Raw genomic sequence first — 55,751 nt, forward strand, 5'->3', positions numbered from 1 at the left:
CGCCAATGCTTCGGTTTCCCCTATGTATGTTCCGGTCGGTTCCTGGATTTGACCGATCGAGACAGAAACTTTACATTTCGGGACATCTGCGGGAATGGCTGGCAGGAACGGTTCGCATGACCGACCTCGTTCGCAGCGCAGGCTTGAGCTATTACCCGGAGATCGCCCGGTCGGTCGGGCTCGATCCCAAACAGATGATGCGCAAGGCCCGGCTGCCGCTGGCCTGCCTCGACAAGCCCGACACACCCATCGCCGTCGCCGGCCTGCGCCGTCTGCTCGAATTGTCGGCAGAGGCGTCCGGCGCCGAAGATTTCGGCTTGCGCCTGGCCGAGCGCGGCGGCCTGACCAATTTCGGTGCGGTCGGCCTGATCGTGCGCGAGCAGGCAACCGTCGGCGAGGCGATCGAAGCATTCTCGCGCTTCATCCACATCCATCATGACGGCATGCGGCTGGACGTTGCGCGCGACAGGCAGATCGTGACGGTCACGCTGCACCTGCGCGGCCGGCAGCCGAGCGCGCCGCGCCAGGCGATCGACATGGCGCTCGGCAGCATCCACCGCATCATCCAATCGCTGTACGGCCATGACTGGCGGCCGCAGGAGGTCCACCTGCATTACCCACCGCCGCGCGACCGCAAGCGCTACCGCGAATTCTACGGCTGCCGCGTGACCTTCAACGCCGATGACGATGCGATCCTGCTGTCGGCGCGCGACATGGAGCGCCGGATCCCGAGCGCGCATCCGCTGATCGCGACTTATCTGCGCAAGCGAATCGAGGCGATCGAGACCCGGCCGGCAAGTTGGGAAGGAAAGGTCGACGAGGTCGTGCGGACCCTGCTCGCCGGCGGCGACTGCACGGTCGAGCGCGTCGCCGAGCATCTTGCCTGCACCCGCCGTACCATCCACCGGCATCTGGCCGAAGCCGGCACCAGCTTCTCGGCCATCCTGGATGCGCAACGCGCCGATCTCGTGATCCAGTTGATCGAGGACCTCGACCGGCCGCTGGCTGACATCGCTACCCAGCTCGGCTTCTCCGCGCAGAGCGCCATGGCGCGCTGGTTCCGCGGCCGGTTCGGCTGCACCGTCACCGACTGGCGCAAGGGCGTGCGGCCTCCGGCACCGCCCGATGCGCCCTCGGCGACCGCAGCTTGAGTTCAGCGCGCCGGAGCGGGCATGCCCATCGTGGCGAGGGCACGCCGCCGGCTGCCGGCGAGCAGCGGGCCGAACGCGATGGCAAATCCGAGGAACGCGACCAGCCAGCCGCAGGCGGCGATGTGCAACAACACATCGCTGTGCGCGGGCAACACCACGGCGGCGACCCGCGCCAAAGCCGCGATGATGATTGCAGCGTAGATTCCCTGGGTCGCCGGCGAAGCCGTCAATGCCTGTCCGGTATGGCCGAGGCTCGCGCGGGTCATCACCGCCAGCGTCATGGTTCCCGCCGCACCCGTCATCCAGGCGTGGATGCCGGCGCTCGGCGGCAGCACACCGAGAACCGCCAGTGCGTGCAGGATGAAGCCGAGCGGCACGAAGACGTAGCCAATATGCAGGATCACCAGCAGTCGCTCGCGAAAAGTGCGATCGCCGGCCCAGCGCGCAAGCCGCACCAGATGCAGTCCGCCGACCAGCGCCATCAGGACACCGGTGACGGCATTCAGCGGCGCCACGATCCAGAAGATGAGCGCGAGCGCGCTGCATCCGATCACTGCGCCGTCGAAGCGTCCGAACGGCACCGGCAGACGGCCGGGATTGAACTTGACCAGCCAGTTGCGGGTGAAGCTCGGAATGATGCGGCCTCCGATCAGCGAGATCAGCAGCATGACCACACCGATGCCGACGCGGATGCTGACATCGGCCGCGCCCTGGTAATGCGCCTCGAGGTGAAAAGCGACATTGCCGGCGAGCAGAACGGACACCAGCGCCACCACGGGCAGGTTGCGCCAGTTGCCGCCTGCGATGATCTCGCGCGCGGCGGCGGCGACGACCAGCGCCAGGAAGGCGGCATCGACGAGAAGCGCGAACGCCCAGCCGGTATCGGCCGACAACGTCACCGCGATACGCCCGGCAAGCCAGACCATCACCAACGCCCCCAGCGAGGTGCCCTGGATCGGCAGCCGCCCTGTCCAGTTCGGGATGGCCGTGAACAGGAACCCGGTGATCACCGCCGGCAGGAAGCCGTAGAGCATCTCGTGGACGTGCCAGTCGCGCGGCACGAATGCGGAACTCACCGACAATTCGCCGTAGAACATCGGCAGCCAGGCCAGGATCGATAGCCCCGCCTGGATCGCGGCGAGCAGGAAAAAGGGCCGAAAACTGTTCGCAAACAGCGGCCAGCCCTCAAAGTTGCGGGATCGGGCGCCAGCCATGGGGTCAACTCCAATAAAATCAGCCGTTGTCTGGAAAAATACTGCCACCCGGCCGTCCCGTTTTGCGCTATCGCAAACTGCGAGACGATTGCAGGTGCCATCACACTCCCGAGCGCCAAGGAGGCAGAATGGCCAAGGTCGACACATCGCTGGTTGCGCATTTGCCGCTGTTTGCCGGGGTCACGCCGGAAGCTCTGGACGAGATCCTGCGGGAGGCCCGGTCGGCGCGCTATCCCAAGAACAGTGCCATCTTCGAACAGGGCGCGGACGCACAGTCCTTCTTCCTGCTGCTGCACGGCCATGTCCGCGCCGCCAAGACCACGCCGACCGGCGAGCAGATCGTGGTCCGCTACGTCGCGCCTGGCGAAACGTTCGGGCTCGCCATGGCGATCGGAGCCGTGCAGTATCCGGCGACCGCGATCGCGGTCGATGACAGCGTGGTGCTGATCTGGCCAACCTCGGCCTGGCCGCGGCTGGTCGAGCGATTTCCCTCGCTGGCCGCCAACACGCTCCAGACCGTCGGCACGCGCCTCCAGGAGAGCCACACCCGCATCCTGGAAATGTCGACCCAGCAGGTCGAGCAGCGCGTCGCGCATGCGCTGCTGCGCCTCGCCAAGCAATCCGGCAAGAAGCTCGATCACGGCATCGAGATCGACTTCCCGATCAGCCGCCAGGACATCGCCCAGATGACCGGCACCACGCTGCACACTGTCAGCCGCATCCTGAGCGGCTGGGAGAGCCAAGGGCTCGTCGAGAGTGGCCGTCAGCGCATCATCCTGCGCGATCCGCACAGGATCGTCGTATTGGCGGAGCGCAGCGCCGACAGCGGCGCGGCGTGACAGCCGCGCCAAGGCGTCTCCGCCCAATACGGATGGAGAAGAGATAGGGGTGAGGGGCGCTTCCGCTTACGGCGAAAACCGTCCCTCACCCGGGAATCCGCGCGCGCCCGCGCGAATTCCAGACCGCTTCACGCCGGCACGCAATCGCACAACGCGGCGAGGAATTTTTCGCGGTCGATGCCATGCTCGCGGCAGGCATCATCCACCGTGTGGAAGGTTGCGATCGGGCAACCGACACAAGCCATCCTGAAGGCAAGGAACACGCGGATCGTGTGCGGCGCCGTGCGCATGATGTCATCGACCAGATCGTCGGATCCGAAAGACATGGGCAACTCCGTTCCGAAACGACGATAGCAGAACGGACCGGAGGCTCCTTGTCGAAGCGCAAGCTGCTACCAGTTCCTCCGTTCGTCATTCCGGGGCGCGCCTCTTGGCGCGAGCCCGGAATCCATTGGACCGCCGAGACAGTCGCACGATGGATTCCGGCTTCGCCCTTAGGGCGCCCCGGAATGACAGAGGGAGCGTGGCTCTACACAGCCCGGCTGTGCAGCTGCTTCGCCGGATTGAGATGCGCGTCGAACGCGGCCGCGACGCTGCGGACCAGGAAGCGCGAGTCCTTTGCGACTGCGAGGCGGTTGCCGTCCAGCCTCACGACGCCGTCGGAGATCAGCGGCTTCAGTCGCGATGCCGAGTTCAGCATCGCCCCCGCCTCTGCGCCATGGCGCGCGCAGATGTCGCCGAGATCGGCGCTGAACTCGCACATGATGCGTTCGATGATGTCCGCGCGCAGCCGGTCGTCGTCGGTGAGCCCATAGCCCTTGGCGGTGGCGAGACGGCCGGCGGCGATGCTTTGCGCATAGGCGCCGATCTGCACCTCGTTCTGGACGTAACCCTGCGGCAAATGCCCGATCGCGCTCGCGCCGAAACCGAGCAGCACTTCGCCCTTGTCAGTGGTGTAGCCCTGAAAATTGCGCCGCAGCGTCCGTTCCTCGAACGCCACGGCCATGGAATCGCCTGGTCGCGCGAAATGATCGAGCCCGATCTGCACGTAACCGGCCTCCTTCAATGCATTCGCGATCGCGCAGGCCTGGTCGTGGCGCGCGAGGCCGTCCGGCAACACAGCCTCGTTGATCATCTGCTGGTGCTTCTTGAAGCTCGGCACATGAGCATAGCCGAACACAGAGAAGCGGTCGGGCGCGAGCGTGAGGCTGCGCCGGACTGTATCCAGACACGACGCGACGGTCTGGTGCGGCAGCCCGTAGATCAGGTCGAAATTGAGTCCCTCGATACCCGCGCCCCGGAGCATGTCGACCACGGAAGCCGTCTGCTCGAAGCTCTGCACGCGGTTGATCGCCCGCTGCACCACGGGATCGAAGCTCTGCACGCCAAGGCTCCCGCGGTTGACGCCGGAGAGCCGCATGGCCTCGACCATGTCGGCGGTCAACGTGCGGGGATCGATCTCGACCGCGATCTCGGCCGAGGGCAGCACGAAGAACTTCTGGCGCATCGTCGCCATCAACTCGGCGAAGGCTTCCGGCTGCATGATCGTCGGCGTGCCGCCGCCGAAATGGATGTGCTCCACCTTGATGCGACGGCCGATGGTTTCGGCGACCTGCGCGATTTCGTTGCGCAGCGTCCGCTGATAGCCGGCGATGAGCTCGTCGCGGCGGACGATCTGGGTATGGCAGCCGCAATACCAGCACATCTCGCGGCAGAACGGCACGTGAAGATAGAGGGACGCGCTGGCGCCCGCCGGCAGCTCCGCCAGCCATCTGGCGTAGGCGCCTTCTCCGATCGCCGTCGAGAAATGCGGTGCGGTCGGATAGCTCGTGTAGCGTGGCAATCGTTCTTCGCCGTAGCTCGCCGCAAGATCAGCTCTCATGTCTTACCCATTCGTAAATTTCCGCCGTGTGCAGACCTCACGGCAAATCCCGGAATACACTCCACTACCTCGGATCCGAGGAGGCGACCTTGCGCTCGCGCAAAGTCGGCCGGGGTGCCCCGGACATTGCGCTCGCGCAAAGCACAGCGGCCGGTTCCAGACCATGATCACGGCAATTCGCACGCCATCCGGAGCGTTTGCCCATGAGGCTTCTTGCACTCGAACTGTTTCTCTCCTTGCTCGACGTCCGCGGCCATATCCCGCGTTTCGACGACTTCCGGCCGACCCCGGTCGCACCGGCTCCGGCCGGCACCGTGGGCGCTCTGGCCGCAGCCGTCGGTGTCTTCGCCGTGCTGTCGCTGGTGATCTGGGCAGCGGTCTGGCTTGCCACACATCTCTTCTAATCTCGTCCTCTCCGGGCCCGATCATGATCTCATCCAAGCGCGTGATCGCGGGCGCGGTCATCCTGACATGCCTCGTCGGGGCGCCCGCCTTCGCAGCCGACACGACCAGCGGCGATCTCGTCATCACCAGGGCCTGGAGCCGGGCGACGCCCGGCGGAGCCAGGGTCGCCGGCGGCTATCTGACGATCGAGAACAGGGGCCACACGGCGGAGCGGCTGCAGGCCGCATCGGCCGCCCGTGCGCTTCGAACCGAGATCCACGAGATGGCCGTCAACGACGGTGTCATGACCATGCGCCCGCTCGACAAGGGGCTTGTCATCGCACCCGGACAAATCGTGACGCTTGCGCCCGGCGGCGGACATCTGATGTTCATCGGTCTCGATGTGCCGCTCCATGCCGGCGACCAGATGCCCGTGATGTTGTCGTTCGAGCACGCCGGCGCGGTGAAAGTGACGCTGGACGTGCAGGCCATCGGCGCACAGGCTCCCGAAAGCACGAAGACAACGGCGGCCGCAGAGCCTGCGCATCGCGCGGAGCAGGTGGCGGTCCCTGCCGCCGCGACATCCGACGCGGACGAGAGCTTCTTCACGCATCTCCATGCTGAGAAGGCCATGGCCAACGTCACAGTCTCGCCGGGGCGCGCCGGTCCAGTCGAGATTGCGATCCAGCTCGAGGATGCGAACGAACTGCCGCTGAGTGCAGACGCCGTTGAGGTCACGCTCGACAATCCCGAGCATGGCGTGGCGCCGATCACCGCAAGCGCCGAACGCGTCGGCAACGATCAGTGGCGAGTCAGAATGTCGGCGCCGCTGTCCGGCCGCTGGTCGCTCGGCCTCGACATCCGCATCACGTCGTCGGATGCGGTTAACGTGGTGTCACCGATCCTGCTCCGTTGAGACACCTAAGTACTGTTGCGGAGCCGAATCCGGCAAAACCTTGTCGCAGCGCAAACACTCTTGCCGCGATCAGCGCACACTGCATCCGTCATCAAAAAACCTTTCCAGATGAAGGATGCTTCCGATGTTCACCCGCAGAGCCGCATTGATCAGCGCCGCCGCGACCGCGCTGATGCTGGCGACCCCCGCCTTCGCGGCCGATGATCTCAAACTGCCGCGTCAAAAGGTCGAGCTGGTCGCTCCGCCCTTCGTGCATGCGCACGAGCAGGCGACCAAGCAAGGCCCCAAGATCATCGAGTTCAAGCTCACGATCGAGGAGAAGAAGGTCGTCATCGACGAGAAGGGCACCACGTTCCAGGCGATGACCTTCAACGGTTCGATGCCCGGCCCGCTGATGGTCGTGCATGAGGGCGACTACGTCGAAACGACGCTGGTTAATCCCGCGACCAACACCATGCCGCACAACATCGACTTCCATTCCGCGACCGGCGCACTCGGCGGCGGCGCGCTCACCCTGGTCAATCCCGGCGAGCAGGTCGTGCTGCGCTGGAAGGCAACCAAGACCGGCGTGTTCGTCTACCACTGCGCCCCGGGCGGCCCGATGATCCCCTGGCACGTCGTCTCCGGCATGAACGGCGCCGTGATGGTGCTGCCGCGCGACGGGCTGAACGACGGCAAGGGCCACGCGCTGAAGTACGACAAGGTCTACTATGTCGGCGAGCAGGACATGTATGTGCCGCGTGACGAGAAGGGCAATTTCAAGTCCTACGACTCGCCGGGCGAAGCCTTCACCGACACTGAAGAGGTGATGAAGAAGCTGATCCCCTCTCACGTCGTGTTCAACGGCAAGGTCGGCGCGCTCACCGGCAAGAACGCACTGACCGCCAAGGTCGGCGAGAACGTGCTGATCGTGCATTCGCAGGCCAATCGCGACAGCCGTCCGCATCTGATCGGCGGCCATGGCGACTATGTCTGGGAGACCGGCAAGTTCGGCAATGCACCCGAAGTCGGGCTCGAGACCTGGTTCATCCGCGGCGGCTCGGCGGGAGCTGCGCTGTACAAGTTCATGCAGCCCGGCATCTATGCCTACGTCACGCACAATCTGATCGAGGCCGCAGACCTCGGCGCCACCGCGCACTTCAAGGTCGAAGGCAAGTGGAACGACGATCTGATGATGCAGGTAAAGGCACCTGCCGAAATACCGGCGGCCAACACCAACTAGACGCGACAAGGGGCCGGTCATCACCGGCCCCTTCTTCCTTCGGGGAACGACCATGCTGATCGCATTCAAGCTCAAACTGGCCCTCGCCTGCGCCGCCGGGCTCGCAGGTCCGATCGCGATGGCGCCGCTGGTCTCGGACATGGCCGTGCACGGCTCGGCGTCGGAGCCTGCGATCGTCAGGGTCGCACCGGGCAGCCTGTCCTATCGCGAGGCCGGCGATTTCACACGCGGCGGGCAGCAGGCGGAAGCGCCACTCCGCGCGATGCGCGTCGACCGGCCGCTCCACATCATGCGAAATCAGGTCTCCTCATCCGACTATCAGCTTTGCGTGCAGGACGGCGCCTGCCGCGCGCTCGATCGCGATGTCGCGGTCGCCGCCGATCGCCCCGCGGTGCAGGTGAGCTGGCACGATGCCGAGGCTTATGCAGGCTGGCTGTCGCGCAAGACGGGTCACCATTACCGTCTGCCGAGCGATGCTGAATGGGCCTTTGCGGCCGGATCCAGATTCAGGGATGATGGTACAGCGGTCGATGCAGACGATCCTTCGAAGCGCTGGATCAGCCGCTATGAGCGCGAATCCGAACGCGACCTTTCCGACACCACGGCCTATCCGTTCGGCAAGTTCGGCCCGAACGAGCACGGCGTCGAAGACCTCGCCGGCAACGTCTGGGAATGGACCTCGACCTGCTTCGTGCGCTCGCGTGTCGACGCCGCCGGCAATGCCGGCCGGCCCACGGTGAACTGCGGCGTGCGTGTCGCCGAGGGCGCCCACCGCGCCTATGTCACCGATTTCATCCGCGACGCCCGTGCCGGCGGCTGCGCTCAGGGCGTGCCGCCCGCCAATCTCGGCTTCCGCCTGGTGCGCGAGGAGGCCTCCTGGGTCGCCAGCGTGTCGGCGCGGTGGAGCAAGGTGTGGGCGGTGAGGTCTTAGCCGGGCCTGACTCCCGAAATAGCAGAGTCTCGGCCGCGCCTCATACTCCGTCATTGCGATGTGGAAGTAGTGCGCGTCGGTACATTCAATGAAAATGGCCGGGACAAAGCCCGGCCATTTCCCATTGTTCGCGGATCGTTAACTCAGCTGTTCTTCAGCGCCACGCGGAATTCGGCTTCGGTCTTGGCCTTGACCTCGTCGAGCGAGACGCCGTCGGCGAGCTCGATCAGGGCCATGCCGCCGTCGCCGTGCTTGTCGATGGTGAAGACGGCCAGATCCGTGACGACCATGTCGACGACGCGCTCGCCGGTCAGCGGAAGGTTGCACTTCTTGAGGAGCTTGGAGCCGTCCTTGGCCGAATGCTCCATCACCACGACGACGCGCTTGACGCCGGCGACGAGGTCCATCGCGCCGCCCATGCCCTTGACCATCTTGCCGGGGATCATCCAGTTGGCGAGATCGCCGTTCTGGGCGACCTGCATGGCACCGAGGATCGACAGGTCCATGTGGCCGCCGCGGATCATCCCGAAAGAATCCGCGCTCGAGAAATACGAGGTCGAGGGCAGCTCGCTCACCGTCTGCTTGCCGGCGTTGATCAGGTCCGCGTCCACCTCGTCTTCATAGGGGAACGGGCCCATGCCGAGCATGCCGTTCTCGCTCTGCAGGCTGACATCGACCCCGTCGGGGATGAAGTTCGAAACCAGCGTCGGGATGCCGATGCCGAGATTGACGTAGTAGCCGTCACGCAGTTCCTTCGCGGCGCGCGCGGCCATCTGTTCACGGGTCCAGGCCATGTGTGTCTCCTGATACGCTTAAGCGGCGGTACGCGGGCGGGTGTTGCGGAATTCGATGCGCTTCTTGGCCGTGCCGACCTCGACGATGCGCTTCACGAAGATGCCGGGCGTATGGATGTGGTCGGGATTGAGTTCACCGGCCGGAACCAGATGCTCGACCTCGGCCACGGTGATCTTGGCGGCGGTCGCCATCATCGGGTTAAAATTGCGCGCGGTCTTGCGGTAGATGAGGTTGCCGGCGGTGTCGCCCTTCCAGGCATGCACGATGGCGAGGTCGGCGAACAGGCCGCGTTCCATCAGATACTTCTCGCCGTCGAACTCCTTCACTTCCTTGCCTTCGGCGATCAGCGTGCCGACGCCGGTCTTGGTGTAGAAGGCCGGAATGCCGGCGCCGCCGGCGCGGATACGCTCGGCGAGCGTGCCCTGCGGATTGAATTCGAGTTCCAGCTCGCCGGCGAGGAATTGCTGGGCGAACAGCTTGTTCTCGCCGACATAGGACGAGATCATCTTCTTGATCTGCCGGGTTTCCAAGAGGCGGCTGAGCCCGATGCCGTCGACGCCGGCATTGTTGGAGACCACCGTCAGGCCCTTGACGCCGGACTCGCGGATCGCGTCCGAGAGCTCCTCGGCGATGCCGCAGAGGCCGAAGCCTCCCGACATGATCATCATGTTGTCTTTCAAAATGCCGTCGAGAGCCGACTTGGCGTCGGGATAGACCTTGTTCATGCAAATAACCTTCGACTGAACCTTCGGCTTGGAGGCGTCGCGCCCTATTGGCGGCGATTATTAGGCGAAATCCTCCAAAGCCGTCAATGATACGGGGTTCTCCGCACCGCGCCCGGGTGATAGAAGCTGCCCACACCGTGGGCAGAACCGTCCGCGGCCTTGAAAGCGACAAGAAAAACCATCAAGTTGCGGGGGTTGGGCGTGGGCACGCAGGTTTCCCGACCCGCCCTTCTGGCTCCAACGACCAACCCGATCAGGACATGCCATTGACCATGGCCCAAGGAATGAAGCGCCTCGGGACGCCGATCGCGGCGCTGCTCGGTGTCGCGCTGATCGCCCTGATCGCGACCTCATGGCTCATCAACCGCGACGCGCTGCGCAGGGCGGTCGAAGCGCAGATCCGCGACGTCACCGGGCTCGAGCTCAGTGTCGCAGGCGCAATCGACATTTCCGTGCTGCCGGCAAGCTACATCTCCTTCCGTGACGTCGGCCTCAAGGGCGGCGGCACCAGCGATCCCGCGCTCCAGGTCGACGTGCTCACCGCCAATCTGCGGCTGCTGCCGTTGCTGCTGCAACGGTTCGAGATCTCCGACCTGACGCTGCTGCGGCCGCGCATCCATGTCAGCCTGAAGCCAGACGGCCAGAGCAACTGGACGCCCTTCATCCAGACCATCGCGCGCACCATGAAGCCCGGGGCCGAGAACCAGGTCTCGTTCTCCGAAATCCGGATCCAGGACGGCGTGCTCGACTACGAGGACGCCGCCACGCACGGCACCGAGAAGTTCGAGGACATCGACCTGTCGCTGGCCTGGCCTTCGATCTCGCGCTCCTTCGCCGCGACCGGACAGTTCGACTGGCGCGGCGAGCGTGTCGACGGCTCGATCAGCTTTTCCGATTTCGTCGCCGCCCTCTCCGGCGAGCGCTCGGGGTTGAAGGCGCGGATCGCCAGCGCGCCGCTCAAGCTCGCCTTCGACGGCAGCGTCGCCAACCGCACCAGCCCGATGATGGAGGGCACGCTGACGATCGACAGCCCCTCCTTGCGCAACGCGCTGCGCTGGACCGGGCAGCCACAGCCCGCCAGCGGCGGCTTCGGCCGCTTCGTGCTGAAGGCGCGCGCCAACGTCGTCGGCGCCTCGATCGCCCTCACCAACGTCAATGTCGAGCTCGACGGCAATGCCGCCGAGGGCGTCATGACCTACGCCAACAACGGCCGGCAGACGCTGCAGGCGACGCTTGCCGCCGACGCGCTCGACTTCACGCCTTATATCTCCACCTTCCGCCTGCTCGCGAGCGGCGCGCGGGACTGGAACAGGCAGCTGTTCGATCTCAACGGATTGTCGACGACCGACCTCGACATGCGCCTGTCGGCAGCAAAGCTCACGGTCGGTCCGACCAGGCTCGGCCGCACCGCGATCGGCGCCAATTTGCGCAACGGCACGCTGGCGCTCTCGGTCGGCGAGGCGCAGGTCTATGGCGGCATCGCCAAGGGCTCGTTCGGCATCGCGCGTTCCGACACCGTCGCCGACATCAAGGCGCAATTCCAGTTCACCGACGTCGATCTCCAGGCCTGCGCCACCGAGCTGTTCGGCCTCAACAAGCTATCCGGCCGCGGCAACATCAACGTGTCGCTCTTCGCCTCGGGCTCGAGCCCGTTCGGCCTCGTGCAGTCGCTCGACGGCAGCGCCACCGTCACCGGTCATGACGGCGCGATCTCGGGCTTCAATGCCGAGCAGCTGCTGAAGCGCCTGGAACGGCGGCCGCTGTCGGGCGGCGGCAATTTCCGCAATGGTTCGACGCCGTACAACAATCTCACCATCGCGGTGAAATTCTCCGATGGGGTCGCCACCGCCGAGGACATCCGTGTCGAAGGACCGGCGGCGAAGATCACGCTCACCGGCACCGCCTCGGTGCCGACGCGTGAATACGACATGAAGGGCGTGGCGAGCCTCAACAGCACGTCGGGCTTCGAATTGCCATTCGTGGTGCAGGGCCCCTGGGACGATCCCCTGATCTTCCCCGATCCGGAAAGCCTGATCCGCCGCTCGCCAGCCTCCGCGCCGCTACTCGACATGCTGAAGGATCGCAAGGGGGGCGACGCCGTGCGCTCCGCGATCGAGCGCATCACCGGCAGCGGAAAGCGTCCTCCACCGGCAGAATCGCCGACGGCGGAGAACGCCAAAGAGAACGCGAAGGAAAACGCCAAATCCAACTAGGCTGATCAACGCAGCCTTCGCGGATTTCGGTAGCCCGAGCTCAACAAGCTCGACATGCCAGCGACTTGCCAAATCCAAATCGAGCAGTGCGGCCGATTGCATCCCGGAGGTGGCGTTAAGCGGCCGATTGCGTCGTCGAAATCCAGGCCTTGTCCCCCTGCAGCACTGCTCCTCCACCGATCTTCGATCCGGCCGCGACCTTGAGAGCGCCGCTTCCTCCCAGTTCGCGAGCCAACACCTCGCGGTCACAGGCGTCCTCCCACAGCGAAACGGTAATGGCTGCGACGCAGTTGCTGATCATGCTGGTCAGCGCCCGCGCTTCCGACATGAAACGGTCGATGCCGACAAGCAGCGCCACGCCGGTCACGGGCAGATCCGGCATGACGGAGAGGGTCGCGACAAGCGCCACGAAGCCGCTGCCGGTGACGCCAGCCGCGCCTTTGGACGTCAGCAGCATCAGTCCGAGCATCGCCGCAATCTGCCCCCACGACAGGTGGATGTCGCAGGCCTGCGCGATGAAGATGGAGGCCAGGGTGAGATAGATGGCGCTGCCGTCCAGATTGAAGGAATAGCCCATGGGCAACACGAGGCCGGACACGCCTTTCCGGCATCCGAGCTGCTCCAGCTTGCGCAGCGCTCCCGGCAGCGCAGGTTCCGACGATGATGTGCCGAGCACGATCAGCAGCTCTTCCTTGAAGTAGCGAATGGTCTTCCACAGGCTGAAGCCGTTCAGCCGCGCCAGCGTGCCGAGCACGACGACCACGAAGACGGAGCAGGCGATATAGAATGTCAGGATCAGCAGTCCGAGCGAGCCAATCGATCGAATGCCGTAGCGGCCCACCGTGAACGCCATGGCGCCAAAGGCGCCGAGCGGAGCGAGCTTCATGACGAAGCCAAAGGACACGAACAGGACCTGAGAGAAGGAATCGACCGCCTTCGTAACCACCGCGCCCCCATCGCCGGCACGGCTCAGGCCAAAGGCGATCAGGATGGAGACCAGCAGGACCGGCAGCACTTCGCCGTCGGCAAACGCGCCAAAGAAGGAATGCGGGATGATGTGCAGCATGAAGTCCGCAAATCCGGTCGCACTCGCCTGCTTGGTGAATTTCGCGGCCACCGACGGATCCAGCGTGCTGACGGACACATGCATGCCGACGCCCGGCTGGATCAGCAACACGGCGACCAGCCCGGCCAGCAGTGCGAGCACGGTCAGCAGGTAGAACAGCGCCATGGATTTCACCAGCGTGCGGCCGACCTCGCGGGAATCGCTGATGCTGTTGATGCCGCTGACGATGGTGCAGAACACGATCGGCGCGATCATCATCTTGACCAGCTTCACGAAGCCGTCGCCGAAGGGCTTCAGCGCGGCACCGAACTCAGGCCAGAGATGGCCGGTGAGGACGCCCAACATGAGACCGATCAGCACCTGGACGTAGAGGATCCGGTAGAAGGGCTTTCGCGTCTCACTGTTCACGGGCCCGACCAGCGCTTGCTTCTGCATTCTCGTTTCTCCCATGGCTCTGATTTTTGAAGGCTTTGAAAGCGGTCCGGCTTCAGGCTGCCAGGACTGAATGAGGGACGTGCGATCGACGGGCGAAGACATGGCCCTCGAGAATTCGCCGGGCTGTCCGCTGCACCCGGGCGACCGGGCCGGGCTCCAGCCGAACCACGAGCTGGCCGGAGGGATGGGCGAGCGTGATCGGCACCGGCGGCGCCAGCGATCCAACCATCTCTGCGGCGATCGTCCCGGGCGTCACACAGGCGGTCGCGATCGCGACGGCGCCGGTCACCGCCAGCGCGCTATGGCAGTCATGCGGCATGAAGTACCTGACGTTCAACGTCGCCTCGCTTGCGGGCGCGACCAGAACCGGTTTCGGAATCACCATTGACGCGGAATCCGGAAAACCCATCCGGCGTCCAGCCTCGATGCGCAAATGTTCGAGCCGCCCGCGGAAGGCGCCGTCGGCGAAGGCCGGAGGCGCCTCGCGGCCGGTCCATCCGAGATCTGCCGCGCGGACCAGCATGACGGGCATGGCTGCGTCGATGCAGGTCACGTCGATCCCTCCGATGCGATCGAGCGGACGTCCTGTCGGCAGCAGGCGACCGGTGCGTGCGCCGGCGGCGTTGGGGAACGACAGTTCGATGGGCGCGGCCGTTCCCGGTACCCCGTCGATCCGCGCTTCGCCCTCATAGGTCACCCGTCCTCCGGGAGTGGCGACCGTCGCATCGATCAGCTTGCCGGTGTTGACATTATGGATGCGCACATGGGTGCGATCTGCGGTAGCGGCGACCAGGCCAGCTTCGATTGCGAACGGCCCGACGGCGGCCAGCATGTTTCCGCAGTTCGGCGAGGTATCGACGATCCCTTCACGAACGCGCACCTGGGCAAACAGGTAGTCGACATCGGCGCCGGGCACCGTTGCCGGTCCGATGATCGCGACCTTGTTGATCACGGCATTGCCGCCGCCGATTCCATCGATTCCGAGATCGTGCCCACCTCCCATCACCGACAACAGGACCGCATCGCGCGAGCTGGGGTCGGCAGGAAGGTCGCGGGCCAGGAAAAACGGTCCGCGCGAGGTCCCACCGCGCATAACCACACAGGGAATGGCAATCTGATCGTTCATGATGTTCTTCCGTTCGGCGACATGTTCGCCTGAACCAGAGCATCCTCCCTCCGAACTCTTTTGTGAAATGCAAATATCTGAGGTATTATTTCGTCAATCGACATAATGGAGCCTTGCCATGAACGCCGAATTGCTCGACCTCAAGGCATTCATCACCGTCGCGGAGATGGGCAGCTTCGTCCGCACCGCGAAGGCGCTGAACCTGTCCCAGCCGGCGCTCAGCCGGCGCATTCAGAAGCTGGAGGAAAGTCTCGGAGCGCCGCTGCTCGAACGGTCCACGCGCCACGTCAATCTCACCATGACGGGCCGCGACTTCCTGCCGAAGGTCCGCCGTCTCATCGACGAGTTCGAGACCTCGGTGCTCGCCATCCATGATATCGGCGCGCGAAGTTCGGGCCTGGTCTCGGTAGCCGCGGTGCCGACAGCGGTGTTCTATTTTCTTCCGCGAGCGATCGGCCGGTTCGCCGAAGCGTATCCGCGCATCCGCATCCGCATTCTGGATATCGGCGCCAATGAGGGGCTGGAAGCGGTGGCGCGCGGAGAAGTCGACTTCGGCATTAATTTCATCGGCGCTTCGCATGCCGAAATCGAATTCGAGAAATTGGTTGAGGACCCTTTCGTCCTGGCCTGCCGTCATGACCATCCGCTGGCATCGCGCAAGCAGGTGAGTTGGTCGGAGATCGTGTCGCACCGGGTCATCACCGTCGGTCGCAACAGCGGCAATCGCGCGTTGATCGACAATGCGCTGGCGCGGCAGGGCCTGCAGCTGAACTGGTCCTATGAAGTCGCCCACCTCTCCGGCTCGCTTGGCCTGGTCGAAGAGGGATTAGGCATCGCCGTGCTGCCAAGGCTCGCGACACCCGCCGCCGGTCATCCGATCATTCACACCGTCCGGCTGATCGAGCCGGAAGTGTCGCGGACGATCGGAATTGTGCGCAGGCGCGGGGCGACGCTATCGCCGCATGCCAGCCAGTTTTTGAAGATGCTCCTCGAGGCATGGCGCTCTCCTTCTCGAGCCAGCGGGCATGGCAAGCCGCGGCCCCGATCCGCTGAGGCAAGTTCGAACACGATATCGACGGGTCTAAAGCGGAAACGCTGACGGCTCGCCCGAGCGGGACGAGACCGTTCCCCAAACTGGAGTTCCTCGGAAGGCGCGAATTGATCAGGGCGAATTGATGCGGCGATTGGATCGATGCACGCGTTAAGGATCTCCGCAAGGCCCATCCCCGCGACCTATGTCTGACAACATGCCGCTAGATCGGCTTATCGCCATGCGCTAGTGTTTTATACGACCGGTTAAAAACACCGGCCGTTTGAGGGAGAAAAACGTGAAATCCAAGGTTATTGGCGCAGTATCACTGGCGGTCGCTGCGGCCGGGCTGTTTGCAGCCGCTGCACCCGCATTTGCGCAGCAGAAGACGATCACGGTCTGGTGGGGCAAGGGCTTCTATCGCTCCGAGGACGACGCACTGATCGAGACGATCAAGAAGTTCGAAGCCAAGACCGGCATCAAGGTCGAATTGTCGCAATACGCGATCCAGGACATGATTCCGAAGACGGTCGCCGCTCTCGATGCCGGCACCGTGCCCGATGTCGCCTATTCCGACTCTTATGACGTGCAGGCGCAGGGCAAGTGGGCCTATGAAGGCAAGCTCGAGGATCTCTCCGACGTGATGGAGCCGATCAAGGGCCGGTTCGTGCAGAACACGCTGGATGCGTCGATCCTCTACAACGACGTCACCAAGAAGAAGGCCTATTACGGCTTCCCGCTGAAGCAGCAGAGCATGCACGTCCAGATCTGGAACGACATGCTGGAGAAGTCCGGCTTCAAGCTCGCCGACATCCCGAACGACTGGACGGGCTACTGGACGTTCTGGTGCGACAAGGTGCAGCCGGGGATCCGCAAGGCCACCGGCCAGCGCATCTATGCCGTCGGCCAGCCGATGGGCGTGGAATCCACCGACGCCTTCCAGTCGTTCTACACCTTCATGGACGCCTACCACGTCAAGCTGGTCGACGACGACGGCAAGCTCACGGTCGACGATCCCACGGTTCGCGAGAACCTGATCAAGGCGATGAAGGATTACACCGACACCTACATCAAGGGTTGCACGCCGCCGTCCTCCACGACCTGGAAGGATCCCGACAACAACGTCGCCTTCCACAACAAGACCATCGTGATGACCCACAATTTCACGATCTCGATCGCTGCGAAATGGTTCGAGGACTCCCAGAACCAGGCACTCACGCCCGAACAGCGCGAAGCCGGCAAGAAGGCCTACGAGCAGGACATCGTGACCGCGTCCTTCCCGAAGGCGCCGGATGGTTCGACCATCCGCTACCGCTCCGACGTCAAGACCGGGCTGGTCTTCACCGCGGCCAAGAACAAGGCCGAGGCCAAGCAGTTCATCAGCTTCCTGCTCCAGGAAGAGAACGTCCGTCCCTACATCGAGGGCGCGCTCGGCCGCTGGTTCCCGGTGACGAAGGAAAGCCAGGAAAGCCCGTTCTGGCAGGCTGACAAGCACCGCAAGGCCGTCTACACGCAGTTCAAGGGCGGCACCGCGGCGTTCGACTTCACCAAGAACTGGAAGTTCACGATCCTCAACAACGAGAACGTGTGGGCGAAGGCGATGAATCGCGTCGTCAGCGAGAAGGTTCCGGTCGACAAGGCCGTCGACGAACTGATCGCCCGCATCAAGCAGGTCGCGGGCTAAATCATCCTGCCTCTCCCCGCCTCGCGGGGAGAGGTGCTAGAACAACACCGGCCGCGTTTCGCGGCCGGCATCTCTTTGAAGAGTCCGAAAAGAATGGCGATCACGCTCTCTGGCGACCAGGCAATCCCCGCCCCGCCCCTGTCGTCGCGGCTGACCCCGCCGCAGGTCTGGGGCATCGTGCTGCTTGCGCCCTACCTGCTCGTTTTCCTCGCCTTCGTCGTCTATCCCGTCGGCTACGGGCTGTGGCTGGCGCGGGCCCCGTCGAATTATGTCGCGCTCTACAACGATCCGATCTTCGCGCGCGCCGCGGTCAACACGCTGATCTTCCTGGTCATCGGCATCAACATCAAGATGCTGATCGCGCTGTTCCTGTCCGGCTTCTTCGCGGTGCAGCGCCCCTGGATCAAATGGCTCTCGGTGATCTTCATCCTGCCCTGGGCGGTGCCGTCGATCCCGACCATCCTGTCGGTTCGGTTCATGCTCAATCCCGAATGGGGCATGGTCAATCACCTCATCTTCTCCCTGACCGGCGATGACGGCCCGAACTGGCTCAACGACCCCACCGTGGCGCTCAGCATGGCGATCGCGGTGCACATCTGGAAGTCGCTGCCGTTCTGGACGCTGATCCTGATCACCGGCCGCCTTGCGATCTCGCACGATCTGTTCGAGGCCGCCGAGGTCGACGGTGCGAGCTGGTGGCAGAAATTCCGCTACATCACCTGGCCGTCGATGCAGACGCTCTACGTCACCTGCACGCTGCTCTCGATGATCTGGACGCTCGGCGACTTCAACAGCGTCTATCTGCTCACCGGCGGTGGCCCGGCCGACCTCACGCATGTGCTGTCGACCCTCGGCATCCGCTATCTCCGGCTCGACCAGCTCAGCCTGGCCATGGCATCGATCGTCTGCGCAATGCCGTTCGTCCTGCCGCTCGTGTACTTCATGATGAAACGGTTGTCGCGATGAAGCTCCCCACCCTGCGCGAAGTCGCAACCGAAGCGCGGTTGCTGCTGATCGGCATTCCCGTCTTCCTCTGGACGATGATTCCGATCTACCACATGTTCCTGTTCGCTATCTCGCCGAAGGAGGACGCATTCTCCGGCAAGCTGTGGCCGGACCATCCGACGCTGCACAATTTCGAAATCGTGTTCAAGCAGCAGCACTACTTCCTGCGCGACTTCTACGTGCAGTTCTGGAACTCGCTGGTGATCGCGGCATCCGTCGGCGTGCTGACGCTGTTCATCGCCACCGCCGCGGCGTTCTCGATCTCGCGGCTGAAGGTGCCGGGCGGACGGGTCGTGATGAATCTCGCGCTGTTCACCTATTTCATCCCGGCGGCGTTCCTTGCCGTGCCGATGTACCGCACCATGGGCAATTACGGCCTGCTCAACAATCACTGGGCGCTGATCCTGGCGATGGTGACCATCGCCAGCCCCTACGCGATCTGGGTGCTCAAGCAGGCCTCCGACAAGCTGCCGGTCGAATTGGACGAAGCCGCCGTGATGGACGGTGCGACGACGCTCCAGATCTTCCGCCTGGTCTACCTGCCGCTGATGATGCCCTCGCTGGTCGCGATCGGCACTTATGCGGTGCTGCTGGCCTGGAACGAATATCTCTACGCGTTCCTGCTGCTCTCGAACGACCGCGAGATCACCCTCCCCGTCGCGCTCGGCAACTTCCTCGCCGCCGACGACTCGCCGTGGGAGCTGTTGATGACGACCGGCTTCATCTACGCACTGCCGCCGGCCGCGATCTACTATGCCTTCCGCCGCTACATGGTGGGCGGGCTCACGGCGGGTGCGGTGAAGTCCTGACGCGACAGGACGCATCGAGTCGCCGCAAGCAGGACGTTCGAGCGACAACGTGGACAATTGCGGGTTGTCCACGCCTGCTCTAACCTCCGTGCCCCAATGCGGGGCACGGCATCATGCGCAGCAACGACGCGATCCATCTCGGCCTGATGCTGCTGGCGCTCGCGGCGGCCTATCTGATGCCGTTCGAGCTGTTGCTGCTGGCTTATGTCGTGCTCGGCCCGGCGCACTACTTCACCGAGATTTCGTGGCTGCACGACCGCAGCTACTACCTGCCACATCGCGGGATTGCGGCAGCCCTCGCAATCATCGCCGTGGTCGCGGCCCTGATCGACAACGCCTCCTGGTTCGGCTTTGCAATGTGGGGCGCGCTGATCGTCTGCGCCATGCTCGCGGCCACCACCTCGGCGATCGAGAGCATGTTGCTGTTCTTGACGGCGATCGCACTGTCCGCGCTCATGTATTCGAGCGGATCCTCGCTCGCCGTGATCGGCATCCTGATTCCGACCCTGATCCACGTCTCGCTGTTCACGCTGATCTTCATGGTGCTCGGAGCGCACCGATCCGGCAGCCGCGTACAGGCTGCGCTGGTGGCTGTCTACCTCGTCGCGATTGCTACGATCCTGCTGCTGCCGCCAACCGCCGAAGTCCGGATCGCAAGCTTCGCCCGGGTCGGACAGGATTATTTCGGCAATGTCGGCCCGGCGCTCAGCCGGCTGTTCGGCGTGCCCGGTCTCGTCCTCGACACCAGGCTGACGAGCCTGCTCGCCTTCGTCTACACCTATCACTACCTCAACTGGTTCATTAAAGCCGACGTCATCCGCTGGACCGCAGTCCCGAAGGCGCGGCTGGCAGCGATGGCCGCCGCCAGTACCGCATCCACCGCGCTCTATTTCTACGACTACGCGTTCGGCTTCACCTTCCTGCTGGCGCTGAGCCTGATCCATATCCTGCTGGAATTTCCGCTCGACGCCCTGGCATTGCGGCAGCTCGGCGCGGCGGTGCATGGCGCGGCGCGAGGATGGCACGCTGCACGAACGGCTACAGCGGCGCCGCGCTCTCGCCCTGCGAGCTCGACAGTTTCGAAGCGAGCGAGGCGATCACGATGACCACCGCGATCAGGGCGATCACCAGCGTGCAGATCGCGTTGATCTCCGGCTTCACGCCCAGCCGCACCTCGGAATAGATCCGGATCGGCAAGGTCGCCGAGCCCGGCCCGGTCGTGAAGCTCGCGATGACGAGATCGTCCAGCGACAGCGTGAAGGCCAGCATCCAGCCGGCGGCGATCGCGGGGGCGATCAACGGCAGCGTCACCGAAAGAAAGGCGCGGACCGGGTCGCAGCCAAGGTCCATCGCCGCCTCCTCCAGCGAACGGTCGAGCGAGCCGAGGCGGGACTGCACGACCACGGCGACGAAACACATCGTCAGCGTGGTATGGGCGATCGTCACCGTCCAGAAGCCGCGCTCGGCGTTCAGCGCGACGAACAGCAGCAGCAGCGACAGCCCCGTGATCACCTCGGGCATCACCAGCGGGGCGTAGAGCATGCCGGAGAACAGCGTGCGGCCGCGGAAGCGCTCGCCGCGTGACAATGCGACCGCAGCGAGCGTGCCCAGCAGCGTGGCGATGGTCGCGGAGGAGACCGCGACGCGAAGACTCATCCAGGCCGCCTCGATCATGGCGCGGTCGTTGAAGAACTCGTGATACCAGCGCAGCGACCAGCCGCCCCACACTGTCACCAGCCGCGAGGCATTGAAGGAGTAGATGACGAGGATGAGGATCGGCAAGTAAAGGAACGCCAGCCCGAGCGCGAGCGAGGCGATGTTGAAACGGGACAGGCGTGAGACCTTCCGCATCGCCTCACCGCCCCTGTTCCAGCTGCCGCTTCTGGAGCCGTTCATACAGCAGCAGCGGCACCAGTAGCACCACCAGCAGCACGATGGCGGCGGCAGAGGCGACCGGCCAGTCCTTGTTGGTGAAGAATTCGAGCCACAGGGTCTGGCCGATCATCAGCGAATTGGAGCCGGCCAGAAGGTCCGGGATCACGAATTCGCCGACGATGGGAATGAAGCACAGCAGCACGCCGGCACCGACGCCGGGCAGCGACAGCGGGAAGGTGACGAGCCAGAACACCTGCCACGGTGGCGCGCCGAGATCGCCAGCCGCCTCCTCCAGCGCTGGCTCCATCTTGGCGAGCGTGGCGTAGAGCGGCAGGATCATGAACGGCAGATAGGAATAGACGATGCCGATATACATTGCGCTGTCGGTGGAAAGCCAGACCACGGGCTGGCTGACCAGATGTAGCGCCAGCAGGATCTGGTTCAGCAACCCGTCGTGCTGGAGGATGTTGATCCAGGCATAGATGCGGATCAGGAACGAGGTCCAGAACGGCACGATCACCAGCACCATCGCCACCGCCTGCCAGCTCTTCGGCAGCCGCGCCATGCCGTAGGCGATGGGATAGCCGATCAGCAGCAACAGCGCGGTCGCGGTCACAGCGACGGTGAGGCTGCGCACGTAGGCGAACACATAGATGTCGTCGGAGACGAGCAGCTTGAAATTGTCGGTCGACAATGCGGCAAAGGCCGCCTTGAGCGCGTCCCACCCCGCCATCAGGTCGAATACCGGCTCGTAAGGCGGCTGCGCGATCGCCGTCTGCGACAGGCTGATCTTCAGCACGAAGGCGAACGGCACCAGGAAGAACAGCGCCATCCAGACATAGGGCGCGATCGCGGCAAAGCGCGCCGGGCGCGCGAAGATGCGGCGGGAGCTCATGACGGCAGCACCACGCAATCATCGGGCGTGAACCAGGCGACGATTTGCTGGCCCACGCTGTAGGCGTCGACGTCCAGACGCGCGCTGTTGGCGACGGAGGCCCGTACGATTCCGCCGGTATCGAGCTTCACTTTATAGGTGGTGGTGCCGCCGAGATAGCAGATGTCCGCGATCACGCCGTCTAGGCTGTTGATCGTGGTTTCACGACCGGCTTGGCTCACCGGGGCGCGGCGCGACAGCTTGATCTTCTCGGGACGAATCGCGATCGAGAATTTTCCCGCACCGACCGGTTCGCGCGGTTCGGCCACCACCAGCGCACCCGCATCACGCGTGCCAACGACCAGACGATGACCGTCGCGCAATCTGGTCTCGCCGTCGAACACATTGACGTCGCCGACGAATTCCGCGATCCAGCGCGAGCGCGGCGCTTCGTAAAGTTCGCGCGGGCTCGCGACCTGAGCAAGCCTGCCGGCGTTCATCACGCCGATCCGGCTCGCCATCGTCATGGCTTCCTCCTGGTCGTGGGTGACGACGATGAAGGTCATGCCGAGCCGGCGCTGCAGCTCCATCAGCTCGCCTTGCGTATTCTCGCGCAGTTTCTTGTCGAGCGCTGCGAGCGGCTCGTCGAGCAGCAGCAGTTGCGGGCGGCGCGCCAGTGCGCGGGCGAGCGCCACGCGCTGGCGCTGGCCGCCGGAGAGCTGATCCGGCTTGCGCTTCTCGAGCCCTTCGAGCTTCACCAGGGCGACCATCTCGGCCACACGGGCGGCGATGTCGGCGCGTGCCATGCCGGCCCGCTTCAGGCCGAAGGCAATGTTGTCGCGCACCGACAGATGCGGAAACAACGCGTAGTTCTGGAACATCATGTTGATCGGGCGCTCGTGCGGCAGCGCCTGCGCGATGTCCTTATCCCCGAGCAGGATGCGCCCTTCATCCGGCGCCTCGAAGCCGGCGAGCATACGCAGCAGCGTGGTCTTGCCGCAGCCGCTCGGCCCGAGCAGCGCGAAGAACTCGCCGGCCTTGATGTCGAGCGAGACGCCATCCACGGCGCGGAAGGTGCCAAAGGTCTTGGCGACGCCCTCGATGCGCAGCAGCGGCTGACCCGCCGCAGGAAGCGCATCTCCGCCGGCCGCATCAGCCGCGGCGCCTGTTCTGGGCAACTCGTCCGTCATGATCCTGCCAACCCCGATTCCGCCGCACGCTAGCCGCCGATCGTCCCTAGCTCAACCGTGCCGGGAGAGATCGTTCACATCACATTCGCCATGAACGACGCCAGCGCGTCGCGGTCCGCCGCTGGAATGGTCAAGCCCAGCTTGGAGCGGCGCCACAGGACGTCCTCGGGGAAGCGGGCCCATTCGCGAGCCATCAGGTAGCGGACCTCGGCGCCGGTCAGTTCGGGACCGAAGCCCGGGCCGAGATCGTCGCGGCTCCTGGCGTCACCGAGCACTGCGGACAACCGCGAGCCATAGGCCCCGACCAGACGCTGGGCCTCCGGCTCCGAGAGAAACCGCCAGCGGTCGCGCGCGAGGTCGACTTCGGTGTCGAAACGGTCCCAGGCAAAATCTCCGCCGGGCAGCGCGGCGCCGGCCGTCCAGGGCGGCGACATCGGATAGAACGGTGTCAGCTTCGTCACCGCCCACTCCGCGCGCAGGCGCGAGGTGGTGACGTCGCCGCCGAACATCGTGAGCAGCGGCGCCTTGCGCCGGCGCGCATGGAACAGCATCGTTCCGTCGCGTCCGCGCGCGGACGCCAGCGTCAGGTTGACGCCGGAGACTGTCCGGACCACGTCGGTCGGGGTGACGCGCTCACGAAAATAGCGGCTCGCCGCTTCGCAGAGATAGCCGATGTCGGCCCCCGGCATCGCCACAATTGCGGGATCGCCGGTGAAGGCGTGCGTGACCGTGCCGATCAGCGTGAAGTCGCGCTCGAACGGTCGGGCGAAGATCAGCCGTCCATCATTGTTCTGAAAGACGTAGACGTTCTCGGAATCGAACAGCCTGGGCACGATGATCTGGCTCATCTGCGTGGCCGCCATCGCGGGCTGCGGCTGCCGCAGCACGGTATCAGCGACCATTGGCGTCCAGCCGCCGGTGGCGTTGGCCAGCGCCCGCGCCGTGATGGTGCGGCGGTGGCCGCGATCGACCACCGCGAGCCGCCAGGTATCGGTTCTGTCCGCACGGACGCAACGCGCACCGGTCCGGATCGCCGCGCCATGCTCAGCGGCATCCAGCGCCGTCAGCACCACCAGGCGAGAGTCGTCGACGACGCAGTCCGAATATTCGAACGCCGTGCCGAACGGGCGCTTCAGTGCGTTGCCGACCGGATGATGCGTGATGTCGATGGTGGCCGATGGCGGCAGGCCGCCCCGGTTCGTGAGACCGTCATAGACATACAGGCCGGCACGCAGCAGCCATGGCGGCCGCTCGTCGGAATGCGCGGGGATCACGAAGCGCATCGGCCGGACCAGATGCGGCGCGATCCGGAGCCAGGTCCGGCGCTCGGACAAGGCCCGACGGACCCGCCGGAACCCGCGCCGTTCCAGCACCGACAGATCGCCGTGGATCAGCCGCGGTGTTGCCGAGGATGCCGCGCCGCCGAGATCGCCCTGCTCGAACAGGATCACCCGCAGGCCGCGGCCTGCCGCATCGCGCGCGAGGCTGACACCGTTCAGGCCGCCACCGATGATCGCGAGATCGTAATCCGCCATGAAGCCGTCGAATGGGAGCCAAGCGCCCCATCATCACTAGAGCCATTTCCGTTCCGATGAAATCGGAACGGGGCTCTAGATTCTTATTCTGACGCTTTTTCTTGACGCGAACCGGTGTCCACTTCGCTCGAACGCTCTAGCCCGTCTTGAGCGCAAGCTCCATGACTTCAGCGCGGCCGACGAGCCCGGCATATTTCCCGATCGGCAGGGGCTTGCCGAGCAGATAGCCTTGCACGCCGTCACAGCCCTCCTTGGCGAGGAAGGCAAGTTGCTCGACCGTCTCGACGCCCTCGGCGATGATCGACATTTCGAGGCCGTGGCCGAGATCGATCACCGCGCGAACGATCGCAGCCGATTGCGGATTGCGGCCGAGATTGATGATGAAGGCCCGGTCGATCTTGATCTTGTCGAACGGGAACGCCTGGAGGTAGCTCAGCGAGGAGTAACCGCTGCCGAAATCGTCCATGGAGATGCGCACGCCGAGCGCCTTCAGGCGGCGCAGCAGCGCAAGGCCCCGGTCGAAATCCTCGATCAGCACGCCCTCGGTGATCTCCAGCTCGAGCCGGCCGGGTGCAAGGCCGGTCTCGATCAGGATCGAATGGACGAGGCCAACCACGTCGCCGTGCATGAACTGCGCCGGCGACAGATTGACCGCGACCTGGAGCGGCTTCGGCCAGGACGCCGCCTCGCGGCAGGCCTCGCGCAGGATCCACTCGCCCATCTCGACGATCAGGCCGCTCTCCTCGGCGATCGGGATGAATTCGGCCGGCGAGACCTGGCCGCGTACCGGATGCTGCCAGCGCGCCAGCGCCTCGAAGCCGATGATCTCGCTCTCGGCGACGCTGTGGCCGGCGGCCCCCTGCGGCTGGAAGGCAAGCGAGAGCTCGCCGTTCTTGATCGCCATCGACAGGTCCTGGTGCAGCACGCGGCGATCGCGGATCTGCTGGTCCATCTCGGGCTGATAGAGGCTGATCGTGCCGCGCGACTTCTGCTTGGCGCGGAACAGCGCAGCACCGGCATTGGCGAGCAGCGAAGCGCCATCGGCGCCATTGTGCGGGAAGATCGACATGCCGGTGGTCACGGCGGCGCGGACCGGCCGGCCGTCGATCTGGAAGTCCTTCGCGACGGCGTCGCCGATCTGCTGCGCCAGCGCAAGACCCGCGTCCGGCTGCTTGCCATCGATGATCAGGCCGAATTCGTCGCCGGACAGGCGCGCCACCACGCCGCCACGGGCGGAGTCCTGGAGGCGCTGGGCCACCTCGATCAGGAGCTTGTCGCCGAGCGCATGACCGAAGACGTCGTTGACCTCCTTGAGGCCGTCGAGGTCGACGCAGAGGACGGCGAACTCCTCGCCGGTGCCTTCGCAGGCCTCGATCATCTGGGTCAGCGCCTGAAGGAAGGCGGCGCGGTTCGGCAGATCGGTGAGGCCGTCGTGATAGGCCATGTGCGCCATGCGCGACTCGGTCTGCCGGCGGTCGGTGACGTCCTCGTGGGTCTTGATCAGATATTGCGGCTCGCCGGTATCGCCGAGCACGGTGGCGCGGCGGGTCAGGAACAGCCGCAGGCCGTCCTTGGTGGAGATCGGATGCTCCTCGGTGATCATCCCGCGTTTCTTGATCGCGGCCTCGTCGCGCGCGATGATCAGCTTGGCTTCCTTGGGGTTGAAGATGTCGGACGCGGTCAGGCCCGTGGCCTCCTCGCGCCGGCGGTTGAGGATCGTCTCCGCGCTGCGATTGGCGAGCAGATAGCGGCCGTCCTTGACCTGCTCGACGATCAGCGCCACCGGGATGTTGTCGACCACGAGCTCGAGGAACTTCTTGGTGCTCTCCAGCTCCTGCGACAGCGACCGGCGGTCGGTGATGTCCTCGAACACCAGCAGCAGAAACTCGGGCTTGTTGCTCTCGTTGCGAACCACGATCCGAATCGAGGCGACCATGCGCCGCTCGCCGCCGCGGTCGACCTCGAACTCGTTACGGAACTGGCCGTCCGGGGAGTTGAGCGCCGCCCGGTCGGTCGCCTCGATACTGGCTGCCGAGACCGGCGCAAACAGCTCGCGTGCGTTCTTGCCGACGGCGTGATCCCGCGAGAACCCCCAGAACCGCTCATAGGCGCTGTTGGCGAAGATGTAGCAGCCGTCCTCGATGTTCTTCGCGGCCACGCAGGCCGGCACATGGTCCAGCACCGATTCCAGGAATTGCTTGGTGGAAGCGAGCTGTCGCGACAGCTTGCGCTGCTCGCTGACGTCCAGATGCGTCGCCACCGAGCCGCCGTTCGGCAGCACGAAAAACTTCACCAGGATGGCTCGGCCGTCGGGCAGCTCGGTGATCAGGCCGTTGTGGCTTGCCGCCTTCTCGTAGAATTCGTCGTCGGAGATGCCGCCGAGCACCCCGCGCTTGCGCCGGAGCTTAAGAAGCTCATAGCCGTCCATATTGGCCCAGAGTTCCGACCGCATCAGGCCGTAGATCTCGAGATATCGGTCGTTGCAGAAGATGATGCGGCGCTGCGCATCCGTCATCACCACGCCCTGATTGAGATTGTTCATGGCGGAGGAGACGAAGGCGTTGCGCCGCAACTGCAAACGCCTGGTCCGGCGCAGCGAGGAATGGATCCACAGCACGATCGCGGCGAGGAACGCGCAGACGACGATGCCCGCGATCAGGACCTCCCAGACCACGTTGGGATCGAGCTGGCCGAGATAGCTCGGCGCGGCAAAGCTGTCCGACAGCGCAAAGGCGCGCGCGGGCGCAACCGTGCCGGCCAGGCACACAACGGCCTGCACAGCAATCGGAAGCGTGCTGCCCTCGTGCCAGTTCTTCTCAGCCATCAGCCACCCGCGATTTCAACGTCGGATTGTCTGGCTTCACGCGTTTGGATCGGGTAAACGCCTGTACGCGCAACAGAAAAATGTGACGTGAAATACGGCAATTGCCCTGACATGATAAATTCTTCCTTAACGGAAAACGGCCCCGCGCCATTCTTTCCAGGCCTGATGCCACCGGCGCTTCCAGCGGACATCCTGCCCAACCATGGATAGGGTCGATTGCGTCGTCATCGGAGCCGGCGTGGTCGGGCTCGCGGTGGCTCGAAAGCTTGCGCAGGCCGGACGCGAAGTCATCGTGCTCGAGGAGGCCGAGGCGATCGGCACCGTCACCTCCTCGCGCAACAGCGAGGTGATCCATGCCGGCATCTACTACCGCGCCGGGACCTGGATGGCGCGCATGTGCGTCGACGGCAAGCACGCGCTTTACCGCTACTGCGCTGAGCGCGGCATCCCGCACAAGAATTGCGGCAAGCTGATCGTCGCGACCAATCCAAAAGAGACCGAGAAGCTGCAATCGATCAAGGCGCATGCCGAGGCCAATGGCGTGCTCGACATGCAGCAGCTCACGGGCGAGGCGGCACGCGCGCTGGAGCCCGCGCTGGCCTGCGACGCCGCGCTGCTGTCGCCATCGACGGGCATCATCGACAGCCACGCCTACATGCTCTCGCTGCGCGGCGAAGCCGAGGAAGCCGGCACGGCGTTCGCGTTTCGCACTCCGCTGATCCGCGCCAAGGCGGCGAACGGCCTGGTCGAGATCGACGCCGGCGGCGAGGCGCCAATGACGCTGCAATGCAGCCTCCTCGTCAACGCCGCGGGGCTCTCGGCGACGAATGTGGCGCGCAACATCGACGGCATGCCGCTGGACCGAATTCCGCGCGCCTATCTCGCCAAGGGAAATTACTTCAGCTGCAATGCCAAGGCGCCGTTCTCGCGCCTGATCTACCCGGTGCCCGAACCCGGCGGGCTAGGGGTGCATCTGACGCTGGACATGGCAGGCCAAGCGCGCTTCGGCCCTGACGTCGAGTGGATCGAGACGATCGACTACGAGGTCGACCCGTCACGCGCCGAGCGGTTCTACCCGGCGATCCGCAAATACTGGCCGACGCTGCCTGACGGCGCGTTGATGCCGAGCTATTCGGGCATCCGGCCGAAAATCGTACCGCCCGCTGTGGCCACGCAGGACTTCCTGATGCAGGGCCCGCGCGATCACGGCGTCGCTGGCCTGATCAACCTGTTCGGCATCGAATCGCCGGGACTGACATCGTCGCTCGCGATCGCAGATCACGTCGCCGAGCTCGCAGACGTCTGAAGCGTTGTCGAGCGAAGCGGATACCGGTTCGCGTCGAGACAACGCGCTCAGACAAAAACTAAACACCGCGCAAACTTCTTTGCACGGTGCGGACCTTGCGGCAGGGATGAGCGCAAGAACTCTCACCCCTGCAGATAAGGGTACGATCAACTCTACGCTGTTTACGGGGGTTACTAGTGGAGCGTGTCGCCGTGCCTCAGACGCTCGATCTGGTCCTTGACCATCAACTTCCGGCGCTTCAACTCAACAATTTGCAGGTCGTCTGTTGAAAGGTGCACGAGGGCTTCGTGCAATTCGTTTTCGAGAAGTTTGTGCTTCCGCTCCAATTCAACGAGATGTGCCTGAATTGTCATTCGAAACCTCCTCGGTAGGGTTGAACCTCAGGATTCGATCCGGACAAGCAAGTCTACATCACCGATTCGTTCTGTCGATGGGTATCCGTCATCGCATCTTCATTTTTGAAAATTCATATGTAACGAAGCGTGAGTAAAGGAACCGCGCGGGAAAAATCCATGATATCAATGCGCTTGCGCAGCGTCGCGGCGATCAGCGGAAATATGTCGCTGGAGATCGGCAAACGGTGGTCGCAGATCGCTTGCGATCACGCCGCGCAAGGACGATAATTTCCACAGGGCATCCACAGCCTTAATTCCACGCCTATCGGTTTTCGGCCACCGCAGACATGACCAATGAAGACGAGCGTGAGCTCGAAGCCGAGCTCACCCGGTTGCAGCAGGAACACCGAGATCTTGATGCGGCGATCGATGCACTGCATCAATCGCCCGCCCCCGACCTATTGCGGTTACAGCGGTTGAAGAAGCGCAAGCTGTTGTTACGAGACCGTATCGCGTTCATCGAAGACCAGATCACCCCCGACATCATCGCCTGACCTGCGAGCCGGCTTTTCCTCGCGCGCATGAATCCGCTTGACTCGAAAAGAACAAAATAGGAACATTTGAGCACCCCCGCGCCCCCAGGAAACGCCCAGGACAACTGACAAGGACAATGCAGATGTCGACAGCCGCCCTTCTCGACAACAGCCATTATGAACAGGCCTGCGATCAGGCGATCGCGATGTGCGACGGTAATCTGCGCAGCACCATCAAGGCGCTGATCATGGCCAACGAATATCTGGAGGCCGAGCTGGAGGAATTGCAGGCGGCGATTTCCGCCGGCTGCATTCCGGACACCTCGCGCAGCAAGATGCGGAGCAAGAGCAGCGCCGCCTGAACCGTCAGCTATCGGAGCCGACCCATGCCCGACGTCACCTACTACGTTGCATTGCCCTTCCTGACCGACGAGGATGGATCGCCGGTGGCGGGTGCGGCCGAGGAATGTCAGACATCGGCTGCCGCCCTGCGTCGTGCGGAAATGCTGGCGCACGGCGCCGGCCATATCGGCGCCGTCGCGTTCAGCCGCAGCGGCGATCCCCTGACCGGCGAGTTTGGCGACGCCAAATTGCTGCGGAAATTCGGCAGCGTACCGCCAGATCTCAGCGCGCTTTAGCTGCCGAACAGCCTGATCCGCGGCTCGTGCCGCCGCTGTGCCTTGCGCACATACATGGCGGCATCCGCCTCCTCCAGGGCGCGGCCCGCGTCGGACTGCGCCCCCAGCAGCGCGACACCGGCGGAGGCGCCCGCGTTCACGTGCTGGCCGCGAAAGACAAAGGACAATTCGTCGACCGCCTGCTCGAAGGCGACCGCCTTCGCCTTGGCGTCGGTCTCGCTGAGATTCCAGAGCAGTAGCGCGAACTCGTCGCCCCCGAGCCGGCCGACCACGTCGGAGGCACGGACCTGCCGCGTCAGCGTGGCGGCAATCGCCTTGAGCACCTCGTCGCCGGCGCCATGACCGAACGAATCGTTGATCGGCTTCAACCGATCGACGTCGAGCACGATCAGCGCCCCACTGGCGCGGTAGCGCTTCATGTAGGCGATGGCGCGCGCGAGCTCGCGCTCGAAGCCGCGCCGGTTCGGAATATCCAGCAGGAAATCGGTGTCGGCCGCAGCTTCCAGTTCCGCGACCCGGCGCTGCGCCTCCTTGAGCTTGGTCCGCAAGCCCCGGATCGTCGTCCTGACGGCATCCTTGGCTCCATCATCGCCCGACGCGCCGCGCGTCGGCGGCCTCGCCGAACGCCTGGTCAGCCGTTTTGGGGCGGCTTTGGGTCGGCCGGCACTGGTTTTCCGGCCCTTTTTGGCCTTCGCAGCGCCCGCCCTTTTTGGTTTCTTCATGGGCATCCTGCTCAATGAAGGCTTGCGGGGATTCACCAAGACAGGATAGTGGATTCCCTTCTCCTTGCCACCGCCTTGCGAGCCGCCGGCCGGAACCGTTAATCTGGCCTATCTTTCTGTTTTTCGGGCACAATTAACGTCATGACCGCGCCGATCGCCATCATCATGGGAAGCCAGTCGGACTGGGACACGATGCGGCATGCCGCCGACACGCTTGCCGCGCTCGGCGTCGCCGCCGATACCCGCATCGTCTCGGCCCACCGCACCCCCGACCGTCTGTTTGCTTTCGCCAAGGGCGCCAAGGCCGCGGGTTACAAGGTCATCATCGCCGGCGCCGGTGGCGCTGCACACCTGCCCGGCATGGCGGCGGCGCTGACCGAACTCCCGGTGTTCGGCGTTCCCGTCGAATCCAAGACGCTCAAGGGCCTCGATTCGCTCTATTCGATCGTCCAGATGCCCGCCGGCATCCCGGTCGGCACCCTCGCCATCGGCAAGGCCGGGGCAACCAACGCCGCACTGCTGGCAGCGGCCGTCCTGGCGTTGTCCGACCCGGCCTTGGCCGATCGCCTCGCCGCCTGGCGCAAGGCACAGACCGAGGCGGTCGCCGAGCGCCCGGAGGACAAGGCGTGACCGACACCAGGCAGGTGAAGCTGAAGCCCGGTGACACCATCGGAATCCTCGGCGGCGGACAATTGGGCCGGATGCTGGCCATGGCTGCGGCGCGGCTCGGCCTGCGCTGCCAGGTGTTCTCGCCCGATCCGGACTCGCCGGCCTTCGACGTCGTATTGAATGCGACCTGCGCCGAATATGCCGACGTCGAAGCGCTCGAACTGTTCGCCAACGACGTCGACGTCATCACCTACGAATTCGAGAACGTGCCATCGGCCGCCGCGATGGTGCTGGACGCGCGCCGACCCGTGCTGCCCAACCGCAAGATCCTCGAGACCACGCAGGACCGGCTCGCCGAGAAGGATTTCGTGACGCGGCTCGGCATCGGCACCGCAGCCTATGCCGACGTCACCTCCGTGTCCTCGCTGCGCGAGGCGATCGCCCGGATCGGCCTTCCGGCCGTGCTCAAGACCCGCCGCTTCGGTTATGACGGCAAGGGCCAGGCCATCATCCGCGAGGGCGACGACATCGCCAAGGTGTGGACCAGCCTCGCCACCAAATCGGCGATCCTGGAAGCCTTCGTGCCGTTCGAGCGCGAGATCTCCGTGATCGCCGCACGCTCGGTCACAGGCCAGGTGGAGTGTTTCGACGTCACCGAGAACGAGCACCGCGACCATATCCTGAAGATATCGCGCGCGCCCGCGCCGATCCCGGCTGCGCTCGCCGAGGAAGCACGCAGCATCGCCGGAAAGATCGCAAGCGCGCTCGACTATGTCGGCGTGCTCGCTGTCGAGATGTTCGTGCTCGCCAATGGCACAGGCCCGAAGGTGCTGGTCAATGAGATCGCCCCGCGCGTGCACAATTCCGGGCATTGGACGCTCGACGGCGCGTCGGTCTCGCAGTTCGAGCAGCACATCCGCGCCATCGCCGGCTGGCCGCTCGGCAAGCCCGTGCGCCACGGCGAGGTCGTCACCATGACCAATCTGATCGGCGACGAGATCAACGATTACGAAAAGTGGCTGAGCGTGCCCGGCGCGACCGTGCACATCTACGGCAAGGGTGCGCCGCGCCCCGGCCGGAAGATGGGCCACGTCACCGAAGTCAGGCCGACGAAAGGCAAGTGAGGGGACCGCAGCAATCGCTGCGATCCCGCTTCGCTCGAAAACGCTTTAGGCCGTCTTCGCGCCCGCGACGACGCCCGTGGGCTCCGCGCTGAGCCAGCGATAGATCACCCCGCCCAACGCGCCACCGATCAGCGGTGCGACCCAGAACAGCCAGAGCTGCGCCGTCGCCCAGCCGCCGACGAACAGCGCAGGGCCCGTGCTGCGCGCCGGGTTCACCGAGGTATTGGTGACGGGGATGCTGACGAGATGAATCATCACCAGCGCGAGCCCGATTGCGAGCGGCGCGAAGCCCACGGGCGCGCGGCCATGGGTCGCGCCCATGATGATGAACAGGAACATCATGGTCATCACCACCTCGGTGAGGAAGCATACGATCATGCTGTACTGGCCGGGTGAATGCGCATCATAGCCGTTGGATGCGAAGCCCTTGCTGACATCGAATCCGGGAGCTCCGCTCGCGATGACGTAGAGGAGCCAGGCGGCCACGATCGCGCCGGCCACCTGCGCGATCACATAGGGCAGGATCTGCCCGGTCGGAAAACGCCCGCCGGCGGCAAGACCGACCGTGACGGCCGGGTTGAGATGGCAGCCGGAGATATGACCGATCGCATAGGCCATGGTGACCACGCTCAGTCCGAATGCGAGGGAGACACCGACCAGACCGATTCCGACCTGTGGGAAGCCGGCAGCGATCACCGCGCTTCCGCAGCCTGCGAATGTGAGCCAGAAGGTGCCGATGGCTTCAGCGGCGTATTTCTTGATATCCATATGTCGTCCCCTGCTTTCAAAGATTCCGGAACAAGCTCCGGAAACGGCCCCATCGCTGGCGTCGAATCGCCCAAATCAGGGCCGCGCGGAGGTATTTTCGCCTCATTTAATGGCTGAACTTGGCCCGAAAGCCCGCTTGTCCGGTGGACATCCCGGGATTTGTCTGATACATCCGCGCCCTCAAGGTTAAGGGCTTGCGCGTTTTCGCCATCCCCTTCGTCTTACCAGAATTCAAATCCGATCCACTGAAGAGGATGCCGCGTGCAGGTTCTCGTTCGCGATAACAATGTCGACCAAGCCCTCAAGGCGCTGAAGAAGAAGATGCAGCGCGAGGGAATTTTCCGCGAGATGAAGCTCCGCGGTCATTACGAGAAGCCCTCCGAGAAGAAGGCCCGCGAAAAGGCCGAAGCTGTGCGCCGCGCGCGCAAGCTGGCCCGCAAGAAGCTGCAGCGCGAAGGCCTGCTGCCGATGAAGCCGAAGCCGGTGTTCGGCGCCGGTCCCGGCGGTGATCGCGGCGGTCGTGGCCCGGGTGCAGGTGCTGGTCCGCGCGGACCGCGCTGATTTACCGAATTTTGCAAGATTTCAGTTTCGATGACGCGGGCCTCTGGCCCGCGTTATTGTTTGTGCGCGGGGCCTTTCCGGGTCGGGCACCACGGATGCGGCACGCAAGCGCGATGAGATTTGGATTGAAGGTCGTCGCGCTTTAGTTTGTTGTTTGAGCAATCTCTACGCAAACGCATTGCGCGTTTGTCGCGAGGGAAAACCGCTGCATACTTTCGCCAACGCGGCCCTTCGGGTCCGGATCATGCTCTAGCGCGAGCGAACCGTAGATGGCCTCCCCCCTCCCCCAGCACGGCTTGGCGTGGCTACGCCGGATCTGGCAGCCGCCGTTCGCGCTGGCGCTCATGGGGATTGCGTTGTGCGGCTGCTCGTTCGATCTGGGATCGCTGATGCCGGAGAAGGACAAGCCGCAGGAGGCGCCCAAGGCCGCCGCGCCCGCCGAGAGCGCGGTGAGCGCCGCCAACGTCACCGAGGCTCAGGCCCACACCGCAAAAGCCCAATCCCTGGCCAAGTCAGGCGAGGTCGCGGCGGCGCTCGACGAGTTCAATCGCGCGGTCGGGCTCGATCCCTACAATGCGCAGGCGCTGTATGGCCGTGCCCTGATCTACCAGAGCAACAATCAGCACGACTTCGCGATCGCAGATTTCAGCGCTGCGAGCGGGCTCAATCCCCAGAAGGTCGAGCCGCTGCTCGGCCGCGCCACCAGCTATCTCGCGCTCGGCAAGGTCAAGGAGGCCACGGCCGATCTGGATGAGGCCTCAGAGGCCGATCCGCACAACGCGCAGGTCTGGACCGCGCGGGGACAGGCCTATGAGCGGCTGGGCGACAGGGCCAAGGCGGCGGCGTCCTACACCAGGGCTGTCTCCCTTCGTCCACGCGACGACGCCGCGCGCAGCGGCCTCGCCCGCGTCGGCGGCTGACGGTTCTGGCACCGTCTCAATCGGGGGTGGCGCTCTTCGGCAGAACTGAGTGGAACATCGACTTCATGCCCGACAGCATCTCGTCGGCGACATTGGTCTTCTTGGGCCGCGGCATGGAGCCGCCGGCGTCGGCGCGCAGATCGAGCGGTGGCGCGATCACCGGCACGGGAATGTCAGCCGGCGGCGTCATCCGATTCGGATCATCGCTACCGACCGAGGCCGTATAGGACGGATTGGCCGGCGCGGAGCCATCCTTGCCATAGGCCTCTGGTGAGGGCGTCGATACCGTGATCGGCGGCGGCAGCGGACGGACCGTAGCCGGCTCCATGCTGATGACCCGCGGGGCCTCCGGCGTGCGGGCGGCTTCCCGCACGGCAGGCTCGGTCGGCTTCTCGGCTGACTTGGTCTCGGACGGCCTGACCTCGGCAGGCTTGGTCTCGGCGGACTTGCTCTCAGACGACTTGCCCTCAGACGACTTGCCCTCAGGAGATTTGCGCAGACGCTCGATCGCGGCACGCACGAGGTCGTTGGCGTCGGGGGCCGGAGCCGCGGCGGCCGGCGCCGAACTGGCCTCAACCACCGGAGCGGCGGGAGCGGGCGTGCTGGCGGCCGGGGTAGACGTCGGGGTAGACTTGGCGACCGCCTTCTCGCGCGCCGACGGCTTGCCACGTGGGCTGGCCTCGGCCGGAGCCACATCCGCAGCCTTGTGCTCGGCAGACGGCTGATCGGCAGCCTTTTCAGCCGCCGGCTTGTCCGTCACGCTCTTCTCGGAGATGCCTTTGGCCTTGACGCCGGGCGCCGGGAGATTGGCCACATCGGCGGGCTTGCCGTTCTTGCCGGCCTCGGCAGGGGCCACGACGGCCGCAGGGGTGTCAGCCGCCGGCTTGGCGTTGATGTAGTGGTTAACGATGTACGCCCCGATGATCGTCGCGAGCACCGAGGGGAAAATATCCATTGAAATTTTAGCGAGGTATTTCAGCATTCCGGCCACTCCCCGCGCGATCTGATGCGGGAACTTTGGGGCATTGTAAGGGATCAACTGCGACGGATCGATGGCAAGTTGTGAGGCCGGACCTACGGCTTCAGCTCGATCTCAAGGAACACGATCTCGGTTGAGGTTTCGTTAAGTACGTCATGTTGGACGCCCGCCTTGCGGAAATAGGATTTCCCGGCTGCCAGCTGCGCCTTGGACCGCTCGCCGCCCGGCGCCACGATGGTCATTTCGCCCGCGACGACGGGAACAATCACATAGTCCATGCCGTGGGTGTGGTGCCCCGTGGCGCTGCCCGGACCGAGCCGCCATTCCGTCACCCGGACCTCCTCGTTGTCGACCTGAACCTCGGATCTGGCGGCAAGCATTGGGACCTCTCCTGGGACGCGATCCCGGCCCCGAAGGGCCGCGTGAGCGCAAAGTGGGTTCAGGGCACGAAACCATGAATACGTAGACGCCAAATACCATCACATGGACCAGCCCGAACAGGACGTTTGTCCTGCCCGTGCCGAAGGTCGGCATGCTCAGGACGAAGGTCGGGAGCAAGAGCACGCAGCCCGCCCGGGCGTTGAGGCCGGGCTCGAGCTCCTTGTCGAGGGCGCGAGCAAATCGGCCGGCGGATTCAATGCCAGCGCAGGATCGGCGCGACCGGCAGCAGCGTCAGCAGCATGAACAGCGGGATCAGCACCGCGCCGGCGCGCACGAGATAGCCAAAGAAGCTCGGCATCTTGATCCCGTTCTCGCTGGCAATGCTGCTGACCATGAAGTTCGGCGCATTGCCGATATAGGTGAGCGCTCCCATGTAGACCGCGCCCATCGAGATCGACGCCAGCGTGCCCGACAGCTGATGCATCAGCATTTGCGGATCGCCGCCGGCAAGCTGGAAGAACAAGAGATAGGTCGGCGCATTGTCGAGAAACGCCGACATCAGGCCGGTGAACCAGAAATAGGCGACCTCGCGCGGCGTGCCGTCCGGTGCCGTCACGGCCGACAACAGCCAGGCAAAGGCACCGTGATGGCCGGCATTGAGCATGGCAATGACCGGGATGATGGCGACAAAAATGCCCGCGAACAGTTTTGCGACCTCGCGGATCGGCTCCCAGGTGAAGCCGTTGGCCAGCCTGTGCTCGTCCGGCGTCAGCCACACCGACAGCGCCGCAATGGAAAGCAGCGCCAAATTGCGCGCGATGTCTTCCAGCTCCAGCTTCGTTCCGAGAATGTCGAAGGCGATAGCGGGCTTCCACATCGCCGAGGCCAGCAGGCTCGCGACGATGGCTGCGATCAGCACGAGGTTGACCAGACCGCGGATGCGGACCGGATCCGCAGGACCGGCGTCGCGGAGCTCAGGCTCGCTGCGGAAGCGCCAGGAATCGATGGCGATGAAGATCGCGAGCAGCAATCCGGCGACGATCGCGGTCTGCAACCAGATGCTCCGCGTGGTCCAGAAGAAGTCGACGCCGTGCAGGAAACCGACGAACAGCGGGGGATCGCCGAGCGGGCTCAGCGCGCCGCCGACATTGGCGACCAGGATGATGAAGAAGATGATGACATGGGCGTTGTGGCGCCGCAGCCGGTTGGCGCGGATCAGCGGACGGACCAGGATCATCGCGGCCCCCGTGGTGCCGACGATGCTTGCCATCAAGGTGCCGAGCGCGAGGATGCCGGCATTCGTCGCCGGCGTGGCCTTGATGTCGCCGGTAATGAGAATGCCTCCGGCCACGACATAGAGCGCGAACAGCAGCACGATGAAGCCGAGATATTCAGCGAGCATGGCATGGACGAACGCCGCCAGCGTCGCCATGCTCCCGGCAAAAATGACGAGCGAGGCCAGCGCCAGCAGCGACCAGGCAGCAGCGATCTTGCCGTAATGATGGTGCCAGACTTTTGCGAACAGCAGCGGTCCGAGCGCGATCGACAGCAACAGGCCGGCAAAGGGAAGCGCATAGGGCCAGCGCATCGCCGCACCATCGAGGCCGGTTGCGGCCCAGGCCTGCTGCGGCAACAAAGCGAGGATGGCGGCGAGGGATACGCCCCACAGCCGGGAGACGAGCCGTTCAGGATCCAATGAAGCGCCTTGCCGTTTCGATCGCACCGAACGCATCGAGATTGTCGTGTCCGCCGCCCGCAAAGCGAACGAACTGCTTCGGTTCATGCGCGAGCGCGAACAGACGCTCTCCGAACACGATCGAAATGACAAGGTCATTGGTGCCATGCATCACCAGGAGCGGCACCGTGACGCGCGCGATCCGCTCGTCGGAAGGGAACGGATCGCGCATCAAGAGGCGCACCGGCACGAACCAGAATGACGAAGATGCAATGTCGGCCGTCGACGTATAGGGGGCCTCCAGGACGAGCTTTCCAACACGCTGTTCCGAGGCGAGCGCAACCGCCACGCCGGTCCCGAGCGAGAAGCCCCAGGCGACGATTCGTTCCGCCGTGTAGCGGGCGGTGGTGAAGGCGTAGGCGGCAGCGGCATCGCGCAGCAACCCCTCCTCGCTCGGCGCGCCGCTCGAGCCGGCATAGCCGCGGTAGGACAGCGCCACCAAGCCGGTGCCATCAGCCGTCATGGCCTTGAAGCGGCTGACACGGCCGGCGAGAAAATCGCCATTGCCCGGAAAATACAGGATCACGGGACGACCCGGCCTCGCCGGCACATGCCAGACAATGATCTTCTCGCCATCCGAGGTGGCCAGGACATGCTCCTCCGCCTCGGGACAATTTGCCGCCTCAGGCGGGGTCCGCTTGGCGGTCGGTATTGGAAACAGCATCTCGCGCTGCCGGGCATAGAGCGCGACGAGCCCGGCGAGATAGACGGTCGCGAGCAGGATGACGGTCCATTTGGCGATGGTGATCATTGCGCGGCCGGCCCCCGGTTCAGGCTCAGGGCTTGCGACGGCTCCGCAGCAATTTCATGACGTCGGGCCGGAGGCTCGCAGGGACGTCGCGGCAGCCGCACGCCAACTTGTGGGCGGCGTGCCATGCGACGCGCTGCTCGCGCGTCGCCTTGAGCGGCATGCGATGAGACCGGTGCCATTCCCTGTTGAGGCCACGGTCCCGTTTCCTTCGCGTGCTACATCGCCTTGACGATGTTCTCGGTGACCTTCTTGGCGTCGCCGAGCAGCATCATGGTGTTGTCGCGGTAGAACAGCGGATTGTCGATGCCGGCATAGCCGGAGGCGAGCGAGCGCTTGATGAACATCACGGTGCCGGCCTTCCAGACCTGAAGCACGGGCATGCCGTAGATCGGCGAGGTCTTGTCCTCTTCGGCCGCCGGGTTGGTGACGTCGTTGGCGCCGATCACGAAGGCGATGTCGGCCTGCGCGAATTCGGAGTTGATGTCCTCGAGCTCGAACACCTCGTCGTAGGGAACGTTGGCTTCGGCCAGCAGCACGTTCATGTGGCCGGGCATGCGGCCGGCGACCGGGTGAATGGCGTACTTCACCTCGACGCCTTCCTTCTTCAGGATGTCGCCCATCTCGCGCAGCGCGTGCTGGGCCTGCGCCACCGCCATGCCGTAGCCGGGCACGATGATGACCTTCTGGGCATTCTTCATGATGAAGGCCGCATCATCCGCCGAGCCGAGCTTGGCGGGCTTCTGCTCGCCGCCGCCACCGCCGGCCGCGGCGGTCTCGCCGCCGAAGCCGCCGAGGATGACCGAGATGAAGGACCGGTTCATCGCGTGGCACATGATGTAGGACAGGATCGCGCCCGACGAGCCGACCAGCGCGCCGGTGATGATCAGCGCGGAATTGCCGAGCGTGAAGCCGATGCCGGCCGCAGCCCAGCCGGAGTAGGAGTTCAGCATCGAGATCACGACCGGCATGTCGGCGCCGCCGATCGGGATGATCATGAGCACGCCGAGCGCCAGCGCCAGGATGACGATCAGCCAGAAGTCGAGCGCGCCGCCGGTAAGGACGAGACGAACGACAAAGAACACCAGCGCGAGAGCCAGCGCGATGTTGATGATATGGCGGAACGGCAGGATGATCGGCGCGCCGCTCATGCGCGCGGACAGCTTCAGGAACGCGATCACCGAGCCGGTGAAGGTCAGCGCGCCGATGGCGACGCCGAGCGACATCTCGACCAGGCTCTGCGGATGGATGTTGCCGGGGGTGCCGATGTCGAAGGCCTCGGGCGCGTAGAACGCGCCGGCGGCGACCAGCACCGCGGCCATGCCGACCAGCGAGTGGAAGGCGGCGACCAGCTCCGGCATCGAGGTCATCGGCACGCGACGGGCGATCACCGCGCCGATGCCGCCGCCGATCGCGACCGCGAGGATGACCAGCACCCAGGCCACGCCGTCGGCCGGCGGATGGCTCGCGAGCGTGGTGGCGACGGCGATCGCCATGCCGACCATGCCGAACAGATTGCCCTGGCGCGACGAAGCCGGGCTCGACAGCCCGCGCAGCGACAGGATGAACAGCACCCCCGCCACGAGATACAAGAATGCAGAGAGGTTGGCGCTCATCTCAGGTCCCCATTAATCCTTCAGCCCGAGGTGGCCGCTTACTTCGACTTCTTCTTGTACATCGCCAGCATGCGCTGGGTGACAAGGAAGCCGCCAAAGATGTTCACGCAGGCGAAGACGAGCGCGACGAAGCCGAAGCCGCGCGCCCAGCCCGAGCCGCTCGATACGTTTGCGACGCCGACCGCGAGCAGCGCGCCGACCACGATCACCGAGGAGATCGCGTTGGTCACGCTCATCAGCGGCGTGTGCAGGGCCGGTGTCACCGACCACACCACGAAATAGCCGACGAAGACGGCGAGGACGAAGATCGACAGCCGGAAGATGAAGGGGTCGACGACCTGTGCAGCATGCTCCATGGCGGGTCTCCTTAAACCTTCGGCTGGAAGTTCGGGTGGATGACGGCGCCGTCTTTCGTGAGCGCGGTCGCCTTGACCAGCTCGTCGTCCCAGTTCACGGCGAGCTTCTTCTCTTTCTTGTCGACCATGGTCTCGATGAAGGAGAACAGGTTGCGCGCGTAGAGGCTGGAGGCCGAGGCCGCGACGCGGCCGGCGACGTTGGTGTAGCCGACGATCTTGATGCCATCGAGGTCGACGACCTCGCCGGCCTTGGCGCCTTCGACATTGCCGCCGCGCTCGACGGCGAGATCGACCAGCACCGAGCCCGGCTTCATCGACTTGACCATCTCGCCGGAGACGAGCTTCGGCGCGGGCCGGCCCGGGATCAGCGCCGTGGTGATCACGATGTCCTGCTTCTTGATGTGCTCGGCGGTGAGCGCGGCCTGCTTGGCCTGGTATTCCTTGGACATCTCCTTGGCGTAGCCGCCGGCGGTCTGCGCGTTCTTGAACTCCTCGTCCTCGACGGCGAGGAATTTCGCGCCGAGCGATTCGACCTGCTCTTTGGTCGCGGGCCGCACGTCGGTCGCGGTCACGATGGCGCCGAGACGGCGCGCGGTCGCGATCGCCTGGAGGCCGGCGACGCCGACGCCCATCACGAACACTTTCGCCGCAGGCACGGTGCCGGCAGCGGTCATCATCATCGGGAAGGCGCGGCCGAACGCCTCGGCGCCCTCGATCACGGCGCGGTAGCCGGCGAGGTTCGCCTGCGAGGACAGCACGTCCATCACCTGCGCGCGCGTGATGCGCGGCATCAATTCCATCGCGAAGGCGGAAACGCCGGCATCGGCGATCGTCTTCAGCGCGGCCTCGTTGCCGTAGGGGTCCATGATGGCGATGACGAGCGCGCCGCGCTTGTACTGCGCGAGCTCCGAGGCTTCAGGACGCTTAACCTTGATGATGATGTCGGCATCCTTCAGCGCGTCTGCGCTGACGGTGGCACCTACGGCTGTGAATTCGGAATCCGGCAGGCCCGATTTGAGGCCGGCGCCCGGCTCGACGGCGATCTCGGCGCCAAGCGCCTTGAACTTCTTCACCGTATCAGGCGAAGCGGCGACACGCGGCTCCGACGGATCGATTTCCTTGGCAACGGCGATCTTCATAGGTCCTCCGGCGGCGCGGGACAGCGCGCGCGCAAACTTAGGCGTTACTCCCGCGGCGTTCGATACCGGTTTTGGCACCGGCTTGGATGCAAATATTCTAGGCAGCTGCTGCCGCTGGCGTGTGCAGCCGCCGATAGATCAGGTCAGGTCAGGAAGATCGCCATCAAGATCACGATGAGCGCGACCGAGGCCGTGCCGTACTTCACCAGCTTGATGAAGCCCTCGTAGGTCTGCTCGTGGGCAACGTAGTCGTTGCCGTCGGCGGTGCTGTACGCCACTTCGCTATGATCAGCCATGGATTGTCCCCAGTCGAAAGTCGAATTCTTGGGCTGGGATACCTTAATCTTTCGGGCAGGGCAACGGCGCTGGGCAGCGGTTTTCCCGCAAATCGGCTCATTTGGAATCCCGATTGTCGCGGATCCAGCGCGTGAGACTCTGCTCGCTGACTTCGCCGGCGGCAAGGGAGAGGATGATGGTTGTCGCTTCCGCCGGATCTGGATTGAACGCCACACCATTCTTGTGCAGAAAAATCATCACCGCCATGAAGGCAATGCGCTTGTTTCCATCGACAAATGCGCGATTCTTCGCGAGCCCGAATGCATAGGCTGCGGCAAGCTCGTCCAGCGGCGCCTGCTCGTAGCGCCATTTGTTGATCGGGCGATCGAGCGCCGACCGCAACGTGCCTTCGTCACGCAGTCCAGGCGCACCTCCGAAGCGTCGGAGTTGCCGACTGTGAGTGGCGACGGCCTGCTCGTAAGTGATCCAGAGCGGCTCCTGAGGATCGCTCATTGCATGGCCGACTATTTCGCAAGCGCCGCGAGCGTGTCGCGATACTTGTCCATCACCTCGTCGGCGATTTCCATCGTCCGCTCGAAGTCGGGATCGTAGGGCAGCGCCTGGAAGCCACCGCCGGGCAATTCCACGATGTGCAATTGCTGCCCGCGCTTGAGATCGAGCCGCTGCATCAGCTCGCGCGGCAACAACAGACCGTCGGAATTGCCGATCTTCTTGATCTCTATCTTCATGGGCTCGGCTCCAGCACGTTATACACATGTATAACATTGCCAGAGATACAGTTCAACGGATGTTTTACATGCGCCTCCGTGGACAAAGGCGCCCCGCCTCAGCCCATCGCCTCGAGCTCGTCGATCATCCCGGCGATGACCGAGAGACCGCCGTCCCAGAATTTTGGGTCCTTGGCATCGAGCCCGAACGGCCGCAGCAGCTCGGAATAATGCTTGGTGCCGCCGGCGGCGAGCATGTCGAGATAGCGCTCGGCAAAACCCTCGGCCGCGTTCTCATAGACCGCATAGAGCGAGTTCACGAGGCAATCGCCGAAGGCATAGGCGTAAACGTAGAACGGCGAGTGGATGAAATGCGGGATGTACATCCAGTAGCTCTCATAGCCCGCCTTGATCTCGATCGCCGGGCCGAGGCTCTCGCCTTGCACTGACAGCCAGATCTCGCCGAGCCGCGTCGCGGTGAGCTCGCCGTTCTTGCGCTCGGTGTGGACCGCGCGCTCGAACGAATAGAACGCGATCTGCCGCACCACGGTGTTGATCATGTCCTCGACCTTGCCGGCGAGCAGCGCCTGGCGCTGTTTTGCATTCTTGGTCTGGGCAAGGAGCCGCCTGAAAGTGAGCATCTCGCCGAACACACTGGCGGTCTCGGCCAGCGTCAGCGGCGTCGGCGCCATCAGCGCACCGTTCTTCGCCGCCAGCACCTGATGCACGCCATGGCCGAGCTCGTGGGCCAGCGTCATCACGTCGCGCGGCTTGCCCTGGTAGTTCATCAGGACATAGGGGTGCGCCGACGGGGTGGTCGGATGCGAGAACGCGCCCGGCGCCTTGCCCGGCCGCACCGGCGCGTCGATCCAGCGATCGGTGAAGAAGCGCTCGGCGATATCGGCCATTTTGGGCGAGAAGCCGCGATAGGCCGTCAGCACCATGTTGCGCGCGTCGGGCCAGCCGATGGTATCGGTCGCGGCAAAGGGCAGCGGCGCGTTGCGATCCCAATAAGCCAGCCGCTTCTTGCCGAACCACTTCGCCTTCAACGCATAATAGCGATGCGACAGCTTTGGATAGGCCGCCCGCACCGAGGCGACCAGCGCATCCACCACTTCGCGCTCGACACGGTTGTTCAGATGGCGGGAATCCGCGACGTCCTGAAAACCGCGCCAGCGGTCGGAGATGTCCTTGTCCTTGGCGAGCGTGTTGGTGATCAGCGCAAAGGTGCGCTCATTGGCCTTGAAGGTTTTTGCCAGTGCCTCGGCTGCGCTCTTGCGCTTGGCGCCGTCGCGGTCCTGCAACAGATTGAGCGTCGGCTCGATCGCCAGCTCCTTGGCCCCGACCTTGAAGCGCAGTCCGGAGATGGTCTGGTCGAACAGCCGATTGAAGGCGGAATAGCCGGTCTGCGCCTTCTCCAGGAAAAGCTGCTCGAGCTTGTCCTCGAGCTGATACGGCTTCTCCTTGCGCAGATCCTCGATCCAGGGACGGTAGTGCGCGAGCTCGGGCGCCTGCATGGCGCGGTTCAAAATATCGTCATCGACGCGATTGAGCTCGAGCGCGAAGAACAGCAAATGCGTGGACGCCGCCGTCAGCCGCTCGGAGACATCGCCGTAAAACTTTGAAATCGCAGGGTCCACGCTGTCGCCGGCGTGGACGAGGCCGGCATAGGAACCAAGCCGGCCGGCAAGATCGTCGATTGCCTCGTAGCGTCGCACGGCTTTCGCGAGCCATTTTCCGCCATCTTCGTTTGCTGTCCCTGTCGCCAGCTTGCCCTTGTAGTCGGTCTCGAACGCGACGCAGTCGGCATCCATCTTTTCGAGATCGCGCGCCACTTCCGGCGCATCGATCCCGGAATAGAGATCGGCAAGGTTCCACTCCGGAAGCTTGCCGGTCTTGCTCGCAGGCTTTGCGAGCGGCGTTTTGGAGGACTTTGCCTTGGCGGCGGATTTCTTGGCGGCGGATGTTTTGGCGGCAGGCTTGCGGAGAGCAGTCTTGGAGCGCGAATTCATTGTGTGGGAAACCTGTGTTCAACAAGCGCGGCGGCGGGCGGGGGCATCAAGGTTTAAGAGTGCGTTAATCGGCTTCGGCCAGAGTGCCCCGATTCGAGACAGATAGTAGTAGCGTGCGGGGAACACCATGGCTGCCAGTATTTTGATCGCCGACGACGACGCTGTAGCCCGCCGGCTGGTCGAGAACATGGTGCAGAAATGCGGCTATGAGACGGTCGTCGTGGACTCCGGTGACGCCGCGATCGCCGCCCTTACCGCTCCGGATGCTCCCGCCATCGACGCCGTCATCCTCGATCTCGTGATGCCCGGCCTCGACGGCATGGGCGTGCTGGCGAAAATCCGCGAAGCGGGTCTCAGCGTCCCCGTCATCGTGCAGACCGCCCATGGCGGCATCGACAACGTGATCTCGGCGATGCGCGCCGGCGCGGCCGATTTCGTGGTCAAGCCGGTTGGTGTGGAGCGGCTCCAGGTCTCGCTGCGCAACGCTCTCAACGCCTCCGCGCTCAAGGGCGAATTGCAGCGCATCCGGCACAGCCGCGAGGGCCGGCTGACCTTCTCCGACATCATCACTCGCGCCGAGGCGATGGCACCCGTGATGCGCGCCGCGCAGAAGGCGGCGAACTCGGCGATTCCCGTTCTGATCGAAGGCGAGTCCGGCGTCGGCAAGGAGATGTTCGCGCGCGCCATCCATGGCAGCGGCGAGCGCAAGGCAAAGCCCTTCGTCGCCGTCAATTGCGGCGCGATCCCCGACAATCTCGTCGAGTCCATTCTGTTCGGCCACGAGAAGGGCGCTTTCACCGGCGCGACCGAGCGGCACATGGGCAAGTTCGTCGAGGCCCATGGCGGCACGCTGTTTCTGGACGAGGTCAGCGAGCTGCCGCTGACCGCGCAGGTCAAGCTGCTGCGCGCGCTCCAGGAAGGCGCAGTCGAGGCAGTCGGCGGCCGCAAGCCCGTCAAGGTCGACGTCCGCATCGTCTCGGCAACCAATCGCCGGCTGCTGGAGCGGGTGAAACAGGGACATTTCCGGGAAGACCTGTTCTATCGCCTGCACGTGCTGCCGCTGACGATCCCCTCGCTCAGGAGCCGGCGCGAGGACATCCCGCATCTGCTGCGTCACTTCCTGGCGCGCTTTGCTGCCGAGGAGAACCGCGCGATCACCGGCATCAGCGGCGAGGCCATGGCCCATCTTGCCCAGCTCGACTGGCCCGGCAACATCCGCCAGCTCGAGAACGCGGTCTACCGTGCGGTGGTGATGAGCGACGGCGACCAGCTCGGCCTCGGCGATTTCCCTCTGCTCGCCTCGCACCCGCATCCCATAACGGAGATTCCGACCGCCCCGCTGATGCTCGAGCCGGCGGCGACCCCGTCTGTGGTATCGGGTAATGAAATACCGATCGCGCCACTCCCGGCGGTGGGCTCGCTCGCCCTGCTCACCCCGACCGGCGACGTCCGCTCGCTGGAGGACATGGAGAACGAGATCATCCGCTTCGCGATCTCGCACTACCGCGGCCAGATGTCCGAGGTGGCTCGCCGCCTCAAAATCGGCCGCTCCACCCTCTACCGCAAACTCGACGAGGCCGGGGTTCCCGGACATGGCGGGAAAAGCGGCGAGGAGACGCACTGAGCCTCATGCGAACGGAGGTTCGCGGGACGACGCGGGACCGGCTGTAAGCCGTTCGCATGACGACAGAATTCCACTGCGGCTTGAACCGTGACTTGGAAGTGACAGACACAGGGAAAAGCGCGCTGTGCAGGCGCACAATCCGTTGCCAAGAGGCTCCCTTGAAGTCAGTTTGACGTGAGTTGTCCCGGTTAGCGCTGGCTGCAAAACCGGGGCCTGTATATCGTCTGCGTATGAATCGTTGCGTGCAGGCGTGCAACTTTCGAGAGGCCGGCGCGATTTAGCCGAAGCTCAATAGGCGATAACGAAGCTGTTCCACGAGGGACAGTTCACCCGAGGGGTGCGACACAATGCGTGACTGTTTGAACCACCGTGCGGGCTTCGACCGTGTCTTGATGACGGTCGCGGCAACCTTCCTCACGGTGTCGGCCAGCTCAGCCCTGGCGCAGGATCAGGCGCGCAGCAGCGCCGCCGAGCTCGCGATCGAAGCCGCGATCCCGCGTCCCGAGCCGGCCAACGTCCCGCCGCCGACCGCATCCGACATCAAGCTCGACACGACTGCCACGGTTCAGGACTCCACCAAGGAGCCGGCGAAGGAGCCTGTGAAGGCTGACGTTGCGCCGGCCCCCGACAAAGTCGAGACCAAGCCTTCCGAGGTCGCCACCACGCCCGCCACCGAGGCGCCGAAGAGCGAGACCGCCACGCCGGCTGCGCCCGCGGCACCCGCCACGGCAGCGGCTCCGGCCGCCGAGCCGGTGAAGGCCGCGAGCAACGTTCCCGCCGCCGACCAGCCGGTCGCCGACAAGCTCAAGGACATCATCGGCGTCAAGACTTCGCGCCATTTCGACCGCAAGAACGAGCGCGCGGCGATCGAGAAGTTTTATGGCGCACGCGACTTCGCGCCGGTCTGGACCCAGGGCGGCAGCCTGACCGCCGCGGCCAAGGGCGTCATCGCGCGGCTGAAGGACGCGGCGTCCGACGGCCTCAATCCCACCGATTATCCGGTGCCGGATTTCGCCAGCGCCACCACGCCCGATGCGCTGGCCGATGCCGAGCTCAAGCTCACCGCCAGCATGTTCGACTATGCGCGCCAGGCCCAGAGTGGTCGCATGCATTGGTCGCAGGTCAGCGGCGACATCCTTTATCCCGAGCATCCGGTCGACCCGAACGAGGTGCTCGCCAAGGTCACGACCGCGACGGATGCCTCCACTGCGCTCGACAGCTACAATCCGCCGCACAAGCTCTACAAGGAGCTGAAGGCCAAGCTCGCGGAGCTTCGCGGTCAAGGCAACGGCCCGGTGATCGAGATCGCCGACGGTCCGGCGCTGAAATACACCCCGGCCGGCAAGAAGCAGCCTGAGATCGTCGTGGAAGATGCGCGCGTGCCGCAGCTCCGCGCCAAGCTCGGCCTTGCCGAGAACGCCGGCGACACCCGCTATGACGCTGCTCTCGCCGACGCCGTGCGAAAATTCCAGAGCGGCGCCGAGATGAAGGCGACCGGCATCCTCGACGACAAGACGGTCAAGGCGCTCAACACCCCGAAGCGCGACAAGCAGATCGACGTGGTGCTGGTGAACATGGAGCGCTGGCGCTGGCTGCCGCGCGATCTCGGCGCGCCCGCGCTGGGCGATGCCTATGTGATCCTCAACATTCCCGACTACACGCTGAAGGTGATGCAGCGCGGCCAGCAGGTCTGGACCACCCGCGTCGTCACCGGCAAGCCGGGCACGCATGCGACCCCGCTGCTCACCGAGACGATGAAGTACATCACGGTCAATCCGACCTGGAACGTGCCGCCCTCGATCGTCTACAACGAGTACCTGCCGGCGCTTCAGCAGGATCCGACCGTGCTGCAGCGCATGGGTCTCAAGCTCGAACAGAACCGCGATGGCTCGGTGCACATCTCGCAGCCGCCCGGTGAAGCCAACGCGCTCGGCCGCATCCGCTTCAACTTCCCGAACAAGTTCCTGGTCTATCAGCACGACACCCCGGACAAGAACCTGTTCGCCAGGGAAGATCGCGCCTTCAGCCATGGCTGCATGCGCGTGCAGAATCCGGATCAGTACGCGTCCGTGCTGCTCAACATCGCCATGCCGAACGAGAAGTACACGCCCGAGCGCGTGCGCAGCATGTACGGCAAGAGCGAGATCGACCTGAAATTCCCGACGCCGGTCCCGGTCAACATCACCTATCAGACCGCCTTCGTGGACGATGCCGGCAAGCTTCAATTCCGCAAGGACGTCTATGGCCGCGACGCGACCATGATCAACATCCTGAAGAACAACCGCGGCAAGGATCTCGAGGCCGTCGTTGCGCACTCGCAGCCGAGCTATTCGCGCCCGGCGACGACCCTGCCCTCAGGCGTGGCGGTGGCCAACAATGGCGGCGGCTTCGGCTCGTCGGGCCCGAACTTCTTCGAACGGCTGTTCGGAGGCGGGGCGCCGACCCCGCCGCCGGCTCCGGTCGGCCGCCGGTCCCAGCAGCAGCGGGTGTTCACCCGGTAAGGCTGCGGGACCTCGGCTTTTCGAATTCTGCAACGATATCAACGGCCCCGTCCCATGGATGGGGCCGTTTAACGTTAACCATTGTCCACCCGGCTCCGGGCCGCGGGCGTTTTTTTGCCACACTCAACCGGTTAGGTTTGTATTCTGACTTGGTTTGGGGGCGGGAAGGTCAACCTCGAATTAACCTTCTCGCTTTAAGAAAGCGTTCATCCTCTTTCGCGCGCTAACGGGGTTGGCGGGAGAGTCCATTTTGAACGCTCGTCGACTGGGTGGGCTCATACGTGCTGACTGGTCTCGCACGCGAATTTACTGTGCTGTCGTTGTCCCATGCGGGAGTGAAGGCCGGATCCCGGATCGGCCTCGCTGCCGTGTTGCTGCTTGCTGCCGCAGGTTCAGTCCATAACGCCGCCGCGCTGAGCGAAACCAAGACGCTCTCCTTCCACCACACCCATTCCGGCGAAGACCTCACCGTCACCTTCAAGCGCGAGGGCCGCTACGACGAAGCGGCGCTGAAGCAGCTCAACCACTTCCTGCGCGACTGGCGGACCCAGGACGAGACGGTCATGGACCGTCACCTCTTCGACATCCTCTGGGACGTCTATCGCGACGTCGACGCCAAGCAGCCGATCCAGATCATCTCCTCCTACCGCTCCCCCGCCACCAACGCCATGCTCCGCCGCCGCTCCTCCGGCGTGGCGCGCTTCAGCCAGCACATGCTGGGACATGCGATGGACTTCTACATTCCGGGCGTGCCGCTGGAGCAGATCCGTTTCGCCGGCCTGCGCCTCCAGCGCGGCGGCGTCGGCTTCTATCCGACCTCAGGCTCGCCCTTCGTGCATCTGGACACCGGCAGCATCCGGCACTGGCCGCGCATGACGCATGACCAGCTCGCCCGCGTGTTCCCGGACGGAAAAACGGTGCATCTGCCGACCGACGGCACGCCGCTGAAGGGCTATGAGCTCGCCAAGGCCGAGATCGAGCGCCGCGGCAATGGCGACGATTCCGGCAGCAAGCCGAATTTCTTCGCCGCCTTGTTCAAGGGCAAACCGGCCCCGGCCGCCAGCAGCGACGAGGATGACGAGGGCGCGCCCGCCCCGGCCGCCAAGCCGGCAGCCGCGCCGACCGTGGTCGCAGCCGCAGCCAAGCCCGCCGATCCGGTGCCGACGCCGCGCGCCAAGCCGCAAATTGCCGCCACGATCCAGCTCGCCTCGGCCGACGCGCAGCTCGTCGCGCCGCCCAAGCCGAAGCCCGCGGCCGTGGCTGACAAGCCGGCACCCAAATCTGCGGATGGCAAGCCGGAGACCCCGGCCGACATCATCAATGCCCGCGGCTTCTGGGATAATCCGGCCACGCCGCAGCAGGCGACGCCGGCGCAAATCGCTGCGCTGAAGGCGCGCCAGGCGCTCGCCTCTGCCACCGATCCGCAGGCAACCGCGAGCGTGCCCAACGCAGCCCTTCAGGCGCTGGCTTACGCGCCGGCCGCCTCCCCGGTCGATCGCGCCAATGTCGTCGCCGCCTCCGCGCCGATCCCGCGCTCCGCCCGTCCCGCGTCGCGCAGCCTCGCTCAGGCGACCGAAATCAACACGGTGGTCGGCAAGAGCGTCGACGGCGCGGTCGCGACCGCATCCCGCCTCTCCGCCGCCAAGAGCGAGAGCATCTGGCTCAAGATCGTGATGCTGTCGCCGAGCGCCAGCCGCGCGATGTCGGTCACGCTGATGGGCGAGCTCGATACGGCCGCGCTGCGCGCCTATTTCGTCAAGCCGCAGGCCGTGATCACGATGGGCTTTGTCGACGACCCGATGCACGGCCTGTCCTGCGACAGTTTTTCGGGCAGCGCGACCGCGAAGCTCCAGACGACATCGTTCGTCGTTCGCACCGCGGCTCTGCGTTGAGGCTGGTAGCCTTCACTGCTTCCAATTGTTTGCGTCTCGTAGTCCGCTACCGCGCTTTCCTCGCTCGCCGGTCCAGATGATACGTCAGCGCCAGCGACAGGCAGATGGTGAGCGGCTGCCTCGGCAGTTTGCCGGCCACCGGCAACAATAAGGCCCTGGTCTGCCGGTACTCGAACTGATCGCCAAAGCGCTCGCGAAAGCTGTCGACCAGCGTCGTCTTGCAGTTGAAGAGAATGGCGGCGTGCTCGGAGTCCTTGAGGCGGCCGAGCCGGATCGTGGAGCCACTGCCGCTCTCATCCGTCAGATAAGCCGGCTCGCCCCACTTCAGAGTCTCGGTGAGCTTGCCGACCTCGTCATGCGCCGCGGCGGTGGCGAAGATCAGCTCGCGCACCTGAAGCAGCCGCTTGCCGATCGCCGCCGGAAGAGCGGCGAAGGCACGGTCGACCTCGCGCGGCAGCCTCGGCGTAATCATTCGCGTCTCCGTTCACAAACGAAGTGCAACACGCGCGATTTGTAGCCCGGATGGAGCGCAAGCGTAATCCGGGGGGACGAGGCAAGCTGCAACACCCGGATTTCGCTTGCGCTCCATCCGGGCTAGGGCAGTCGTGCTTGAGGCGTTAACGCCTCAGAGCATGCCCAGCGCCTGCATGTAGGTCTCGAGAATCGTCTCGGCCTCGGCGCGCTCGTTCGGGTCCTGCTTGCGCATGCGCACGATGGTGCGCAGTGCCTTGACGTCGTAGCCGTTGCCCTTGCTCTCGGCATAGACGTCGCGGATATCGTCGGAGATCGCCTTCTTCTCTTCCTCCAGCCGCTCGATGCGCTCGATGATGGACTTGAGCTGGTCCTTGGCAAATTTCGTCGCGGGCTCGTCGTCGCGGACGGCGGCGGTGGTGGCCATCTTGGTACTCCAAATGGAACTGGCAAAACGAGGTGACGCCGGCATCCTCACCGCGCGTGCTGATAGACCCTTAGGGTCGGTCCCGACTGCGTTCAAGGCAGCATCGCGCTCGTCCACAGCGCGCCCACACCTTCCTGCGGCGAGGCCAAGAAAGCTGTTGTGTGATGCGACTCAGGACGTGGCTCGCAGGGCCGCTCAGTGCCCGTGGCCGTGGGGATGGACCTTCTTCATCGTCTCGAGCTGCTCGGGCGTGGCCGTGCCCTGGTATTTCGACTTCCAGGCTTCATAGGGCATGCCGTAGACGGCCTCCCGGCTCTCGTCCTTGCTCAAGGCGACGCCTTGGGCGTCGGCGGCTTCCTTGAGCCAGTTGGACAGGCAGTTGCGGCAGAAGCCCGCCAGATTCATCATGTCGATGTTCTGGACATCCGTCCGCGACTTCAGGTGATCGACCAGACGGCGGAACGCCGCCGCCTCGAGCTCCGTTCTGGTTTTGTCGTCGATTGCCATGGCTGTATCCCTTGGGCCTGCCCCGATGGCGGTCACCCTTACGGGATCAGGTGGGCCCTGTCACAGATTTTGCCATATCCCGGCGCAAACGGACCTGAACCCGGCCTTGGGGCAGTTCCCCGGCCCCCTACGCCAAATCGTCAATGATCTGATATAGCTTCCGCGACAATGATCGCCGAATCTCCCCGCTCCCCCCTTCGCATGCTCGCCCGGTTGGTCCCGGTGCTGGCGGTTGGCCTGCTGTGCTTGTGGAGCAGCCCGGCCTCCGCCGATTTCCGTCTCTGCAACAACACCTCGAGCCGGGTCGGCATTGCGCTCGGCTACAAGGACGCCGAGGGCTGGACCACCGAGGGCTGGTGGAACATCTCGTCCCGCTCCTGCGAGACGCTGCTGCGGGGAACGTTGGTCGCCCGTTACTATTACATCTACGCCATCGACTATGACCGCGGCGGCGAGTGGTCGGGGCAGGCCTTCATGTGCTCGCGCGACAAGGAGTTCACCATCCGCGGCACCGAGGATTGCCTCGCGCGCGGCTATGACCGGACCGGCTATTTCGAGGTCGATACCGGTGAGCAGCGGGCGTGGACGGTGCAGCTTACTGATGCCAACGAACAGCCGGCGCAGCAACGCGTACCCGGCCTGCCCGGTCCGGTTGGCCCGGGCGGGGTTCCTGGTTTGCCCAATAGCCCGCCCGGTGGTACGCCCCCCGCCGCGCCTGGCCTCCCGCCAGCTCCCTCGCCCCCGTCTGGAAATAAGCCATGAGGCGTCTTCGCCGTATCAAGATTCTCGCGACCCTGGGCCCGGCCTCTTCAGATCTCGCGATGATCCGCCGCCTGTTCGAGGCCGGCGCCGACCTGTTTCGCATCAACATGAGCCACACCTCGCATGACAAGATGCGGGAGCTGGTGGCGACGATCCGCAACGTCGAGAGCAGCTATGGCCGGCCGATCGGCATCCTGGTCGACCTCCAGGGCCCGAAGCTCAGGCTCGGCGCCTTCGCCGAAGGCTCGGTGCAGCTGCAGAACGGCCAGACCTTCACGCTGGATTCGGACAAGGCCCCGGGCGATACCACGCGCGTCCACCTGCCGCATCCGGAAATCCTGGCCGCGCTACGTCCCGGCCATGCGCTGCTGCTCGACGACGGCAAGGTGCGGCTGATCGCGGAGGAGACCTCGAAGGAGCACGCGGTGACGCGGGTCGTGGTCGGCGGCAAGATGAGCGACCGCAAGGGCGTCAGCCTGCCCGACACCGACCTGCCGGTCTCCGCCATGACGTCGAAGGACCGCGCCGACCTCGAGGCGGCGCTCGTCACCGGCATCGACTGGATCGCGCTATCCTTCGTGCAGCGCGCCGACGACGTGATCGAAGCCAAGAAGATGATCCGCGGCCGCGCCGCGGTGATGGCCAAGATCGAGAAGCCGCAGGCGATCGACCGTCTCGCCGACATCATCGAGGCCTCCGATGCGCTGATGGTGGCCCGCGGCGACCTCGGCGTCGAATTGCCGCTCGAGCGCGTGCCGAGCCTGCAGAAGCAGATGACGCGGATGGCGCGCCGCGCCGGCAAGCCGGTTGTGATCGCAACCCAGATGCTGGAGTCGATGATCCAGTCGCCGGTGCCGACCCGCGCCGAGGTCTCCGACGTCGCCACGGCCGTCTATGAGGGCGCCGACGCCATCATGCTGTCGGCGGAATCGGCGGCCGGCAAATTCCCGGTCGAGGCGGTCTCGACCATGAACCGCATCGGCGAGGAGGTCGAGCGCGACCCGATTTATCGTTCCGTGCTCACCGCGCAGCGCCCCGCGCCGGAATCCACCGCGGGCGATGCCATCGCCGACGCCGCGCGGCAGATCGCCGAGACGCTCGACCTTCCCGCCCTGATCTGCTGGACCTCATCGGGCTCGACCGCAGTGCGGGTGGCGCGCGAGCGGCCGAAGCCGCCGATCGTGGCGATCACGCCGAACATCACCGCCGGCCGCCGGCTCGCGGTGGTCTGGGGCGTGCATTGCGTGGTGGCGGAAGATGCGCGCGACCAGGACGACATGGTGAGCCGCGCCGGCCAGATCGCGTTCCGCGACGGCTTCGTCCGCGCCGGCCAGCGCGTCATCATCGTCGCCGGCGTGCCGCTCGGCATCCCCGGCACCACCAACATGGTGCGCATCGCCTCGGTCGGCCCCGAGGGCGACGCGAACATGTAGGCCCGCAGAGCGCGCCAAACAAAAAGTCGAAAAACAACCCCATGCAAAGTAGCCGGAAGGTCCGGCGAGCCTGCTGCGGTTTTGCGAAAAGGCTCGCTCAGCCAACGACCTGAGCGCCGTCAGGCCGGCTATTTCGTGCGCACGGCGATTTTACGCCCCAACGAGCGCCTTCGCGGTCGGCAGCAGCGTCTGCTGCACCACCAGACCGCGGGCGCGGGCGTCCATGACGCCGACCGCACGCAGCGCCAGCAGCGTCACGGTCTGCACCGCATCGCGCATCTTGACGGGATCGTCGAGATTGTCAGGCGCAAGCGGACCGACAAGGGCCTCATGCAGCGCGCCGAGCAAGGCGGTGGCGGCGAGCGCGGTGTCCTGCGCCGGCAGGTGACCGGCACGCACGGCGGCGTCGATCCGGGCGGCAATCTCGCCGGCAATCTCGCGCCGGCTGGCAAGGCGCGAGGCGCTGACATCGACATCGACAGGTTCGGCCAGAATGCCCCAGGCCAGCCGCCGCTGCGACAGGGTATGGACCGCCACGGTGGTGACGGCGGCCGCCAGCGCCGAGGACGGCCCCGGCGCGGCATCGGCCGCCCGGCGGATCGCCGCGAGCTCGTCGCGGGAGACCTCGGCAATGAGTTCGGAAATCAGCTCGGCCTTGGAGGGGAAGTAGCGGTAGACCGTGCCGGCCGCGACATTGGCCCGGACCGCGACCGGCGCGATCTGCACCGCCGCCATCCCGCCTTCCGCCGCCGTCTCCCGTGCCGCCGTCAAGATCGCACTGCGCCGCGCCGCAAGGCGCTTCACCACTTGATGCGTCCGCCGATAAACCATGGCGCGCTTCCTGTCCCACACGCCTGCCGCACGCCCTGCGGCTAAACGCTTCGTCACGTCAAAAGATGCAAATCGCCCCGCAAGGACTGAAC

At 64.9% G+C, this 55,751-nt stretch carries 55 protein-coding genes and 1 pseudogene; 25 read left to right on the forward strand and 31 right to left on the reverse strand.

Annotated elements, in window-relative coordinates:
* Nucleotides 1–116 precede the first annotated feature (116 nt).
* Nucleotides 117–1,151, forward strand: a complete 1,035-nt coding sequence (locus AABA84_RS18045) for an AraC family transcriptional regulator (RefSeq protein ID WP_212248765.1) — start codon at nt 117–119, stop codon at nt 1,149–1,151.
* Nucleotides 1,152–1,153: 2 nt separating this feature from the next.
* On the opposite strand, the gene AABA84_RS18050 is transcribed toward AABA84_RS18045, so the two are convergent.
* Nucleotides 1,154–2,365 carry an NnrS family protein gene (locus AABA84_RS18050; protein ID WP_212248764.1) on the reverse strand — a complete coding sequence of 404 codons (1,212 nt, stop codon included), beginning with the start codon at nt 2,363–2,365 and terminating at the stop codon, nt 1,154–1,156.
* Between the two features lie 128 nt (nt 2,366–2,493).
* On the opposite strand from AABA84_RS18050, the gene AABA84_RS18055 reads away from it, so the two are divergent.
* Entirely contained in the window at nt 2,494–3,204 is a 711-nt protein-coding gene (locus AABA84_RS18055) for a Crp/Fnr family transcriptional regulator (RefSeq protein ID WP_212248763.1), read from the forward strand.
* A gap of 128 nt (nt 3,205–3,332) precedes the next feature.
* Here the strand turns inward: AABA84_RS18055 and AABA84_RS18060 are convergent, their stop codons facing one another.
* Together AABA84_RS18060 and hemN are read right to left on the reverse strand one after the other, a co-directional pair.
* Nucleotides 3,333–3,530, reverse strand: a complete 198-nt coding sequence (locus AABA84_RS18060; RefSeq protein ID WP_028140266.1) for a DUF1858 domain-containing protein — start codon at nt 3,528–3,530, stop codon at nt 3,333–3,335.
* Between the two features lie 203 nt (nt 3,531–3,733).
* A complete protein-coding gene (gene hemN, locus AABA84_RS18065) occupies nt 3,734–5,086 on the reverse strand; it encodes an oxygen-independent coproporphyrinogen III oxidase (protein WP_212248762.1) in 1,353 nt (450 codons plus the stop codon).
* Between the two features lie 203 nt (nt 5,087–5,289).
* Here hemN and AABA84_RS18070 point away from each other — a divergent pair, with 203 nt between their 5' ends.
* The 4 genes from AABA84_RS18070 (at nt 5,290) to AABA84_RS18085 (ending at nt 8,539) form a co-directional block, all read left to right on the forward strand.
* A complete protein-coding gene (locus AABA84_RS18070; RefSeq protein ID WP_212248761.1) occupies nt 5,290–5,490 on the forward strand; it encodes a hypothetical protein in 201 nt (66 codons plus the stop codon).
* Between the two features lie 23 nt (nt 5,491–5,513).
* Entirely contained in the window at nt 5,514–6,386 is an 873-nt protein-coding gene (locus tag AABA84_RS18075; RefSeq protein WP_338312656.1) for a copper chaperone PCu(A)C, read from the forward strand.
* A 124-nt stretch (nt 6,387–6,510) separates the two neighbouring features.
* Entirely contained in the window at nt 6,511–7,608 is a 1,098-nt protein-coding gene (gene nirK / locus AABA84_RS18080) for a copper-containing nitrite reductase (RefSeq protein ID WP_212248760.1), read from the forward strand.
* A gap of 52 nt (nt 7,609–7,660) precedes the next feature.
* The gene (locus AABA84_RS18085) at nt 7,661–8,539 is read left to right on the forward strand and encodes an SUMF1/EgtB/PvdO family nonheme iron enzyme (RefSeq protein WP_212248759.1); all 879 of its coding nucleotides are present in this window, start codon (nt 7,661–7,663) and stop codon (nt 8,537–8,539) included.
* A 143-nt stretch (nt 8,540–8,682) separates the two neighbouring features.
* Here the strand turns inward: AABA84_RS18085 and AABA84_RS18090 are convergent, their stop codons facing one another.
* Together AABA84_RS18090 and AABA84_RS18095 are read right to left on the reverse strand one after the other, a co-directional pair.
* A complete protein-coding gene (locus AABA84_RS18090) occupies nt 8,683–9,333 on the reverse strand; it encodes a 3-oxoacid CoA-transferase subunit B (RefSeq protein WP_028140271.1) in 651 nt (216 codons plus the stop codon).
* Between the two features lie 18 nt (nt 9,334–9,351).
* Nucleotides 9,352–10,059, reverse strand: coding sequence for a CoA transferase subunit A (locus AABA84_RS18095; protein WP_011089830.1), 708 nt, complete (start codon nt 10,057–10,059; stop codon nt 9,352–9,354).
* A 272-nt stretch (nt 10,060–10,331) separates the two neighbouring features.
* On the opposite strand from AABA84_RS18095, the gene AABA84_RS18100 reads away from it, so the two are divergent.
* Nucleotides 10,332–12,272, forward strand: a complete 1,941-nt coding sequence (locus AABA84_RS18100) for an AsmA family protein (protein ID WP_161966528.1) — start codon at nt 10,332–10,334, stop codon at nt 12,270–12,272.
* Nucleotides 12,273–12,387: 115 nt separating this feature from the next.
* On the opposite strand, the gene dctA is transcribed toward AABA84_RS18100, so the two are convergent.
* Nucleotides 12,388–13,773 (reverse strand): C4-dicarboxylate transporter DctA, encoded by a 1,386-nt coding sequence (gene dctA, locus AABA84_RS18105; RefSeq protein ID WP_028140274.1) that lies wholly within the window; start codon nt 13,771–13,773, stop codon nt 12,388–12,390.
* Nucleotides 13,774–13,825: 52 nt separating this feature from the next.
* Nucleotides 13,826–14,899 carry a 4-oxalomesaconate tautomerase gene (locus AABA84_RS18110; RefSeq protein ID WP_212248758.1) on the reverse strand — a complete coding sequence of 358 codons (1,074 nt, stop codon included), beginning with the start codon at nt 14,897–14,899 and terminating at the stop codon, nt 13,826–13,828.
* Nucleotides 14,900–15,017: 118 nt separating this feature from the next.
* Here AABA84_RS18110 and AABA84_RS18115 point away from each other — a divergent pair, with 118 nt between their 5' ends.
* From AABA84_RS18115 to AABA84_RS18135, 5 genes are all read left to right on the forward strand, one after another.
* The gene (locus tag AABA84_RS18115) at nt 15,018–15,998 is read left to right on the forward strand and encodes a LysR family transcriptional regulator (protein WP_091956465.1); all 981 of its coding nucleotides are present in this window, start codon (nt 15,018–15,020) and stop codon (nt 15,996–15,998) included.
* Between the two features lie 229 nt (nt 15,999–16,227).
* The gene (locus AABA84_RS18120) at nt 16,228–17,613 is read left to right on the forward strand and encodes an ABC transporter substrate-binding protein (protein ID WP_028140276.1); all 1,386 of its coding nucleotides are present in this window, start codon (nt 16,228–16,230) and stop codon (nt 17,611–17,613) included.
* 93 nt (nt 17,614–17,706) lie between these two features.
* Nucleotides 17,707–18,579 carry a carbohydrate ABC transporter permease gene (locus AABA84_RS18125; protein WP_212248757.1) on the forward strand — a complete coding sequence of 291 codons (873 nt, stop codon included), beginning with the start codon at nt 17,707–17,709 and terminating at the stop codon, nt 18,577–18,579.
* On the forward strand, nt 18,576–19,427 hold the full coding sequence (locus AABA84_RS18130) for a carbohydrate ABC transporter permease (RefSeq protein WP_212248756.1): 852 nt from the start codon (nt 18,576–18,578) through the stop codon (nt 19,425–19,427). Before AABA84_RS18125 ends, AABA84_RS18130 begins: the two co-directional genes overlap by 4 nt.
* Nucleotides 19,428–19,540: 113 nt before the next feature.
* Nucleotides 19,541–20,533 (forward strand): hypothetical protein, encoded by a 993-nt coding sequence (locus AABA84_RS18135; RefSeq protein ID WP_338305547.1) that lies wholly within the window; start codon nt 19,541–19,543, stop codon nt 20,531–20,533.
* Here AABA84_RS18135 and AABA84_RS18140 read toward each other — a convergent pair.
* The 5 genes from AABA84_RS18140 to AABA84_RS18160 form a co-directional block, all read right to left on the reverse strand.
* Nucleotides 20,466–21,278 carry an ABC transporter permease gene (locus AABA84_RS18140; RefSeq protein WP_212248754.1) on the reverse strand — a complete coding sequence of 271 codons (813 nt, stop codon included), beginning with the start codon at nt 21,276–21,278 and terminating at the stop codon, nt 20,466–20,468. The genes AABA84_RS18135 and AABA84_RS18140 overlap by 68 nt on opposite strands.
* Nucleotides 21,279–21,282: 4 nt before the next feature.
* On the reverse strand, nt 21,283–22,197 hold the full coding sequence (locus AABA84_RS18145; RefSeq protein WP_338312657.1) for an ABC transporter permease: 915 nt from the start codon (nt 22,195–22,197) through the stop codon (nt 21,283–21,285).
* Nucleotides 22,194–23,366: an ABC transporter ATP-binding protein gene (locus tag AABA84_RS18150; protein WP_212248752.1), complete on the reverse strand. Its 1,173-nt coding sequence runs from the start codon at nt 23,364–23,366 to the stop codon at nt 22,194–22,196. Before AABA84_RS18150 ends, AABA84_RS18145 begins: the two co-directional genes overlap by 4 nt.
* A 74-nt stretch (nt 23,367–23,440) precedes the next feature.
* Complete coding sequence (locus tag AABA84_RS18155; RefSeq protein WP_212248751.1) at nt 23,441–24,901, reverse strand: glycerol-3-phosphate dehydrogenase; 1,461 nt, start codon at nt 24,899–24,901, stop codon at nt 23,441–23,443.
* A gap of 136 nt (nt 24,902–25,037) precedes the next feature.
* A complete protein-coding gene (locus tag AABA84_RS18160; RefSeq protein ID WP_212248750.1) occupies nt 25,038–27,725 on the reverse strand; it encodes a sensor domain-containing protein in 2,688 nt (895 codons plus the stop codon).
* A 202-nt stretch (nt 27,726–27,927) separates the two neighbouring features.
* On the opposite strand from AABA84_RS18160, the gene AABA84_RS18165 reads away from it, so the two are divergent.
* On the forward strand, nt 27,928–29,031 hold the full coding sequence (locus tag AABA84_RS18165; RefSeq protein WP_212248749.1) for an NAD(P)/FAD-dependent oxidoreductase: 1,104 nt from the start codon (nt 27,928–27,930) through the stop codon (nt 29,029–29,031).
* A 173-nt stretch (nt 29,032–29,204) separates the two neighbouring features.
* Here the strand turns inward: AABA84_RS18165 and AABA84_RS18170 are convergent, their stop codons facing one another.
* Nucleotides 29,205–29,384, reverse strand: a complete 180-nt coding sequence (locus AABA84_RS18170; RefSeq protein ID WP_026201910.1) for a YdcH family protein — start codon at nt 29,382–29,384, stop codon at nt 29,205–29,207.
* Nucleotides 29,385–29,713: 329 nt separating this feature from the next.
* Between AABA84_RS18170 and AABA84_RS18175 the strand changes: the two genes are divergently transcribed.
* The 3 genes from AABA84_RS18175 to AABA84_RS18185 all read left to right on the forward strand — a co-directional run bounded on the left by AABA84_RS18175 (nt 29,714) and on the right by AABA84_RS18185 (nt 30,537).
* Nucleotides 29,714–29,920, forward strand: a complete 207-nt coding sequence (locus tag AABA84_RS18175; RefSeq protein ID WP_008546179.1) for a YdcH family protein — start codon at nt 29,714–29,716, stop codon at nt 29,918–29,920.
* Nucleotides 29,921–30,042: 122 nt separating this feature from the next.
* The gene (locus AABA84_RS18180; RefSeq protein ID WP_028140284.1) at nt 30,043–30,261 is read left to right on the forward strand and encodes a hypothetical protein; all 219 of its coding nucleotides are present in this window, start codon (nt 30,043–30,045) and stop codon (nt 30,259–30,261) included.
* Between the two features lie 24 nt (nt 30,262–30,285).
* On the forward strand, nt 30,286–30,537 hold the full coding sequence (locus AABA84_RS18185; RefSeq protein WP_212248748.1) for a hypothetical protein: 252 nt from the start codon (nt 30,286–30,288) through the stop codon (nt 30,535–30,537).
* On the opposite strand, the gene AABA84_RS18190 is transcribed toward AABA84_RS18185, so the two are convergent.
* On the reverse strand, nt 30,534–31,259 hold the full coding sequence (locus tag AABA84_RS18190) for a GGDEF domain-containing protein (protein ID WP_212248747.1): 726 nt from the start codon (nt 31,257–31,259) through the stop codon (nt 30,534–30,536). The two genes, AABA84_RS18185 and AABA84_RS18190, sit on opposite strands and share 4 nt — an antisense overlap.
* 141 nt (nt 31,260–31,400) lie before the next feature.
* Between AABA84_RS18190 and purE the strand changes: the two genes are divergently transcribed.
* Both purE and AABA84_RS18200 read left to right on the forward strand, forming a co-directional pair.
* Nucleotides 31,401–31,889, forward strand: a complete 489-nt coding sequence (purE, locus tag AABA84_RS18195; protein WP_212248746.1) for a 5-(carboxyamino)imidazole ribonucleotide mutase — start codon at nt 31,401–31,403, stop codon at nt 31,887–31,889.
* Entirely contained in the window at nt 31,886–32,992 is a 1,107-nt protein-coding gene (locus tag AABA84_RS18200) for a 5-(carboxyamino)imidazole ribonucleotide synthase (protein WP_212248745.1), read from the forward strand. Before purE ends, AABA84_RS18200 begins: the two co-directional genes overlap by 4 nt.
* Before the next feature lie 45 nt (nt 32,993–33,037).
* Here the strand turns inward: AABA84_RS18200 and aqpZ are convergent, their stop codons facing one another.
* Nucleotides 33,038–33,760, reverse strand: coding sequence for an aquaporin Z (aqpZ, locus tag AABA84_RS18205; protein ID WP_212248744.1), 723 nt, complete (start codon nt 33,758–33,760; stop codon nt 33,038–33,040).
* A gap of 261 nt (nt 33,761–34,021) precedes the next feature.
* Here aqpZ and rpsU point away from each other — a divergent pair, with 261 nt between their 5' ends.
* Nucleotides 34,022–34,321, forward strand: coding sequence for a 30S ribosomal protein S21 (gene rpsU, locus AABA84_RS18210; RefSeq protein ID WP_028140289.1), 300 nt, complete (start codon nt 34,022–34,024; stop codon nt 34,319–34,321).
* Nucleotides 34,322–34,590: 269 nt separating this feature from the next.
* Nucleotides 34,591–35,241 carry a tetratricopeptide repeat protein gene (locus AABA84_RS18215; protein WP_212248743.1) on the forward strand — a complete coding sequence of 217 codons (651 nt, stop codon included), beginning with the start codon at nt 34,591–34,593 and terminating at the stop codon, nt 35,239–35,241.
* Between the two features lie 16 nt (nt 35,242–35,257).
* Here AABA84_RS18215 and AABA84_RS18220 read toward each other — a convergent pair whose 3' ends face one another.
* The 12 genes and pseudogenes from AABA84_RS18220 to AABA84_RS18275 form a co-directional block, all read right to left on the reverse strand.
* Nucleotides 35,258–36,223 carry a hypothetical protein gene (locus AABA84_RS18220; protein ID WP_212248742.1) on the reverse strand — a complete coding sequence of 322 codons (966 nt, stop codon included), beginning with the start codon at nt 36,221–36,223 and terminating at the stop codon, nt 35,258–35,260.
* A 92-nt stretch (nt 36,224–36,315) separates the two neighbouring features.
* Nucleotides 36,316–36,600: a cupin domain-containing protein gene (locus AABA84_RS18225; protein ID WP_028140292.1), complete on the reverse strand. Its 285-nt coding sequence runs from the start codon at nt 36,598–36,600 to the stop codon at nt 36,316–36,318.
* Between the two features lie 61 nt (nt 36,601–36,661).
* A pseudogene (locus tag AABA84_RS18230) lies at nt 36,662–36,838 on the reverse strand (ionic transporter y4hA); the annotation flags it as partial.
* A 16-nt stretch (nt 36,839–36,854) separates the two neighbouring features.
* Nucleotides 36,855–38,333, reverse strand: a complete 1,479-nt coding sequence (locus tag AABA84_RS18235) for a sodium:proton antiporter (RefSeq protein WP_338312658.1) — start codon at nt 38,331–38,333, stop codon at nt 36,855–36,857.
* The gene (locus AABA84_RS18240; protein WP_212248937.1) at nt 38,287–39,084 is read right to left on the reverse strand and encodes an alpha/beta hydrolase; all 798 of its coding nucleotides are present in this window, start codon (nt 39,082–39,084) and stop codon (nt 38,287–38,289) included. Before AABA84_RS18240 ends, AABA84_RS18235 begins: the two co-directional genes overlap by 47 nt.
* Nucleotides 39,085–39,302: 218 nt before the next feature.
* Nucleotides 39,303–40,700 (reverse strand): NAD(P)(+) transhydrogenase (Re/Si-specific) subunit beta, encoded by a 1,398-nt coding sequence (locus AABA84_RS18245; RefSeq protein WP_212248739.1) that lies wholly within the window; start codon nt 40,698–40,700, stop codon nt 39,303–39,305.
* Nucleotides 40,701–40,738: 38 nt separating this feature from the next.
* Entirely contained in the window at nt 40,739–41,056 is a 318-nt protein-coding gene (locus AABA84_RS18250; RefSeq protein ID WP_338312659.1) for a proton-translocating transhydrogenase family protein, read from the reverse strand.
* 11 nt (nt 41,057–41,067) lie between these two features.
* Entirely contained in the window at nt 41,068–42,195 is a 1,128-nt protein-coding gene (locus tag AABA84_RS18255; protein WP_338312660.1) for a Re/Si-specific NAD(P)(+) transhydrogenase subunit alpha, read from the reverse strand.
* Between the two features lie 143 nt (nt 42,196–42,338).
* On the reverse strand, nt 42,339–42,491 hold the full coding sequence (locus AABA84_RS18260) for an aa3-type cytochrome c oxidase subunit IV (protein WP_018317799.1): 153 nt from the start codon (nt 42,489–42,491) through the stop codon (nt 42,339–42,341).
* Between the two features lie 97 nt (nt 42,492–42,588).
* Nucleotides 42,589–42,984: a type II toxin-antitoxin system death-on-curing family toxin gene (locus AABA84_RS18265; RefSeq protein ID WP_338312661.1), complete on the reverse strand. Its 396-nt coding sequence runs from the start codon at nt 42,982–42,984 to the stop codon at nt 42,589–42,591.
* A gap of 11 nt (nt 42,985–42,995) precedes the next feature.
* Entirely contained in the window at nt 42,996–43,220 is a 225-nt protein-coding gene (locus tag AABA84_RS18270; protein ID WP_027545558.1) for an AbrB/MazE/SpoVT family DNA-binding domain-containing protein, read from the reverse strand.
* A 98-nt stretch (nt 43,221–43,318) separates the two neighbouring features.
* Nucleotides 43,319–45,211, reverse strand: coding sequence for a M3 family oligoendopeptidase (locus tag AABA84_RS18275; protein WP_338312662.1), 1,893 nt, complete (start codon nt 45,209–45,211; stop codon nt 43,319–43,321).
* Between the two features lie 127 nt (nt 45,212–45,338).
* Between AABA84_RS18275 and AABA84_RS18280 the strand changes: the two genes are divergently transcribed.
* The 3 genes from AABA84_RS18280 (at nt 45,339) to AABA84_RS18290 (ending at nt 51,228) form a co-directional block, all read left to right on the forward strand.
* Nucleotides 45,339–46,835 carry a sigma-54-dependent transcriptional regulator gene (locus AABA84_RS18280; protein ID WP_338312663.1) on the forward strand — a complete coding sequence of 499 codons (1,497 nt, stop codon included), beginning with the start codon at nt 45,339–45,341 and terminating at the stop codon, nt 46,833–46,835.
* Between the two features lie 347 nt (nt 46,836–47,182).
* Complete coding sequence (locus tag AABA84_RS18285) at nt 47,183–49,336, forward strand: L,D-transpeptidase family protein (protein ID WP_338312664.1); 2,154 nt, start codon at nt 47,183–47,185, stop codon at nt 49,334–49,336.
* 269 nt (nt 49,337–49,605) lie between these two features.
* Nucleotides 49,606–51,228 (forward strand): DUF882 domain-containing protein, encoded by a 1,623-nt coding sequence (locus AABA84_RS18290; RefSeq protein WP_338312665.1) that lies wholly within the window; start codon nt 49,606–49,608, stop codon nt 51,226–51,228.
* Nucleotides 51,229–51,274: 46 nt separating this feature from the next.
* On the opposite strand, the gene AABA84_RS18295 is transcribed toward AABA84_RS18290, so the two are convergent.
* From AABA84_RS18295 to AABA84_RS18305, 3 genes are all read right to left on the reverse strand, one after another.
* Nucleotides 51,275–51,700: a DUF1801 domain-containing protein gene (locus AABA84_RS18295; protein WP_212248731.1), complete on the reverse strand. Its 426-nt coding sequence runs from the start codon at nt 51,698–51,700 to the stop codon at nt 51,275–51,277.
* A 153-nt stretch (nt 51,701–51,853) separates the two neighbouring features.
* Entirely contained in the window at nt 51,854–52,126 is a 273-nt protein-coding gene (locus tag AABA84_RS18300; RefSeq protein ID WP_094976882.1) for a DUF2312 domain-containing protein, read from the reverse strand.
* Nucleotides 52,127–52,321: 195 nt separating this feature from the next.
* Nucleotides 52,322–52,633, reverse strand: a complete 312-nt coding sequence (locus tag AABA84_RS18305) for a DUF1244 domain-containing protein (protein WP_212248730.1) — start codon at nt 52,631–52,633, stop codon at nt 52,322–52,324.
* A gap of 168 nt (nt 52,634–52,801) precedes the next feature.
* Here AABA84_RS18305 and AABA84_RS18310 point away from each other — a divergent pair, with 168 nt between their 5' ends.
* Both AABA84_RS18310 and pyk read left to right on the forward strand, forming a co-directional pair.
* A complete protein-coding gene (locus tag AABA84_RS18310) occupies nt 52,802–53,395 on the forward strand; it encodes a DUF1036 domain-containing protein (RefSeq protein ID WP_212248729.1) in 594 nt (197 codons plus the stop codon).
* Nucleotides 53,392–54,828 (forward strand): pyruvate kinase, encoded by a 1,437-nt coding sequence (pyk, locus tag AABA84_RS18315; protein WP_212248728.1) that lies wholly within the window; start codon nt 53,392–53,394, stop codon nt 54,826–54,828. The genes AABA84_RS18310 and pyk overlap by 4 nt, the downstream gene beginning before the upstream one ends.
* Before the next feature lie 150 nt (nt 54,829–54,978).
* On the opposite strand, the gene AABA84_RS18320 is transcribed toward pyk, so the two are convergent.
* Nucleotides 54,979–55,659 carry a TetR/AcrR family transcriptional regulator gene (locus AABA84_RS18320; protein WP_026201906.1) on the reverse strand — a complete coding sequence of 227 codons (681 nt, stop codon included), beginning with the start codon at nt 55,657–55,659 and terminating at the stop codon, nt 54,979–54,981.
* Nucleotides 55,660–55,751: the final 92 nt, after the last annotated feature.

The sequence above is a fragment of the Bradyrhizobium sp. TM239 genome (genome assembly GCF_036247985.1).
GTDB lineage: Bacteria > Pseudomonadota > Alphaproteobacteria > Rhizobiales > Xanthobacteraceae > Bradyrhizobium > Bradyrhizobium ottawaense.

Bases quoted from the DNA above. Each gene is read 5' to 3' on its own strand.
- AABA84_RS18045 (WP_212248765.1), top strand. From the start codon at position 117: ATGACCGACCTCGTTCGCAGCGCAGGCTTGAGCTATTACCCGGAGATC.
- AABA84_RS18050 (WP_212248764.1), bottom strand. From the start codon at position 2,365: ATGGCTGGCGCCCGATCCCGCAACTTTGAGGGCTGGCCGCTGTTTGCG.
- AABA84_RS18055 (WP_212248763.1), top strand. From the start codon at position 2,494: ATGGCCAAGGTCGACACATCGCTGGTTGCGCATTTGCCGCTGTTTGCC.
- AABA84_RS18060 (WP_028140266.1), bottom strand. From the start codon at position 3,530: ATGTCTTTCGGATCCGACGATCTGGTCGATGACATCATGCGCACGGCG.
- hemN (WP_212248762.1), bottom strand. From the start codon at position 5,086: ATGAGAGCTGATCTTGCGGCGAGCTACGGCGAAGAACGATTGCCACGC.
- AABA84_RS18070 (WP_212248761.1), top strand. From the start codon at position 5,290: ATGAGGCTTCTTGCACTCGAACTGTTTCTCTCCTTGCTCGACGTCCGC.
- AABA84_RS18075 (WP_338312656.1), top strand. From the start codon at position 5,514: ATGATCTCATCCAAGCGCGTGATCGCGGGCGCGGTCATCCTGACATGC.
- nirK (WP_212248760.1), top strand. From the start codon at position 6,511: ATGTTCACCCGCAGAGCCGCATTGATCAGCGCCGCCGCGACCGCGCTG.
- AABA84_RS18085 (WP_212248759.1), top strand. From the start codon at position 7,661: ATGCTGATCGCATTCAAGCTCAAACTGGCCCTCGCCTGCGCCGCCGGG.
- AABA84_RS18090 (WP_028140271.1), bottom strand. From the start codon at position 9,333: ATGGCCTGGACCCGTGAACAGATGGCCGCGCGCGCCGCGAAGGAACTG.
- AABA84_RS18095 (WP_011089830.1), bottom strand. From the start codon at position 10,059: ATGAACAAGGTCTATCCCGACGCCAAGTCGGCTCTCGACGGCATTTTG.
- AABA84_RS18100 (WP_161966528.1), top strand. From the start codon at position 10,332: ATGGCCCAAGGAATGAAGCGCCTCGGGACGCCGATCGCGGCGCTGCTC.
- dctA (WP_028140274.1), bottom strand. From the start codon at position 13,773: ATGCAGAAGCAAGCGCTGGTCGGGCCCGTGAACAGTGAGACGCGAAAG.
- AABA84_RS18110 (WP_212248758.1), bottom strand. From the start codon at position 14,899: ATGAACGATCAGATTGCCATTCCCTGTGTGGTTATGCGCGGTGGGACC.
- AABA84_RS18115 (WP_091956465.1), top strand. From the start codon at position 15,018: ATGAACGCCGAATTGCTCGACCTCAAGGCATTCATCACCGTCGCGGAG.
- AABA84_RS18125 (WP_212248757.1), top strand. From the start codon at position 17,707: ATGGCGATCACGCTCTCTGGCGACCAGGCAATCCCCGCCCCGCCCCTG.
- AABA84_RS18130 (WP_212248756.1), top strand. From the start codon at position 18,576: ATGAAGCTCCCCACCCTGCGCGAAGTCGCAACCGAAGCGCGGTTGCTG.
- AABA84_RS18135 (WP_338305547.1), top strand. From the start codon at position 19,541: ATGCGCAGCAACGACGCGATCCATCTCGGCCTGATGCTGCTGGCGCTC.
- AABA84_RS18140 (WP_212248754.1), bottom strand. From the start codon at position 21,278: ATGCGGAAGGTCTCACGCCTGTCCCGTTTCAACATCGCCTCGCTCGCG.
- AABA84_RS18145 (WP_338312657.1), bottom strand. From the start codon at position 22,197: ATGAGCTCCCGCCGCATCTTCGCGCGCCCGGCGCGCTTTGCCGCGATC.
- AABA84_RS18150 (WP_212248752.1), bottom strand. From the start codon at position 23,366: ATGACGGACGAGTTGCCCAGAACAGGCGCCGCGGCTGATGCGGCCGGC.
- AABA84_RS18155 (WP_212248751.1), bottom strand. From the start codon at position 24,901: ATGGCGGATTACGATCTCGCGATCATCGGTGGCGGCCTGAACGGTGTC.
- AABA84_RS18160 (WP_212248750.1), bottom strand. From the start codon at position 27,725: ATGGCTGAGAAGAACTGGCACGAGGGCAGCACGCTTCCGATTGCTGTG.
- AABA84_RS18165 (WP_212248749.1), top strand. From the start codon at position 27,928: ATGGATAGGGTCGATTGCGTCGTCATCGGAGCCGGCGTGGTCGGGCTC.
- AABA84_RS18170 (WP_026201910.1), bottom strand. From the start codon at position 29,384: ATGACAATTCAGGCACATCTCGTTGAATTGGAGCGGAAGCACAAACTT.
- AABA84_RS18175 (WP_008546179.1), top strand. From the start codon at position 29,714: ATGACCAATGAAGACGAGCGTGAGCTCGAAGCCGAGCTCACCCGGTTG.
- AABA84_RS18180 (WP_028140284.1), top strand. From the start codon at position 30,043: ATGTCGACAGCCGCCCTTCTCGACAACAGCCATTATGAACAGGCCTGC.
- AABA84_RS18185 (WP_212248748.1), top strand. From the start codon at position 30,286: ATGCCCGACGTCACCTACTACGTTGCATTGCCCTTCCTGACCGACGAG.
- AABA84_RS18190 (WP_212248747.1), bottom strand. From the start codon at position 31,259: ATGAAGAAACCAAAAAGGGCGGGCGCTGCGAAGGCCAAAAAGGGCCGG.
- purE (WP_212248746.1), top strand. From the start codon at position 31,401: ATGACCGCGCCGATCGCCATCATCATGGGAAGCCAGTCGGACTGGGAC.
- aqpZ (WP_212248744.1), bottom strand. From the start codon at position 33,760: ATGGATATCAAGAAATACGCCGCTGAAGCCATCGGCACCTTCTGGCTC.
- AABA84_RS18215 (WP_212248743.1), top strand. From the start codon at position 34,591: ATGGCCTCCCCCCTCCCCCAGCACGGCTTGGCGTGGCTACGCCGGATC.
- AABA84_RS18220 (WP_212248742.1), bottom strand. From the start codon at position 36,223: ATGCTGAAATACCTCGCTAAAATTTCAATGGATATTTTCCCCTCGGTG.
- AABA84_RS18225 (WP_028140292.1), bottom strand. From the start codon at position 36,600: ATGCTTGCCGCCAGATCCGAGGTTCAGGTCGACAACGAGGAGGTCCGG.
- AABA84_RS18235 (WP_338312658.1), bottom strand. From the start codon at position 38,333: ATGCGTTCGGTGCGATCGAAACGGCAAGGCGCTTCATTGGATCCTGAA.
- AABA84_RS18245 (WP_212248739.1), bottom strand. From the start codon at position 40,700: ATGAGCGCCAACCTCTCTGCATTCTTGTATCTCGTGGCGGGGGTGCTG.
- AABA84_RS18250 (WP_338312659.1), bottom strand. From the start codon at position 41,056: ATGGAGCATGCTGCACAGGTCGTCGACCCCTTCATCTTCCGGCTGTCG.
- AABA84_RS18255 (WP_338312660.1), bottom strand. From the start codon at position 42,195: ATGAAGATCGCCGTTGCCAAGGAAATCGATCCGTCGGAGCCGCGTGTC.
- AABA84_RS18260 (WP_018317799.1), bottom strand. From the start codon at position 42,491: ATGGCTGATCATAGCGAAGTGGCGTACAGCACCGCCGACGGCAACGAC.
- AABA84_RS18265 (WP_338312661.1), bottom strand. From the start codon at position 42,984: ATGAGCGATCCTCAGGAGCCGCTCTGGATCACTTACGAGCAGGCCGTC.
- AABA84_RS18270 (WP_027545558.1), bottom strand. From the start codon at position 43,220: ATGAAGATAGAGATCAAGAAGATCGGCAATTCCGACGGTCTGTTGTTG.
- AABA84_RS18275 (WP_338312662.1), bottom strand. From the start codon at position 45,211: ATGAATTCGCGCTCCAAGACTGCTCTCCGCAAGCCTGCCGCCAAAACA.
- AABA84_RS18280 (WP_338312663.1), top strand. From the start codon at position 45,339: ATGGCTGCCAGTATTTTGATCGCCGACGACGACGCTGTAGCCCGCCGG.
- AABA84_RS18285 (WP_338312664.1), top strand. From the start codon at position 47,183: ATGCGTGACTGTTTGAACCACCGTGCGGGCTTCGACCGTGTCTTGATG.
- AABA84_RS18295 (WP_212248731.1), bottom strand. From the start codon at position 51,700: ATGATTACGCCGAGGCTGCCGCGCGAGGTCGACCGTGCCTTCGCCGCT.
- AABA84_RS18300 (WP_094976882.1), bottom strand. From the start codon at position 52,126: ATGGCCACCACCGCCGCCGTCCGCGACGACGAGCCCGCGACGAAATTT.
- AABA84_RS18305 (WP_212248730.1), bottom strand. From the start codon at position 52,633: ATGGCAATCGACGACAAAACCAGAACGGAGCTCGAGGCGGCGGCGTTC.
- AABA84_RS18310 (WP_212248729.1), top strand. From the start codon at position 52,802: ATGATCGCCGAATCTCCCCGCTCCCCCCTTCGCATGCTCGCCCGGTTG.
- pyk (WP_212248728.1), top strand. From the start codon at position 53,392: ATGAGGCGTCTTCGCCGTATCAAGATTCTCGCGACCCTGGGCCCGGCC.
- AABA84_RS18320 (WP_026201906.1), bottom strand. From the start codon at position 55,659: ATGGTTTATCGGCGGACGCATCAAGTGGTGAAGCGCCTTGCGGCGCGG.